We start from the raw sequence: 57,671 nt of genomic DNA, 5'->3' as shown, positions 1-57,671 counted from the left end.
GCGCAGCCGAGACCACAACGGAAAAGTGACACCCTTGTCACTTGAGGCTGAAGACCCAGGGAGCTTCTTGCTGCCGACGCTCCTCAAAGGCGCGGATCTCATCGAGATGCGAGAGCGTCCAGCCGATATTGTCGAGGCCCTGCAGCATAGCCTGCTTGCGGAAAGCATCGATCGGGAACTGGAAGACGCGCCCCTCGGGCGTCGTCACCGTCTGGGTCTCCAGATCGACCTCCAGGGTATAGCCTTCGGTCGCCTCGACCTCCTTGAACAGCTCCAGCACCGTTGGCTCGGGGAGTGTCACCGGCAGAATACCATTGTTGAAGCAGTTATTGTAGAAGATATCGGCGAAGCTGGGAGCGATCACGCAGCGGAAACCGTACTCGCGGATCGCCCAGGGGGCATGTTCGCGCGAAGAGCCGCAGCCGAAATTATCGCCGGCCAGCAAGATCGTCGCCCCCTGATAGCGGGGCTGATTGAGGACAAAATCGGGGTTGGGCGTCTGATCGTCGCCCAGGTAGCGCCAGTTAGCAAACAGGGCCTGGGCGAAGCCGGTGCGGCTAATCGTCTTCAAGAAGCGTGCCGGCGTAATCTCATCCGTATTGACGTTAGTCCGATTCAGCGGGGCGACCAGCCCCTTCAGGCGGGTAAAGGGTTCCATTGTCTCGCTCTGCCTCCTTCTGCAAAGCTCTCTCTTTGCGCTCGCTCTCTCTGTCCGCTCTGCTGGTCAGATCCAGAGCCGTTGCGTCCTAGAAATCGCGGATATCGACAAAGTGGCCCGCGATTGCAGCGGCGGCGGCCATTGGAGGACTCACCAGATGGGTACGTCCACCCTTGCCCTGCCGGCCCTCGAAATTGCGGTTGCTTGTGGAGGCACAGCGCTCGCCCTCGCTCAAGCGGTCGCCATTCATGGCGATGCACATGCTACAGCCGGAGGCGCGCCACTCGAAACCGGCCTCGCGGAAAATATCGGCCAGGCCCTCCTCCTCAGCCATGCGCCGCACCTGCATCGAACCGGGCACCACCAGGGCCCGCACACCTGGCGCCACATGGCGGCCCTTGACCATCTGCGCTGCCAGGCGCAGGTCTTCGAGGCGTGAATTCGTGCAGGAGCCAATAAAGACCGTATCGACGCGGATATCGGTAATCTTCTGGCCCGGCTCCAGGCCCATATACTCCAGCGCGCGCTCATAGGCACGGCGCTTCTGTGGATCAGACTCGTCGGCGGGATCGGGCACACGACCGGTCACATCGGCCACCATCCCCGGATTGGTACCCCAGGTCACTTGCGGGGCCAGCCCGTCGATATTGATCTCGTGCACCGTATCGAAGTGGGCACCGGGATCGCTCGGCAGCTGCTTCCAGGCCTCGACTGCCTTCTCGAAGAGGGCGCCTTTGGGAGCGAAGGGGCGGCCTTTCAGATACGCAAAGGTCGTCTCGTCGGGGGCCACCATGCCAGCGCGCGCGCCCGCCTCGATGGCCATGTTACAGAGCGTCATGCGGCCCTCCATCGAGAGACTGCGCACCGCCGAGCCGCTGAACTCAACCACATGGCCCGTACCCACGCCCGTGCCCAGGCGCCCAATCATATAGAGCGCGATATCCTTGGCCGTAATGCCCGGGCCGAGGCTTCCCTCGATGCGGATATTCATCGAGCGTGGCTTCTTCTGCAACAGGCACTGCGTCGCCAGCACATGCTCGATCTCGCTGGTGCCGATGCCAAAGGCCAGCGCGCCTACTGCCCCATGCGTCGAGGTATGCGAATCGCCACAGACGATGGTCATGCCGGGAAGCGTCAGACCCTGCTCGGGGCCGATAATGTGCACGATCCCCTGACGCTCATCGTTCATATCGAAGAGGGTAATGCCGAACTCGCGGGCGTGCTGCTCCATCGTCGTGATGCAGAGCGCACTCGCCTGATCCACAAGCTCCAGCACCCGCCTGCCGCGCACCTGGAGGGTCGGCACGTTGTGGTCAAGCACCGCAATCGTGGCATCAGGACGCCTGACCTTGCGTCCCGCCGCTCTGAGGCCAGCGAAAGCCTGCGGCGAGGTCGCCTCATGCACCAGGTGACGGTCGATATAGAGAATAGTCGACTCTCCGGGAACGTCTCGCACAACATGCGCTTCCCAGATCTTCTCAAACATGGACTTTGGCATACTTCTCTCTCCAGTTCCTGTCTGAGTCTGGCTGCGGGCCGCTCTGCTCGCGCAACAAGCCTGCCCCAATGCCGGCTTGCCTGCGTGGCTGGCCTGCCTGAACGCATAGCATCTGCTCGCTATGCAGGAAAAGCAGGATAAAAGAAAAACGTTGGGAAAGCAGCAGGCAATGGTGTTTCCGCCCTCTATCTGTTCCTCTATTTTACCCCAGATGGTGAGTTATCCACAATAGCACGCGGCTCCTCTCCCGTCCAGAGCGCTCCCAGTCAGTAGCAGCTCTGCCAGGCGCTCAGACGACCCTTCCTTGATCAAGCATAGGCAAAAAAATTGTAACAATTCTGTAAAGTCCCGCTGCAGAGCCGCCGGATTCAGCGAATTTTTAGCAAGCCTGCGCCCAAATTTCAGACAGCGGTGGCATGCTTGGAGGGAAAGGAAAGGAGTCAGAGACCATCAGTATGACCGTAACAGGCTTTATCACTGGTACAGGCCTCGCCTTCGAGCCGGAGCGCCTGCGCCGCTACGGCGACCTGGTTCTCGACGAGCTGGAGCGCTATCTGAGCGGCATTGAGGAGCGTCCCGTCTGGCAGCCTCTGCCTGTAGAGATACGTCAGCAGATCAGCGGGCAAGCGCTCCCCGAAGAGGGGCAGCCTTTTGAAGAGACGCTGACGCTGCTGCGCGAGCTGATTCTGCCCTATCCCCAGGGTAATGGCCATCCGCGCTTCGCCGGCTGGATCAATTCGGCCCCTTCGCACGCCAGCATTCTGCTCAAGCCGCTGGCGGCGGCAATGAATCCCAACTGCGGCATCGGCGATCACGCTGGCCAGGAACTGGAGCGCTGCGCTGTCCACTGGATGATGGAACTGGCCGGCCTCCCGACCGAAGGCAGCGCCGGCGTCTTTGTCAGTGGCGGCTCCGAGGCCAACTTTACCTGTCTGCAGGCCGCCCGCTACTGGGCCGCCGAACAAGACGGCTGGAACGTACGCCGCGAGGGTCTGCAGGGCCACCATCCACCACTTGTGCTCTACCAGTCCGATCAGGGTCACTTCAGCATTCGCCGCTCGGTCGAAGCGATGGGCCTGGGTAGCGCGGCGATCCATATCGTGCCCTCCACCCCAGACTATCGCATGGACCTGGCGGCCCTGGAGCGCCGCATCCACGAGGACCGCGCCGCCGGGCTGCGCCCGTTCTGCGTGGCGGCCACCGCCGGCACCGTCGAGACCGGGGCCATTGACCCGCTCCAGGAGCTGGCTGAGCTATGCCACGCCGAGGGCCTCTGGTTGCACGTCGACGGAGCCTACGGCGCCTTCGGCATCCTCGACGAGCGAGTCGCCCCGCTCTATCGCGGCATCGATCAGGTCGACTCGCTGGCCACCGACCAGCATAAGTGGCTCTCGGTCCCCATCGACTGCGGCTGCGCCCTTGTGCGCCACGGCTCCGCTCTGCATGACGCTTTCCGCCTCACTCAGAGCGACGACGAGGACGATGCCACCTGGATGTCTGAATATACCTTACAGCGCACGCGCCGCTTCCGCGCGCTCGACGCCTGGGCTACTGTACGCACGGCGGGCCGCGCCGGCCTGGCCCGCGCCATCAGCAACAATATCAGCCTGGCCCGTCTGCTGGCGCGCGAGGTCGTGGCCCAGTCTGAGCTGGAACTGATCTCGGGTGGTCCCCTGAGCATCGTGCGCTTCCGCTACGCTCCGCCCGCCCTGCGCGATGAGCCGACGCTGCTCAACCGCCTCAATCGGCAACTGGCGCGTGAGATCCAGCGCCGCGGACGGGTCTTTCTGACCAGCACCCGCCTGCGCGGTCAGGAGCTGCTGCGCGCCTGCCTGGTGCACTACGCCACGACCGCCAACGATATCCAGGTCATGGTCGATGAGGTCCTGACCGTCGGCAGGGCGCTCTGCGATCTCTGAGCCGAGCCGGGCGCCCCTGAAAGGAGGGAACGTCTTTTCTCATGTATTACGGCAGCATATTGGAAACAGTAGGCAACACCCCCCTGATTGAACTGAAGAGCTTTAGCCCACGCCCGCGTGTGCGCATCTTCGCCAAGATGGAAGGCTCCAATCCTTCGGGGAGCATCAAGGATCGCATCGCCCTCAAGATGATCGAGGATGCCGAGGCCCGTGGCCTGCTCAAGCCGGACTCGATCTTGCTGGAGCCGACCAGCGGCAACACAGGCGTGGCTCTGGCCTTGATCGCCACGATGAAAGGCTACCGCTTCACAGCGGTGGTCTCGGAGAAGGGGACACAGGATAAGCGGCGCATGCTGGAGCTCTACGGGGCCACAGTGATTACTTCGCCGGGCGCGGCGGGCAGCAACGGCGCCATCCGCCTGGCTCAGGAGATCGCGCGAGATGATCCGCGCTACGTGATGCTCTTCCAATACGGGAACGAGGCCAATCCCGCCGCCCATTATGAGACCACCGGGGTGGAGCTGCTGCGCGATCTGCCCGATGTCAGCGTGGTGGTGGCTGGCCTCGGCTCCGGCGGCACCCTGACCGGCATCGGGCGCCGCCTCAAAGAACACAACCCGACCATCCGCATCATCGGGGCCGAGCCGGTCCAGGGTGACAGCATCCAGGGTCTGCGCAACCTGGCCGATGGCTTCGTTCCCCCGGTGCTGGATCTAGGCGTCATCGATGAGCGCCTGCTGGTCTCCAGTCAACAAGCCTGGGAGCGCACGCGACAGCTCAAGGAGCAAGAAGGGATCTTTGCCGGCCCGTCGAGCGGGGCCGTGCTGGACGTGGCTCTGCGCGTGGCTGAGCACATGGAAGAAGGTAAGATTGTGATCATCCTGGCCGACGGCGGCTGGAAGTACCTGAGCGAGCCACGCTGGCTCGTGCAGCCCGCCGGTCAGAGCGAGCATACTACCATCTCCCTGCAACCTTCGCTCTGCTGAGGTGGGACGCCCCTCCGCTGGCGTCCCCCTCCCCCTCCTCCTCCTCCTCCTCCTCCCTCTTCTCTTCCCTCGCCCGCCTCCTGTTGCCTGTTCCGCCGTGTTCCAGCGGGCAGGCTCGCTGGCTCCCCTCGCTGCCTTCCTCTCACGAGGGCCGACTACCCGGCTGGGACAGGCTGCGACTGCGCGCCGCATCCTCGCCGCGAGGCGCGGAGCGTCCATCGACGGCGGCGGGGAAGAGAATGGTGACCGTCGTGCCCTCACCCAGCCGACTATCCAGGCGAATCTTGCCGCCCTGGGCCTCCACCAGCTCGCGCGTGATGGCCAGTCCCAGACCACTGCCACCAGGCCGGCGGCCCGTTCGACTGCGGGCCGGGTCGGCGCGGAAGAAGCGTTCAAAGACATGCGGCAGGGCCTCGGGAGGAATCCCTTCGCCCGTATCGCGCACGCTCAGCAGGACCAGACCCCCGCTGGCGGGACTGGCCTGCAGCTCGACTGTCCCCTCAGCAGGCGTATATTTCAAGGCATTATCGACAATATTGAGCAGGGCCTGACGCAGGCGATCCTTATCGCCCACCAGGGCCGGCGTCCCCGGGGCCACGCTCCAACGCAAGATCTGGCCGCGCGCCAGATGCTCCGCCTGCTCACAGACGGTCGCCAGCATATCCTCAGCCCGGATCAATTCGCGCCGCATCTCCAGGCGACCCGCATCAAGCCGCGTCAGCACCAGCAAATCCTCGACCATGCGCTGCAGACGCTGGACCTCGGCATACATGCCGCGCGCCAGGCGCCGCGCCGCCTCCAGATCGCCACGATCTGCCCCCAGCAGCAACATCTCCAGACTCCCGCTGAGGGCTGTCAGCGGCGTGCGCAGCTCGTGAGAGACATCCGAAACGAAGCGCTTCTGACGCTGGAAAGCCTCCTCCAGCCGCGCCACCATTTGATTGAAGGAGTGGGCCAGGCGCCCGATCTCGTCATCCGTCGGCGGCGGATCAATGCGCATCGACAGATCGCCCCGGGCAATGCGCTGGCTGGTGCGCTCGATCTCGACCAGCGGATGCAGGGCCACGCTCACCAGCGGATAGATCAGGGCCGTGGCCAGGCCCAGCAGCACCACCACGCCCATAAAGAGCGTCAGATGCAGCGTCGTCAAAAAGTCATCGATCGGCGTCGTCGAGGTGCTGATCTGCAGAATGCCCAGTGTATGGTCACGAAAAGTATCGACCAGCGGCAGGAAGACCACCAGCTGCGGCTGCCCATTGGCGCCCTTGAGCACCAGATAGGGCGGATGCTGGTCGCTGCGCAGCAGCGCTAATCGCACCTGGGAGGGCGGCACACTGATGGGCTGCAAGGCAAAGGGGGAAGTGCTGCCCGGCACCAGGACCGTGCCGTCGCTGGCCAGAATGGCGGCGTTGGTGCTGGGACTCACCAGGCGGAAGGCCAGGGTCGAGGCGGTATAGAGAAAGTCCGCCGACGGCTTCTCCGGCGGCAGAAAGGTGTACGAGAGACGGAACGGATGATCCTGGTTGCCTTTCATGATGCCCTTGATGGCCACCTGAGCCTCGTTGCAGAGCACATCAACCTGATTGGAGAGCAGGTCTTGCTCCGCAATCAGCGAGATGACCACTCCGAGCGAGCCGAGCAGGAGGGTCAAGAGGCCAAGGGAGACCAGCACCAGGCGCCAGCGAATCGGCACGTGGCGTAAGAGTCGCTGCAGAAGATTGGCGCGCTTCTTCATGCTTTAGCCTCGCAGGGTATAGCCAATACCCCGCACCGTTTGCAGCAAGCGTGGCGGATTGTCGTGCAGCTTCTCGCGCAGATGGCGGACGTAGACCTCGACAATGTTGTCGTCGCCGACGTAGTCATAGCCCCAGACGCGCGAGAGAATGGTGTCGCGCGAGAGGACCTGACGCGGATGCATCAGGAACAGCTCTAGCAGGCTGAACTCGCGCGGCGTCAGGTCGATTGGCTCGCCGCGCAGGGTGACGGTATGAGTCCCACGATCAAGGGTGATGTCCTGGAACGAGAGTATGTCGGCGACGTTGTTGCCATGACGGCGCAGCACGGCCCGCGTGCGCGCCATCAGCTCGCGAAAGGCGAAGGGCTTGGTCAGGTAGTCGTCGGCGCCGCAGTCCAGGCCGGCCACGCGGTCGTCAACCTCGTCGCGGGCCGTGAGCATGATGATTGGGATGTCATGGCTGCGCCGCAGCTGGCGCGTGACTTCCAGGCCATCGCAGCCGGGCAGCATGATGTCAAGAATGATGATGTCCGGCTGATGCTGCGTGGCCATGCGCACCGCCTCCGGCCCGCTGGTGGCCACCAGCACCTGAAAGCCTTCATAGACAAAACCCATCTGTAGAAAATCAATGATCTGCGGCTCGTCATCGACAATTAATACGGATGGCTGCTTGTTCTTGCTTCCGTTATGCTCCTTGTTACTCGCTAGCATACTGAAATCCTGTGCCCTATCGTATCGGTACAAACGCAAATGCAGACCTGCTCTCTGCTGCTACTACTACTGCTACTACTACTGCTGGATGCTGCGGCTTCTCTCTTTCTATACGCTCAGCGGGGCCAAAAAGGTGAAGCTGTCAGGCGGTCGACTGGCCCCCTGGGGATAGTGAACAATGCCTGCATGGTATATAGCAAGCCCGGCTGAAAATTTGCTGAATGACCGACCCCTCCCCACTTTTTGCCCCCTGCGGCGAGTGCTCAGCCCTTTTTTCTCACGGCCAGCGCCCGCGGTCAGCGCGCCAGCAGAGCCGCTGGAGGCGCCATTTCAGCGAATTTTCAGGCTCGCTGCGGCCTTTTTTCAGCCCCAGGTGGCAAGATGGATGGCAGTTTCACCAGAGCAATGCTTGCCTTATCGAAAGCTGTGCTCATTCTCGTGCCAATCCGGCTGCCCTACCATACTGACGCAGGCCGACCTCATTTATCGGCTGTTTGCTGATAGAAAAGGAAAGCAGAGACAATCTCTGAAGAATGGATAGGATACACGTATGACTACTATTAGCCTGCCTTCAACGAGCAATGCCGGGCGAGTGCTCCCGTCGCGGGCTGCGCTCCCACCCGGTCGTCTGTTTGCCAGCTTGCAGCGCGGAGCCCGGCGGACGCCGGGCAAGGCTCTGCTCGTTGAGGCCGAGAGTGGAAACGAGCTGAGCTACAGGCAGGCGCTGGCGGGCCTGGCCCTTCTGCAGCGACTCTTTGGTCCACCGCCTCAGCGCATCATGCTCGCCCTGCCGGGCGGCCTGCTCACCGGCCTGGTCTGGCTGACAGCCCTCAGCAGCGGCTACGATCTGATTCCTGTGCCGCCAGCGGCCAGCGCCGACGAGGCCCGCCGTTTGCTCGAACGGCAGCGCCCGAGCATTCTCTGCGCTGCCGACGAGGGAGAAAGCGCCTGGAGCGCACAGCTCTTGTCGCCTGGGCAGCGTCTTTTCACAGCCTCACAGCTTGCTGAGCATGTGAGCCATGCCCCGGAGCCGGAGCAGGCCCTGAGTGTCCGCGAGGGGCGAGTCTATCTCAGCACCTCTGGCAGTACGGGCGAGCCGAAGTGGCTGGCCCTCAGCGAGCGCCAGATCGCCTGGACTGCCGAGCAGGTGCGCCGCAGCCACGCCCTGACCAGCGTCGACCGCGGTCTGACCACCCTGCCGTTCTTCCACATTAATGCGCCCGTTGTCAGTCTCTGCGCCTCGCTGCTGGCCGGGGCCACACTCATCGTGGCCCCGCGCTTCAGCCGCCGCCGCTTCTGGTCGTGGGTGGAGCGCTACGAAGCTACCTGGATCAGCGTTGTGCCCACCATCGTGGCCCTGCTGCTCGAAAACGAGGAGCAGCCCGCTTTTCTGCCGGGTCGGCTGCGCTTCGCGCGCAGCGCTTCGGCCCCGCTGCCGCCGGCCAACCTGCGCGCCTTTGAAGAGCGCTTTGGCATCCCGCTGATTGAGACCTACGGGCTGTCAGAGGCCGGCAGCCAGGTCGCGGCTAATCCCCTGCCGCCGGCCCCTCACAAGCCCGGCTCGGTGGGCCATCCAACTGGCGTCGCCATGCGCATCTGTCTGCCGCGGGATCAGGCCGTGGCTCAGGGCCTGGACGAGTCCGTACTCTATGACCTGCCACCGGGCGCAGTGGGTGAGATCTGCATCGCCGGCCCCAACGTCATCAGCGCCTACGAGGACGGCGCCGGCGCCTCCTCCTTCCAGCAGGGCTGGTTCCGCACCGGCGACCTGGGCTACTTCGACGAGGACGGCTATCTCTTCATCAAGGGACGGCTGCGCGAAGTTATCAACCGCGGCGGCGAGAACATCGCCCCCCGCGAGATCGAAGAGACCCTCCAGGAACACCAGGCAGTGCGCGAGGTTGCCGTCGTTGGACGCCCTGATCCGCTCTATGGTGAGGTCGTGGTCGCCTACCTGAGCCTGCAGGAGGGCCGCCAGCTCAGCGTCGAGGAGTTGCGCCGCTACGCCCGCCAGCGCCTCAGCCCGCCGCGCGTCCCCGTCGATTTCCTGATCCTGCCCGAACTGCCACGCAACGCCACCGGCAAGATCGACCGCCGCCTGCTACGCACGCGCGAGCAAGCGCGTGGCGAGCTCCAGCAGATTGCCAGGGAGGAGGCCAGTCGTCAACCTTGAGCCAGACCAGTACCAGCCTCAGCAGCAGCGTTCGTCGTGCTAGCGACAGCCCCGGCCCCAGAGCCGGCAGCGGGAAGCGACCGCATGTCTACGAGCTAGATCCCTTGCGCGCCTGCACGGCCCTCAGCGTTATCGCGGTGCATGTCCTGGCGGCCACCGCCTTCCTCAATGGGAACGGGCCAGGCTATGCCATCCAGAACGCCTTTCTCGTGGCCTTCCACTTCACGCGCGAGATCTTCATGTTCGTCACGGCCTTCGCCCTCGTCTATGTCTACAACGGGCGCCGCTTCCCGCTTGGGCAATTCTGGAGAAAGCGCAGCCTGGGCGTCATCTTCCCTTACGTCTTCTGGAGCCTGGTCTATGTTGTCGTTAACACGCATCCCAGCTCCTGGAGCACCTTTTTCAAGACGGCCCTCTTCGATGTGGCCACCGGCAACGCCTCCTATCAGCTCTACTACATTCTGCTCACCATCCAGTTCTACCTGATCTTCCCGCTCTTCATGGGCCTGCTCAAGCGCTGGCAGCGCCATCCCTGGCTGCTCTTGTTCGGCAGCTTCGCGCTGCAGGTCCTGCTCTTCTACGTCGACTACCATACGGTACAGCGTAGCAGCGATCCCTTCTGGCACACAGTGGCTGTCTATCAAGACCGCTTCGTTCTGATGTACCAGTTTTACTTTGTGCTAGGCGGGCTGGCAGCTCTCTACTTCGAACGGGTGCGCGCCTTCGTGCTGCGTCACGCTCGTCTGATTATCATTCTCTTTGTGCTGACTTTACTGGCGCTCTGGGTTCATTTTGCCGAGCAGATCAGCGTTTATCGCGAGCCAATGGGCTACGCCACTTCTGTCCTGCAGCCGAGTATGGTATTCTATAGCGTAGCGGTTATCGGCCTGGCTCTCTGGCTCTGCAGTCGCTGGGCGATTGGTTTTGCGGATCTCCCGGGTCGGGAGGTGAGCAAGCGTCTGAGCGTGCGCTTCTGGGCACTCTGCTCGGATGCCTCCTTTGGCGTCTACCTGATCCATGTCTTGATCCTCAACCAACTGCGTGGCAGCCTGCTCTCACTCCTGCCAGGAAGCTGGCCCGTCGCCCTGCGCGTCGTCCTGCTCTGGTCTGCCGTAGCCATACTCTCACTGGCGATCAGCAGCGCGCTGATGTATACACCCTGGCTGAGCCGCCTGGTAGGGCGCGCAGGACCGCGGCCTCGCAGCACTGGCAGCCACCAGAGTCAGAGGCAAGGGGGCCAAGCCGAGGCCCTGCCCGACGCTGGCAGAAGGCAGCCCGCTCCAACACCAACACCAACAGCAGCGACGATCGCCCTTGTGCCGGCAGTCTCGCAGACCGGCCCCGCAGATGCCGCTGGCGCCTCCGCGCCTCAAGATCTCCGGTCTGGAGCACTGGCTCGCTATGAGCAACAAGCACAACATAAGAACCATTGTCCTGATAGTGCTGGTCCTGGCCTGTCTGATGGGCGCCACGCTCTATAGTCTGCGCGGCTCCCTCGGCCTGCGCCGGAGCGTGGCCTCGCCGCTGGCGCTTCAGCCTCACCGCAACGAGCAGCAGGAGCCGCTGACGAGCCGGCGCCTGACACCGGCTCCTACGGCAAGCGCTTCCCTGCTCGCGCCGGCCCTGCCCGGCCTCAACTACCTGGGCTTCACTGCGCACCTCTTCTCGCAGGGGGGCAACAGCCTGGTCTACTATCTGTATGTCCCCCAGCCGCTCAATCCTCAGCAGCGCTACCCGCTGGTGCTGCTCCTCCACGGAGGAGGAGAGCGCAGCCGGCCCAATTATACCGCCGCCCAGAATGAGCAGCTCCTGCTCAATCAGTCATACGTGCGTGTCTGGAGCAGCGACTATCAGGGACCGGCCAACCCGCACATCCAGCAACGCTGGCCCTGCTTCGTGCTGGTCCCGCAGATGAAACAGGGGCAGCAATGGGTCAACGTCCCCATTCACGGCGGCTCCTATCACCAGCCAGCTCAGCCAAGCATCCCGCTCCAGCTGACGAAGGCCCTGCTCGACCGAGTGCTGCACGCCTATGCCAACAACATTGACCGCACGCGCCTCTATGTCACGGGCCTTTCGAACGGTGGCTACGGGACCTGGGACGCCATTGAGCGCTGGCCGGATCTCTTCGCCGCCGCGGCCCCCATCGCCGGCGCTGGCGACCCCTCGCTGGCTGCGCGCATCAAGAGTCTGCCGATCTGGGCCTTCCACGGCTCCGCCGATCCAGTAGTGCCCGTCAGCGGCTCGCGCGACATGATTGCGGCCCTGCGCGCTGCCGGAGGCCAGCCACGCTATACCGAGTTCGCCGGCGCCGGGCATGGCGTCTGGGGCTACGTCTACTCGCTGGAGAATAGCCCCTTGCGCGTCAGCGACTTCTTCCCCTGGCTCTTCTCACAGCACCGCTGAGCTGCGAGCGGGCCAGGGATGGCTGAGACGCCTCCACCTGATCCTGCTCGATGCCTGCCGGCTGGAACGGTCCTTGCGTCCCCTTCAGCGAGAGACATATAATGTTTACAGATGATAGGGAGACCGAGAGATAGCTGAAGCTGAAGAGGAACGAAGGAGCAGGGGCGAGAGCGGACACAGGTGGCGCGAGCGAGCGTCTCCCGTCTTGCTTCTCATGCGTTCACTCGCTGCTTCGCGCAAGGGCGCGCGGACAGCGTGTTACATTGTAGTAAGGAGAGAACAATGACGACCCAGCCACAGCAGCAAGAGCGACCGCAGCCACGCATCGTCAAATTCTACGAAACCACTCTGCGTGATGGAGAGCAGACCCCCGGCGTCAATTACTTCCCCGAAGAGAAGCTGGAGATCGCCCGGGCCCTGGCCGACATGGGTTTCGATACCCTGGACGTCGGCTTTCCGGTCTCCTCCCCGAGCGAATTTGAGGCGGTGCGCCTGATCGCCTCGCAGGTCGAGAACGCCGAGATCTGCGCCATCGCCCGCGCTGTCAAGGGTGATATCGACGCTGCCTGGGAGGCCGTCAAAGTGGCCGCCCACCCGGCGATCGAGCCGTTCATCAGCGTCTCCCCTATTCATCGCCAGGTCAAGCTGGGCAAGAGCCGCCAGGAAGTGCTGGAGATGGCGCGCACCGCCGTGGCCTATGCCCGCAGCCTGACCGAGACCGTCGACTTCGCCCTCGAAGACACAACACGCACCGAGCACGATTTCATTCTGGAGGTCTGCGAGGCCATCCTTAAAGAGGGCGTGCGCTTCGTCACGATCTGCGACACCGTGGGCTACGCCCTGCCCTGGGAATTCGGCCAACTCATCGCCGATCTCAAGCGCGAGTTTCCGACGATCCGCATCTCGGCCCACTGTCATGACGACCTGGGCCTGGCCGTGGCCAACGCCCTGGAGGGCCTGCGCAACGGCGCGGAGCGCGTCGATACCTCCTTTAACGGCCTGGGCGAGCGCGCCGGCAACGCCGCCACCGAGGAGGTGGTCATGGCGATCCGCACACGCTCGGCGGACCTGGGTCTCGACGTGCGCGTCGATACGACCAGGATTATCCCTACCAGCCGCCTGATCGCCAAATACTCGGGCATGCAGCCCCAATGGACCAAGGCCATCGTTGGTCAGAACGCTTTCAGCCACGGCGGCGGCATCCATCAGGATGGCGTGCTCAAGGATGCTCGCACCTATGAGATCATGACCCCCGAGTCGATTGGCCTGAGCGCCAACGAGCGCCGCATCCGCATGGGAAAGCTCTCGGGCCGCGCCGCCCTCGCTGCCCAGATGCGCGAGCTGGGCTACACCCTCGAACACGAGCAGCTCAACCGCGCCTTTGAGATGGCTAAGCTGCTGCTCGGCAAGAAGCGCGAGCTGGAGGAGCTGGACCTGCGCTACATCGCCGAGACAGCTATGAAGTAGTTCCACCCCGCCGCGCCGCCTTCTCGGGCGGCGCCTTTTTCCCCCTTGCGTATTGTTGATTTTCTGGATAAACTAAATCATGTAATGGGTTGTATGAACGAACGCCGACGGGTCTGTGCGTGATCAGAGAGTCAGGGCGCCCGGCCCGCCGGCCTGGAAGAGGCCAAGCCAGAGGAGAGAATCATGAGCGCTGGAGAACATCACGAGCATGCCCACCATCCAGCAGAGCACGAGCATCATGAGCATCATGAGCACAACGGGGCGGCCTGTGGGCCGGGCTACGCCTCGCCCGAAGAGGCGACCAGGGCGCCACGGGAGCAGGTGCTCTATACCATTGCCCTGCACGTTGGCACCGGCGTTGAAGCTCCCGACTACCTGGCCACCATCGACGTTGATCCCGACTCGCCCACCTATTCGCAGGTGATTCATCGCACCATCATGCCCTACGTCGGCGATGAGCTGCATCACTTTGGCTGGAACGCCTGCAGCTCCTGCCACGGCGACGCCCACAAGTCGCGGCGCTTCCTGGTGATCCCGGGCAACCGTTCCAGTCGCATCTACATCGTCGACACCCAGGACGAGCGGGCCCCTCGGCTGCACAACGTCATTGAGCCGGAAGAAATCAAGGCCAAGACCAACCTGAGCGCCCCACATACCGTGCACTGCCTGCCCGACGGCCATGTCATGATCTCGATGCTGGGCGACGGCGAGGGTAACGGCCCTGGCGGCTTCCTGCTCCTCGACGAGGAGTTCCGCATCGCCGGGCGCTGGGAGCAGAAAGCCGACGCCATGCGCTTCAACTACGACTTCTGGTATCAGCCGCGTCACAACGTCATGGTCAGCAGCGAGTGGGGAGCGCCGAAGACCTACTTCGACGGTTTCAATCTAGAGGATGTCCAGGCCGGCAAATACGGACGCCAGATTCATTTCTGGGACTGGCAGCGCCATGAGATCGTCCAGAGCGTCGACCTGGGCGAAAAAGGGCTGATCCCGCTGGAAGTGCGCTTTTATCACAATCCCGACAGCACGCATGGCTTCGTCGGCGCCGCCCTCAGCAGCGTCATCTGGCACTGGGAGCGCGTGAACGGGAGCTGGCAGGTGCAGCCGGTGATCGAGGTCCCAGCGATTGAACTGGAGGGCTGGCCCTTCCCCGTTCCCTCGCTCATCACCGACCTGCTGGTCTCGATGGACGACCGCTACCTGTATTTCTCGAACTGGCTGCACGGCGACATCCGCCAGTACGATATCAGCGATCCGGCCCATCCACGCCTGACCGGCCAGGTCTGGTGCGGCGGCCTGCTCGGCAAGGCTCAGCCGGTTAAAGGCCACGAGCTGGTCGGCGGACCACAGATGCTGCAGCTGAGTCTGGACGGGCGCCGGCTCTACGTGACGAACTCGCTCTACAGCAGCTGGGATAACCAGTTCTACCCCGAGCTGGCCAGGCGCGGCTCCTACCTGCTGCAGATCGACTGTGATCCCGAGCACGGCGGCATGAAGATCAACGAGAACTTTTACGTTGACTTCGGTCAGGAGCCAGCCGGACCGGCCCGCGCGCACGAGATGCGCTATCCAGGCGGCGACTGCACCTCAGACATCTGGATCTAATCCGCCCAAGGCGGCAACTGTCCTTTCTTCTTTCCCTCTCTCTGCGAGGAGGCGGGCCCGTGTGGGACAAAGTACCCCATCCTATCCCACGCGGCCCCGCCTCACCGGCTTCTATCAGGCCTCTCCCAAGGCGCTAGCGCAGCTCACGCCAGAGCGAGGCGGCCAGGATGACAGGCAGAGCCACCACCAGGAGGACAGCATGCAGCGGCGCCAGACCCACAGGTAGCAGCAACAGGAGCACAAACAGCAGAACCACCCCACTCAGAATAAGTGGGTCGCCCACCAGAAACTGGTACAAGGCCCGCAGCGGCTTAAGCAGTCGCGGCAGCATTAGCGGTCTCCCTTCTCTGGCAGGCCGGCAGGGCTGAAGCCCGGGACAGCACGCCGGCGGGCCAGGCTCCTGAGCCAGAGCACGAGCAGGGCGGAGCAGAGCAAGTAGAAGGCGGCCAGCACCAGCAGGAAGGCATCCTCTAGCGGCCAGTTGACGCCCAAACCCTCACCGCTCCAGAAAGTGCCAAAGGTGGTCAGCATGATGCCAACCAGAAACTTGAGCGTATTCTCCGGGACGCGCTTGAGCGGGGTCTGCAGCAACAGCCCGATCAGCACCACCAACAGCCCGGCAGCGCCAGCCCCCAGGGTCGCGGTGCCGAGGGCGCAGCCAGCGCTGCAGCTGGGAGTGAGGGCGCTACTGCCAAAGGAGATCACGATAAAGGCCACCTCCAGCCCCTCCAGTAAGACAGTCTTGTAGGAGAGCGCCACGCCAAACGGCTCTAGACGAGAACGCGGTCCTTCCCCGCGCGCCCGCATAGCCGCCATCTGTTCCTCGAAGATGGCCTCCTCATCGTGCAACGGCTTGAGGCCGCTATAGCGTAGAATAGCCTTCTTGAGCCACTTGAGGCCAAAAAGAATCAGCAGAATGCCAATTACGAGGCGCAGCAGGGCGAGCGGAATCCAGTAGACGAGGGCCAGGCCCAGAGCGCCCACCAGCAGGGCCAGTGTGGCGGCGGCAGCAGCAGCCCCAACCAGCGAGCTGCGCCAGTTTATGGTCAATCCCACAACGAGCACAATGGTGAAGGCTTCGACAAATTCGACCGCCGAGGCCAGGAAGGCAGCGGTCAGAATCGCCCAGGCCATAGAGAGCTATTCCCCTTTCTGTCTCAAGAACACGGATGAGAGCAGCCCTCGCCCTCACACGCTCAGGCAAGGGAAGGGCAAACTCGCCTCGCGGTCACCGATCGCTCCTGGGTTGTCTGCTGGACACACAGCCCATCCCTGAGCCGAGCGAAGCGACAGGGGCGCATATGGGCAGAGGAGATGAATAGACGGATGCGCCACCGAGCGAGCTTTCCTCCTTGATTATAGGCATGATGCGACTGCTCTGGCAAGCAGAGGGATGAGCAATTGTAGTAGACGCAACCTATAACGTTATGTTATCATTGAGAAGCCTGTATCCATTCATCTGATGGATTGATTGATCTCTTGTGAGAAGCTGGAAAGGAGCTTAAACCGATGAGCTGGGACCCCAACCAGGGTGGGCAGGTACCGCAGCAGCCGACGCCCCCCCCAAACCCTTATGAGACACCTGTGTCGCCCACACCACCGCCTGCCAATCCGTATCAGCCGCCTGTCAATCCCTACGGGCCTGGGCCTCAACCCTCAACGAACCCGTATATGCCCCCGACTTCCTACGGCTGGCAACCCGGTACCTACCCGCCGCCAGTCATGGCCGCGCCGCTGCCGTTGGGCCAGGCCCTGCGCGAGCTGCCAGGCCAGTACCTGCGCGTGGCCTCGCGCCCATCAGCGGAGACATTTGCGCAGGAGCTGGGAAAGGCTTCCTGGGATATCATTTGGGTGCAGCTTCTGGGATTCGCAGCGCTGTTCGCCATTATTACCTTCTTTACCAGGCTGGCCACCAGTGCTCTGCTCGTGAGCATTCTTCCCAGCGCCTACATCTCCCTGATAGCCTCGGCCAACGTTGCCAGCTCGCTGCTCTCTTCGCTGATCTACTTTGTCTCACTGATTGGTGGCTTCTTCATTCTTCAAGGGCTGATCTACCTGCTGGCCAAAGCCTTCAACGGGCAGGGCAACTTTCTGCAGCAATGCTACAGCGGCATGCTCGCCTATGGACCGTTATTGACCATTCTCCTTGCCGGTAGCATCATTGGGATCATTCCTTTCGTCAATATTCTCGTCTTGATTGTGGAGCTGATTGCCTCCATTTATGCCATTGTTCTGCTGGTTTTTGCGACGATGGGCAGCCAGCGCCTGCCGGGTGGCCCGGCGAGCGCAGCGGTGTTGATCCCCGTCGGCGGCCTCATGTTGCTGGCCTGCTGTGGCCTCCTAGGGCTGGTAGCGCTCATTGCCGCCGCAGTCAGGACCTCCTACTAAGCCAGGAGAGCCAGGAAAGCGAGCCGGCGAGAAGAGGCCAGCGAGAGTGAGTGAAGGAGATTGGTCAGGACGTTTCTCCAGAATCGCTCAAGATCGACGAGGCCGGTCCCCGATCCGGCCAGCAGCGGTCGACAGGCAGCCCGGCACATGCTATTATGCCACGATGGGCTGGGCTGTTCTGTAGTGGACAGGGCAAGCACGCGAGTAGGGCCCAAAGAAGAGAGGGGTTCTCTCCCGGACCCGGAGGTCCGTCTCTTCGTCAGCCCATCGTGCTCGCTTTGTCTACTGCCTGGATGAAAGACAGCTCCGCCTCAGCGAACGCTTGACGAGCAGGAGAGACAAAGGCTGTGGATACACTGATCGGCTCGGTAATCGGGGGATACACTATCAAGCAGCTTCTCGGCAGCGGCGGCATGGGCACCGTTTACCTGGCCGAGGACCCTATGATTGGCCAGCAGGTCGCGATTAAGGTGGTGCGCGCCGAGGCCAGCGACTTCCTCGAGGCTGAGAAAGCGCTTGAGCGCTTCAAACAGGAAGCGCGCGCTGTGGCGAGCCTGGATCATTTGCATATTCTGCCGCTCTATCGCTATGGAGAGGAAGAGACCGAGCTGGGCCGGCGCGCCTATATGGTGATGCAGTATCGCCCAGAAGGCTCGCTCTGGGACTGGCTGCGTCGCCGGGCAGGTCTGGCCTCCCAGCAGTCGCTCAGCCGCGTTCCTCAGCTGCCACCAGGTCTGCCCTCGGCCTGGCCTTTGACTCTGAGCGAGGCCGAAGACTACCTCCAGCAGGCGGCTTCCGCCCTGCAGTACGCTCATGATCGCGGCATCGTTCACCGCGATATCAAGCCGGCGAATTTCTTGCTGCGAATCGAAGGCGGGCCGCGCGTGCATCTGCTGCTCTCGGACTTCGGCCTGGCCAAGTTTTTTTCTTTTAGCTCGGCCACCAGCCACATTTTTGGAACGCCGCTCTACATGGCCCCCGAGCAGTTCGGCGGCGAAGCGCGCCCCGAAAGCGATCAGTATGCGCTGGCGGTCATGCTCTATTTGCTACTGACCGGGCACACGCCCTTTGAAGGCGATCCGGCCCAGTTGATGCATCAGCATCTGCATCGGGAGCCGCCCCCTCTACGCTCCTTCAACCCGGCTCTGCCAGAAGAGCTGGAGCTGGTTTTCGCACGTGCGCTGGCGAAAGACCCACAGGAGCGCTATCCTTCGGTCGGAGCTTTTGCGGCGGCCTTCGCCCATGCCGCCCATAGCCGTCCTTCGCCGCTGCAGCCGCGCCTGGGGCTGCCGACTAAAGGGGGACCCGTTGGTGAAGCCGATGCCGCCGGTACCTTGCTGCTGCGGGAGTCGCCCGATCCTGCCTTGCCCGCGACCAGACTGGCGGCGGAGAAGATTGAGCAGCTCAAGCTGCCGCGCGGCGGTCAGCCACTGGCGCTGGGTGGCCTTCCGGGAGGCGCTCCGTCGCCTCAGAGCCTGCAACAACGTCAGGAAGCGGCCTCAGCTCCAACCGTTTTCGCTCCTTCGACCTTGCCAGCCTCTTCCCCAACCCCCGGCTCCCCTCCTCCTGTGCTGCCTCAACCGCTGGCAGGTGCATCCTCGCGGAAGAAAGGCCAGTTTCGCCTACCTGCTCCGCACCAGCCGGTTGGGCCAGAGCGGCGGCCTGGCGAGAAGATGAGCAGGCGGCGCGTCCTGGCATTGATGGCCGCTGGAGCGGTTGGCGCGGGCATTGTGGGCACCAGCCTCTATCTTCTACTGAATAGTCGTCCGGCCCAGGCTCTGGCCGTGCTACAGGGACATCAAGACAGCGTCACCAGCCTGGCCTGGTCCCCAGATGGAGCGCACCTCGTCTCGGGATCGCGCGATCAAACGGCGCGTCTCTGGCTGGCGAGCGAGGCCCGCCCAGTGCTGACCTACAGTCTGCAGGCTACCCCCATTCTGGCAGTGGCCTGGAGCGCCGACGGGACGCTGCTGGCCTCGGGCGGCGAGAATCACTCGGTACAGATTTGGACGACGAGCGGGGCCTTACAGCAGACGTTCAATGATCTGGGGGCCCCGGTGAGTGCCCTGGCCTGGACCGAGCGGCGCGATGTTCTCCTGGCCGGCACACTTGGCAATGGTGGTCACGAGCTGCTTTTAAGCGGCCAGACGACGCGCAGCTTGCTGAAGGCCCGTATTCGGGCTTTAGCACTCGCTCCGGGTGGCGAAACCCTGGCGCTGGCGCTCGATAGCGGCCTGGTGGCGACGCTCAGCCTGAGCAGCCGGCGCCTCTTGCAAAGCTACCACCGCCACCGCGGCGCCGCCCTGAGCGTGGCCTGGTCTCCGGACGGCACGCAGCTGGCCTCGGGTGGCGCAGATCACCAGGTGGTGATTTGGGACAGCGTTTCGGGCGTCGTTCAAGAGCACCTGACCCACCCAGCGGCGGTCAATGGGCTGGCCTGGGACCCAACAACGCCAGGCCGCCTGGCTACCGCTTGTAGCGATGGGCGCGTGCGCGTCTGGACGCTCTCCAGCAATGGCGCGACGGTCTACAGCGGCCATCACGGCAGCGTCACCGCTGTGGCCTGGAGCCAGCAGGGGCTGGCCTCCGCTTCCACGGATCACACCGTGATTCTGTGGCGCGTCACAGGCTAGGAGACGCCTGTGACGGGGCAGTCCGCCAGGCTGAGTACCAGGTTAGCCACTGACTGCCTTGACTCTGCAGTCTGGTTGGTTGTCCTGGCAGGGTTCCACCAGGCGCTTCACCAGGCCCCGGTGAGGTCCTGCCAGGCCTCCCCGATAGCCTTCAGTCAGTGCTGGCTGTAAGGCCCCGCGAGGCTTTGAACCCGGCCAGGGGAGCTGCAGGCGCTACCACAGATTGTCCCCAACCAGGTCGGGGAGCTTGTGTAAGCGACCATCGGCGGAGACCGCCATGATTTCCAATTGCAGGGGCAAGCAGAAAAAGTTGATCTCACGACAGCCTGCGGCTAAGGCCGGATAGCCAGCCAGGGCGAGCTGTTCCTCCAGTCGAATTCGAAGAGCCGATCGACTCGAATGACTTCGCCATTGCTATTTTAACCCACCTGCCTCGCCAAAGGCCAGGCTGCTCCAACGTGGTCCCATGCCTTGATGCTGGTGAGCGGCTCATAGTGCAAGGATAGCGATTTCTAAGTGGAGCAAAATATTACATAATTATGTGCCTCTTAATGGTTCATAGATAGCATAATTCATATATGTCAAACGGTGATAATGATAGCCGAGCGCTATGAGCTGCTGCAGTCTGAGATCCTGAGGTGAGTCAATGGGGAAGACATAGTCAGGAGGAGACTGGGCCGCCTGGACCAGGTGGCTATAGGGGGGATAACGATTAAGGCCAGGTTGCAACCCGGCATCAAGGACACTGCATATAATGCGCTCAGTGCTCTGAAAAGCGATCCGGTCACAGGTCCAATAGTCGGTGTAGATACGTGTAGCACCTCGTCTCAGAAGAAAGTTCATCAAAGCTTGTTGCTCGTTATTCAGCTTTTGAACATCAGGCGCCTGAGCTAGAAGCTGGCCGCTTCCCCACCACCAGGCAACTGCAACCGTAAACACTATCAACATTGCCCCGAGCCGAGCAGCCTGAAAAAGAGGCTTGCAGAGCAAGCGTTTAGAGGGTAGGAAGGCTAGACGCCAGAGCGGGAAAAGCAAGGCAGGAATGCTGATGATAAGACCTACCAGGTATCGAGATGAAGGCCAGGGAGTAAGCGCTGCTTGAGGAAAAAGACAAAAGAGAAAAAGGGTGCCGCCAGCGCCTCCCAGAATCATGAGCCTGGCTCCCTCCACACATCTGGTCTGAAGAGCACCAGGCTCGGCTTTCACGTCTACTTGCCGTAAGCGCCACCAGGAGAAAAGGGCCTGGCCGGTCGCAAGGCCCCAGAGTAGAAGATAGCCCAGGGACCAGATCCCATGAAACACAGTGCAAAGCTGAGCTTGGGGATCAGCCCGCAATGGCCAGGCGCGGCTCGGTCCCAGCGTACACAGAGCATTGCCTCCTGTGGCTAAAGGCAAACTCACTAACAGCGCCCCGGCAACTTGTAAGGGCAACGAAGCTTGAAGTGCCACGCCTTCAGATGGCGGCTTGCTGCCCGACGCAATAGGGGGATAAGCAGGTTCGCGATAGCCTGGTCCAAGTAAAGATAGAGCCGATGGCGAGGGAGGAACAGTAAGCTTATAGGCAATCTCGGGACTCAGACCCAGCAATAGGCCAGCAACTAACAGGAGGCAGAGCAGCGGTGATTTGAGCTGCTGGTGATAGCCCTGAAGGATGAAAAGAAAAGCAGTTCCTACAAAAGGGAGCACGAGCGGGTCGCTCCAGATGCTCACACCGGCCAGAAAGCCCCATAGACTAAGAGCTATTCCATCACGGAGTTTCGACGATTTCTGATTCACGCTGTGCCTCTGGCGACCAAAAACAAGCCAGCAGCTTACCAGCAATAGCAGAGAGCAAAAAAAGAGAACATCAGGCGCCCCTCCGGCTGCCTCAAGCTCCCTAAAGAGCACTTCGCCAGGACCGGCCCCAACTATCAGAAGAGTAGCCAACGCCAATGGTTTGTTATAAATCAGGCTAGTCAGTAAATAGATCTGTATCAGAAAAAAGCAAAAGAGCAGCAGGACACTTAAGCGCAGAGTCAGGACTGAGGGTCCCCAGAGGTGGAAAAAGAAGGCGGCCAGGTAGGCATCAATGGGAGCTAAATAGTCCTGACCATAGAAGACCAGCGGATGAGCACCTTGATAGGCAATGTGGAGAGCCATGAGACCCATTGTCCCTTCGTCGCTATCAAGGGATGGCCAGCCCAGCAGGATCAGATAGAAGCGCAGTAGAGAGGAGAGCAGAATGACGATACACGCCGCAATATGATATTTGTCACAAAGTCTGCTTATCTTCAAAACCACACCTCGCATTGCCCTGGCCCCAGAGGGAAGTCCTCTACACAGAGGACCTCCCTGGAAACCTACCTGGGCGGACTCTTAGGCGTACTGCTCTGGGCATCTGCAGCCAGGCTATAGAGGCTGCCTTGGTAGACAAAGTATGCTTCGGTGTGACAGGAATAATTCTCAAGGCTGAGTTCTCGCAACACACGACGTCAGACGGACAAGCGAGAACACATTAAAATAGCCTCCGCTGCTTGCCAAAGGGCTAGCTGTAGCAGAGTAGGACGGGGCTGCTTCACGAAGAGCATCATTGGTCAGGACGGCATGAACAGCAGAGGCCTTTGCTGTAGAGAAAAAAAGAGGAGATAGTAGCAGCAAGAGTAACGCCAGACAAAGAAGCATCGGTCCGCGCTTCAGCATCTCGAGGTTCCCTCCTTCCTTTTACTGGAAGCAATTGCTGCTGAGCATCTTTATGCTCATTGATACTCAGACAAATGATAACACAAAAAAATCATTCTTGTAAATATATGGAAGGATGAATAAAAGTGCCTGGCTTAGATTTTTCCATTCATCTTTTGAAGCGGCAGCATCGCGGGAAACATCAATCAATGAGATAAGCAGCAAGACCGCTTGTACTAAGCTCTTCTCCAAGAACTTGCCAGGCTCTCCTGCGGGCCTGGCGCCCTCCCGGATCACCCGCTCATGTCCCGAGTGCTCCTGGTACTTCCTAGCCTCTGGATTGAAGCGACTTCATACAGGGGATATACTGATCGTGTTGAGGAAGATTCCTTACACACACCTCCCTGCCAGTCCCCACCACCGCCATCACGGCGCACGGGCAGAGCAGGGCCAGATTTTCTTGTGAGGAAGGTTTCGAGACCGCGATGGAAATCACGGGCAGTCAGCAGATCAAGGCCCCGCGCCAGCGCGTCTTTGATGCCCTGTTCGATCCACAGGTGCTCAAAGAGAGCATCCCCGGCTGCGAGAACGCCGAGTACGTCGAGAATCCCGATGGGCGCACGGGGCGTGAGCTGAAGCTGGTTATTTCTCCCAATGTCCCCGGTCTGAAGGGACCCTACACCGTCTACGTGCGCACCGGCGAGGTCGTGGCTCCCGAGCGCGTCGTGCTGCTGAGCGAGCCATATAATGCCCTGGGCCGCATCAAGGCCAGCTGCACTATCACGCTCGCCGAGGACGGCGCCGCCACCACCAACCTGAGCTACGCCGCCGAGGCTACCCTCGAAGGCAAGATCGCCGCCACTCCCGAGGTCGTGATGAAAAATACGCTCAAGCTGGCCCTCGACCAGTTCTTCAAGAACTTCGAGAAGCAGGTCGGCGCCATCACGGCCTGAGTGCACGCGTGCGTCCGCCAACATCTGCTATTCACTTCATCCGCTTTCTCTCTGCGCAGCGCCACTCACTCTACAGCGACGCTTGCGCAGGGAGAAAGCAGGCCGAAACACTGCCCCTGCTTCTGGCGCTACTCCTCCCTCCCCACTCTCAGGCTCTCACCTGTCCTCAGCTTGCTGCCACCTTCACCCGCACCTGCGGCACCCCCAGACCGATAAAGTGGGCCAGAAGCAGACGAACGAGCCGCCGCCGCACCAGCCAGCGAAACCAGCGCGGGAGCCGGAACCAGAGCACGTCGATCGGCGGCGAGGTCTTCACCGGCTGCAAACCGGCCAGCCAATTGGCGCACCCGCGAGAAACGTCCATCGGCGGCCACTGTCAGTAGTGCCCGCACTTCGCGCCAGCCCTCGCGCGTCCGATAGCGTACACCAACGACACGCCCCTCCTGCTCCAGCAGTCCCTCGACGCGTGCCCCCATCTCCAGATGGAAAGCTGGCCAGCGCTGAGCTTCTCGTGCCAAAAACGTCAGAAAGTCGACCTGGGGCACCAGCATAATGTAGGGATAGCGCGTCGCGAGCAGGCGAAAATCAGTCAGCTCCAGCCAGCCATCCTCAGTCTGCAGACCAAACTGCTGGATGCGCGCATGGGGCAGCGCCAGCAGCCTCTCACTCAGACCGAGCTGATCGATGATCTCCAGCACCGACGGATGAATCGTATCCCCCCGAAAATCACGCTCGAAATCTCCATGCGCTTCCAAGACCAGCACCGAGAGGCCCTGGCGCGCCAGCAGCAGCCCAAGCATTAAGCCCGCCGGGCCTGCCCCAACGATGCAACAGGTCACCTCTGGCCCAGCCGACGACGAGGCAATGGCCGCCTCCTCAGCAGCAGTTATCGGCGTCACAGTGCTCTCTTCTAACATGGTCAGCCGCCTCCTTTCCGACACGGCCTTTCATCAGGCTACCTGACGCCTCACGGTCAAGGCGCTCAGTCCAATCATCAGCACCGTGAAGACCAGTAGGATTGCCAACTGGGGAGCAACCTGGCCGAAATCGCTTCCTTTGAGCATCACGTCACGCAGGGCCTCATTGGCATACGTCAAAGGGAGCAGATAGGCAACGGGCTGCAACCAGGCGGGAAGCTGCCCCACCGGCCAGAAAATGCCCGAGAGCAAGATCTGCAGTCCAAAGACCAGCGGAATGAACTGGATGATCTGAAACTCGTTTTGGGCAAAGGTCGAGAGAAAGATGCCCAGATTGACGCCACTCACCGTCAACAGGATCGCCACCAGGAAAACCAGGCCGAGATTCCCTTGATAGTGCACTCGCAGGATAAAGATCACAAAGAGTAAGACGACGATGGCCTGCACCAGGGCGAAGAGCGTGAAGCCGCAGACATAGCCCATGACCAGCTCGGCGCGGCTCAGGGGTGAGGCCAGAACGCGCTCAATTGTGCCCTGGGAGCGCTCGCGCAGGAAGGCCACCGAGGTCAGCAGAAACACAAAGAAGAAAGAGAAGACACCGATAAAAACCGGAGCCAGCGCGTCATTAGACGTGTAGTCGGGACCGCCATGTAGATAGCGCGGCTCGGCCAGCGTTAAGAGCGAGGTGGTCTGCGCAGCGCCAGGAGGGGTCTGCCCTGCTCCCTGGCTCTGGCTGACCCGACTCTGGGCCTGCGCCAGGGCCACATCGAGCTGACGCACCAGAGCCGTCACGCTCTCACGCATGGCCACGGCGACCGTGGGATCAGATCCCTCAAGCACAAGCTGCAGTCTGGGATGCTCGCCGCGCGCCAGTTGGGTCGCCAGATCCGCCGGGAAAATCAGCGCCGCGTCGGCCTCGCCCTTGTTGAGGACACTCTCCACCTCATCGGCTGCGATCGTTATCGTCTTCAGACGCGAGGCTGGCGGCAGCAGGCAATCGATGAAGGTATTGAGGGCCTCGCTCCCCGTCCCGCTGGGGCGCACCAGGGCCAGTGTGGGGACACTGCCGCTGCTCCCCGTGAGCACGACATACAACACGCTCATCACGAGCAAAGGCACGAGAAAGACCAGCGCCAGCGTGCGTCGGTCGCGCATAATCTGCCGTATAATGCGTGAAGTCAAGGCCAGGACACGTGCACCGTTCATGCTGTGACCTCCTCCTGCCGTCCACGGGCAGCGTAGTAGAGAAAAGCCGTCTCCATATCGCTGGTGCCCGCCCCTTCCAGCAGCTCCTGGGGCGTACCGCAGGCCAGCAGCTTGCCGAAACGTAGCAGTCCCAGCCGACTGCAACGGGCCGCCTCGTCTAAATGATGGGTCGAGACGATAATGGTCGTTCCCTCGCGATTGAGCTGGGCGAAGTAGTCCCAGAAGGCGCGCCGCAACTCAGGATCGACTCCAACCGTCGGCTCGTCCAGCAGCGCCAGCCGCGGACGATGGACCAGCGCGCAGGCCAGCGAGAGGCGCTGACGCATGCCGCCGCTGAAAGTCGCCACGACCCGGTCAGCCTCGGCACTCAGTTCGACCCGGGCCAGGATTTCAGCGATGCGCCGCTCGCGCTCTTGACCGCGCAGGCCGTAGAGGCTGCAGAAGAAGCGCAGATTCTCGCGCGCCGTCAGATCAAGATAGAGCGCGCTGAGCTGGGTCATGTAACCGAGCGAGGCCGCCACTCGCGGCTCAGGCAGACACCGCCCGAGCAGGCGCACACTGCCCGCCGTGGGACGCACCAGGCCCGCCAGGATGCGCATCAGGGTGGTCTTGCCTGAGCCGTTGGGACCCACAAGCCCAAAGGTCTCCCCTGCCCCAATCTTGAGGTTCAGCCCATCCAGCACGCGCCTCTTGCCAAAAACCTTGACCAGATCCTCACAGAGCACAAGTGGCTCATTCTCCCTCGCTCCCAATGAAGCCGCTTCTCTCCGACTGCTCTCGGCCATAGTGCTCCTCCCTTGTATTAACTGATTGATTAATTAATAAGATCGTTCAAAAAAAAGCCGCTAGCCCGCTGGTAGCAAGCCGGGGAGGAGCGTCTTGAGCACCAGCGACACCAGCTCCTCATGTGAATAGCGCAGCACAGTGGCATCGCGCAACACCTGGCGACGCATGACCAGTCCTATCATGGTGCTCAGAAGCACCTGGGCCATCTCCTCGGGATCAACCTCCGTGCGCACCATCCCCCGCTCACGCTGCAGGCGCAGGTAGCGCTGCAGAACACCGATGATGCGTGGCAAGAATAGCCCTGGTAGCAAAGGGATCTCCTCGCCGTGGAGCAGCTCCGAAAGGACCGTGCGGATCAGACTGATGACCTGCTCGCTCTCGATAATCTTCAGCGCCTGACAGAGGATCGCGTACAAGAACTCGGCAGGCGGCGCGTCCCACTGCTCCGGCTCCAACTGCTCAAAGAGGCGCAGCGGCGAGCGGCTCTCAATCACGGCCCGCAAGAGGGCCTCCTTATCAGCAAAATAATAGTAGATCAAGCCCGGCGTAATGCCTGCCTCGCGGGCAATGTCCTTATTGGTCGCCCGGGCGACCCCCTTACGAGCAAAGACACGCAGAGCGGCATCGATAATCTGCTCGCGGCGATCTTCTGTTCCTTCCGCCTTTGGCCGACGTGCCATCTTCTCCTGCCCAGATATTAACTAACCAGTCAATTAATATGATAGCCGGGCCAGGAGGAGTTGTCAAGTCTGTCATTCAGCGAGGGTGAGCGGAGCGGCCAGTCTGCTCAGGGGTCAACGGTTGGTGGGGCGGTATAGCTAATGCGATAGATATAGCCGCCCTTATCGTCGCTGACGTAGAGCGAGCCCTGGGGGTCGACGGCCAGGCCCACGGGGCGCCCGGTGGCATCGTTATTATTCAGCAGCCAGCCGGCAGCGAAATCCTCGACGGGGCCAGCGACCGAGCCGTGGGAGTCGAGCGGGATAAAGACCACCTTATAGCCCGTTGGGACCGTGCGGTTCCACGAGCCGTGGAAAGCCACAAAGAGGCCGTGGTAGTGAGCGGGGAACTGGTTGGCCGTATAGAAGGCCAGGCCCAACGGGGCCGAGTGGGCCTGCATCTTCACCAACGGCTGCACCACGCCGCGGCAATCGCCGGGGTGGCCATAGTCGGGGTCGACAATATCCCCAGCGTGGCAGCGAGGCCAGCCATAGTTAGCCCCATCCTGGAGGGCATAGATTGTCTCCGGCGGCGTATTATCGCCCATCAGATCGCGGCCATTATTCGTCACCCAGATCTGGTTATTCCAGGGATTGATAGCCATGCCGACCGCATTGCGCAGGCCGCGGGCGTAGATCCTGCCGCCGCTGCCATCCAGGTTAAAGACCATCACCGTTGCGCGGCGGGGGTCCGGCTCGATGCACACATTGCAGGAGGAGCCGATCGAGACATAGAGCCGGCCATCGGGGCCGATCAAGACCGTGCGCGTCACATGGTTGCCGCCCGTAGGCAAGTTGGGCACAATCACCTTGCGGCTCGTCACATGCCAGGAGGTATCGAGCGTAAAGCGCGTGACCCGCGAGGCCTCGCCCACGTAGAGCGCGCCCTGATAAAAGACCAGGCTGGTCGGATCGTCAAGGCCCGAGACCACGACCACGCGGCGAGCGGCCTTCCCGCTATGGGACGGATCGGGCAAGGCCACAATGCTTCCGGTGCCACGCTCGGCAACAAAGAGCGTGCCATCGGGACTAAAAGTAATAAAGCGGGGAGCAGAGAGGCCTTGTGCGAAGACCGTGGCGCTGAAGCCGGGGGGGAGCTGCAGATGGGCCACGGTGGCATTGCCGCCCACGAAATGCGAGCCGGTCAACAAGGAGCGCACCAGGGCCCGCTGACTATAGAGCAGAGCGGCCAGGACCACCAGCACGGCTACCAGGAGCGAGAGTATCACGATCAGGCGCCGTCGTCCGCGGCGGCGCGTTGGCTGCACCGGCTGGCTACTCGTGACCTGCAGGCGTTCCTCTTCGTTCGACATAAAGCTCTCGTCCTGGCTAGCTAGGGGCCTGTACTGAGAGTGAACGGTCTGCCGCCCACAGGGCCGCGCAAGAATGAGACCATGTGGCGCTTCTCTCAGCAGTACAGGACCGTGAAATAACGGCAGGCGCCTCAGCCACCAGCCAGCCAACCCGTCCGCCCTGGCCTGCCAGCCGGACTGGCTAAGAGACCAGCTCCAGCTGAGAGATCTCCAGAACACGCGCTAAGAGACGAACGTGATAAGGCTGAGGCTCCTCGCGCCCGTCCTCCAGGTGAGCGATTGTCGTGCGACGCAACCCAGTCATATCTGCCAATTGGCCGATACTGAGGCCGCGACGCTGTCGCCAGAGGCGGAGGTTGGGGAGACCACGCCGCCGTGACTGGGCCTTCCTTTGCGTAGCCTGTGCCTTCATAGACCCTCTCCTTTGAGGATAAGCTCCTTCCTCCTGGCGCCGCTCAGCGTCGTTGCAGAGTGAAGCGCCATCGTGAGCAGAATTCGCCTCTGCTCTTTCCTCGCGAACAACCTGATGCTCGCGAGAGGAACAGGAGCAGCACAATCCTGCTCCTCTTTTTAGAGGATACCAGATCAGCCCGGTCCTTGTCTAGAGAGGAACCACGCCAGCAAAACCCGCCTCGCTAAGGATGATGCTGCTGACCCGTCTGGGAAGGCGCCGTCGCTGTATGGCCACTCGCGCTCTGATGACCCTGGACCTGCAAGCCGTGAGATGACGAGGTCTTGGCCTGGCCTAAATTCTCGGCGGGCTGGTCCGGGCCGACGAGGCGGAGATAGGGGCTATCCAGGCTGCTATCGAGCGAGAGCGAGAGGATCACGCCATCGAAGGGGCCAGGCAGGTAGCGATTGAGGGCCGTCGCCGAGACCAGCGAGACACCGGTATGGAGCAGATGCCGTATCTGCAGCTCTTGCAAGGAATCCGCCACAGAGAGCAAGGTTTCCACATTGAGGCCCGTCTGTGGCGAGCACTGGCCAGCAATCCAGAAAACGACGCCGTCGTGCTGGGTGAGCAGCTCGCAATGCCCGTTGTAGATCCAGCGGCGCGCGTAGGTATTGATGGTCACCCACTGACCTTCAACATAGATGGCTGCCGCACGCCCCTGGTGATCGACCTGAAGAGGATGGATGGCGTTGGCCTCCACTACCTGATAGACCTGGCCGTAAGGCTTAAACTCGCGGATCGCCAACTCGCTCGCGTCATGCCAGGGACTACCAGGAGCCATCAAGGAGTAGCGGAACTCCACCATCGGCCCATCGGTCCATACAGGCCAGCCACGCACGTGGTCGCTATAGAGATAAATGTTGCGCAACACATAGTGATCAGGGACAGCTGCCGGCCAATAGAGCGGGAAATGCAGCTCGCGCTCAACAGCCAGCAGGCTCACTTGATCGTTGTGGCCTGCAGTCGTATTAAGAGGCGAACTGACCACAGGCCTCGTCAGGGGACCATGCACCGGATAGACCCCGCTCTGCACTCCCTGCAGCAGGATCACCAGGCCGGAGGCGAACGAGGGAGCAGTGATGAGCATCGTCAGAAGCATGAAGAGCAGGAGTGAGACGCCGGCCAGGAGCAGGCGCCGGCTCAAGCCTACCCCGCGCACTAGCTCTCTCCAGACACGTCTCTCCTCCAGGTTAAAAAGACGACGCTGCAGTCTTAGACGCTGAAAGACGCGAGCGCGTATCCTTTGCTCAAAACCGGAATCGACTGGCGCAAAGCGCGGATCTTCAGGCTCAAGTAAGGTATGCACAAAGTATGGCGGAATCTCCTCTTCGGGGAGGGAGAAGAGCGTATCCAGTTCCTGGGCGAAAGCGACTTCCTCCTCGCTAAAATCGGAAGGAAGCGTCACTCTGCGGCCACCGAATGAGAAAGAGACAGCGTTGCGACATTCCCTGTTCTCTGCCTGCTCCTCAAATTCGCTCATACTCATGTGCATACTCCTTGAGCGCCTCGCGCAAGCTCTTCCGCGCTCGCCACAGGCGGGTATCGACCGCGTGGCGAGTGAGACCTGTTCTGGCCGCCAGTTCTTCCGTGCTGGCGAACCGGAAATAGCGCTGATAGATCAGGTAGCGGTCAAGCTCAGGCAACGTCGCCAAGGCCAGGCGCAACTCTTCGCGCCTTTCATTTTGTTCCAGCAGCAGCTCCATGCTGGTATCAGGATGGGGAGGCAAAGGAACGCGATTCTCCTGTTCCTGGCCACCCCACCGGTTCCCTTTTCGCCCACCGCTGCCATCGGCAGCAGCCCACTGACCATTTTCCTCCGCCGGCTGGACAGCGTGCACCTGTCGTCGACAGAGCTGACGGCGTCGGTCCAGCGCAATGTATTTCGCGCGCATCGTCAGCCAGGTACGGAGCGTACCACGACTGGCATCGAAGGTCTCGATCTCCTGCCAGGCGGCCACAAAGAGATCGTTGACGCACTCTTCCGCGTCCTGGGCTACCCCCACGCCGTTGAGAATGAGACGAATAAAATAATAAATCTCGCGCGAGTAACGCGCAATGAGGGTTTCCAGGGCATCGGGATTGCGCTCCTTCAACTGCTGAACGAGGTCTTCATCCGACCAGTCCTGTCGCACCATGCTCGCTCCTTGGGGTATCAGGTATATCCTCCCACAAACAGGACCTGCTTGCCGACCACCTCTTCAGCAAGTCGTGTGGCGTCACCGCGCACCGCGGCAGCGCCCCTGGCCGGGGGATATACCGAGTGGTGGTGCTGCGCCATCATCCAACAACATACTACGCCCCGCCTTGCGGGGCTTCTCACATACTCAGCCGCTGCGGCCCTCGCCTGCGTTCCCTTCCCCTCTTCTGAGATGTTCGCTCACCTATCATCTTCCGTAGGTGAGCCTGGCTAGTGCTTGCTTCCTGCTTCCCCTCTCTTTGATTGGCACTGCTTCCTTGCCTTCTCTCTGGCGTCTGGGCTACTCCCTTCTCCCGCGCGTGAGTACTGCTGCTTGTCGCTTGCTGTTGCCAGTGATGGCGTTTTTTCCATTGTGACGGAAAGCTTGCTGAAAGTCAAGGCCGCCAATGCCTCGCCTGCCAGTGGTGAAGATTCCTCTCCCCTTCCTCTTTTCCTTTGCTCGTCTCCAGCCCTCCATCCTCTCGCTTTTCTCGGTCAGCCGCTCTCAGTGGCCGCTTACTCCCGGGAAGGGAGCATGTTATAATACCTCAACATCGGAGCTTCAACCAACCCAACCAGCTTCACGTAAGGGGTGCCTGAAGATGACCTTCTCGATCGTTGCCCGTGACCCGCAGACGGGTGAGCTGGGCATTGCTGTCCAGTCGAAGTTTTTGGCCGTGGGGGCTGTTGTCCCCTGGGCCAAAGCTGGCATCGGCGCCATCGCCACCCAATCTTGGGCCAATACTACCTATGGCCCACGCGGTTTAGAGCTGCTGGCCCGCGGTCTTTCGGCGGCTGAAACCCTGGAGCAGCTGCTGGCGGACGATCCCGAGCGAGCCAAGCGCCAGGTTGGTATTGTGCCTGCTAGCGGTGCGCCGGTTACTTATACTGGTAGCGAATGCTTCCCCTGGGCCGGTGGACATGTCGGCGAGCATTATGCCTGCCAGGGCAATATTTTGGTCAACGAGGAAACGGTGAATGCGATGGCGCGCACTTTTGAAGAGACGTCTGGTCAGCTTTGTGATCGCCTGCTGGCGGCTCTGGCTGCAGGTCAGGAGGCCGGCGGCGACAGCCGTGGTCAACAATCGGCGGCTCTGCTAGTGGTGCGCGAGAAGGGTGGTTATGGCGGCTTCAACGATCGCTTCATTGATCTGCGCGTCGATGATCATCCCCGTCCGATTGAAGAGCTGGCTCGCCTCCTGCGATTGCACAGACTCTACCTCTTTCCGCCTGATCCCCAGGATATGCTACCAATCGATGAGGCGATTGCCCGCGAGCTGCAGGAGTTGCTGACACGCAGCGGTGACTATCATGGCCCGCTCTCGGGCGTCTTTGACGCGCAGACACGCGAGGCTTTCTGGCACTTCTGCGGGCGTGAGAACCTGGAAGAGCGCTGGCTGGAGGGGGAGCGCATCGATCGTGTGGTGCTGACCTTTATGCGCGAGCGTCTGGGCAGCCAGGGCGGCGATCGCGGTTCAGCCTGACCTGAGGTGATGCTGGCGGGGGCGGGGCGGACAGCCAGCTGCCTTTCACCGTCTAGCAGGGCAGCTGGCGATGAGTCAGCGTCGAGGGACGCGAGGTCAGGGCTGCAATCTGATTTCTGGACTGCAGCCCTGACCTCTTGTTCTTTTCCTGCCATTGGTGATCGAGCCGGCAGCGAGCGGCATCTGGCCTAGTATCTGGTGCCGGCCTGGCTGCGGTTGAGCACCGGGATCTTGGAGACCGTCCAGCGATCGTTGGGGCTGGCGACCTCGAACTGCACCATCGAGATGGCATCGGTTGGACAGCGCACGATGCAGAGGCCGCAGCGGATGCACTTTTCCTCGTCGATGATCATATCGGCGCCGCCCTCCCAGGTCTCGGCCAGCTGGTGGAGTGGATCACCTTTGACGACGCGCGAGAGACCTTCCATGCTGATGCAGTCGTACGGACAGATGTCGACGCAGCCCGAGCAGAGGATACAGATCGAGGGATCGATCATGATGTTGAGCTGGCACTGCAGGCAGCGCCGCGCCTGAATGACCGCCTGCTCGGGGGTATAGCCGGTCTCGGTCTCGCGCGTGTAGCTATAGCGCTCGTTGACGGGCAGCGATGGAATATTCTCATGCGGGATCGACTCATAGTCGTCGACCATGCCGCGGCGGTAGTCAGGCAGTTCGATCTCTTCGGGTGGCTCCGCCGGCTTATCCTGCCCGCCGAGGTAGCGATTGATGGCGATGGCGGCGTCGCGCCCGTCGGCGATGGCAGAGATCAGGTTACGCGAGCCTTCGGTGAAGTCGCCGCCGGCGAAGAGGCCGGGATAGCTGGTCATCCAGGTCTCGCGGTCGATCAGTGGTACGCCGGTGCGGCGATTGACCTCCAGATTCAGCTCTTTGGCCGGAATCCAGGAGGAATCGCTATACTGACCGAAGGCAGCGATCACCATGTCGATGTCATCGAGGACGAACTCGCTGCCCGGGATGGGGATCGGGCGACGGCGTCCGCTGGAGTCAGGATCGCCGAGCTTGTTGCGCACGAACTTAATGCCGCTGACGTGAACGCCATCCTTGCTCAGGATCTCGGTCTGCGTGACCAGATACTGGAACTCGACGTGCTCGCGGATCGCCTCGTCGACCTCGTACTCGTCGGCAGGCTGCTCCTCCTTGGAGCGGCGGTACATGACGTAGACCTTGTCAGCGCCGAAGCGGATGGCAGTGCGGCAGCAGTCCATCGCGGTAAAGCCGGAGCCGAGGACAACGACGCGCTTGCCGACAAAGACCGGCTCGCCGTAGTTGGTCTTGGCCAGGAATTCGATACCGTTCATGACGCCGACAAGGTCGGCCCCGGGGACGACCTTCCCATCAGGCCCGGTAATGGGGTTGGAGATGTAGCAGCCGGCGGCCAGGAAGACGGCATCGTACTGCTTGAGCAGGTCGGTGAGCTGGATGTCGCGCCCGACGCGCGTGTTGTAGACCACCTCGACCCCGAGGTCATCCATGTACTCGTTGCATTCTTCGTAGGTGACGCTGCGCGGCAGACGCCAGATTGGAATACCGTTGACCATGACGCCGCCCGCTACGGGGTCGGCCTCGTAGATGGTCACTGGATAGCCCATCTCGCGCAGATCGCGGGCGCAGGCGAGGCCGGCAGCACCGGCCCCAACGATGGCAACCTTCTTGTCTCTGGTGATCGGGGGCCGCTCCGCGTGATGGCGGAACTGGCGGTGATCCGCAGCAGCACGCTTGAGCCAGCAGATGGCAATGGGTTTGCCATCGATCTTGTTGCGCCGACACACCGGCTCACATGGGCGCGCGCAGGTGCGCCCCAGGACGCCCGGCACGACGTTGGCCTTGCGGTTCAGCAGGTAGGCCTCGTCAAAGCGCGCCTGCGAGATGAGGCCGATGTAGGTTGAGACGTCGGTATGCGCCGGACAGCCTACCTGGCACGGTATATTGGTTTGATACCAGTCAGGGCTGGCCAGGAAGGACTGGTATCGGGGTTCCAGTTCGCGATCAGGATCAATCATAGCAGGAGAATCCTTTCCTGAGCATCCGGTTACTTGCTCTCGTCGCCCGGAGTCACGTTTCGGCTCTGCCTGAACGAATGGGTGGAAGCCAACGCAGGCCGCGGGGCGCTCGCCTCTCTTTATCCTTCTTCTTCCTTACTCCGGCTGGGTATTCGCCTGATCCGTCTGCTTTGCTGGCGGCCTTCCCTTCCTTCTGCCTGTTGAGGGGCTACCCCTCCCGGCAGCCTCGTCAGGCTTCCCCTTCCCTCTCCGGTCTTCCGGTCAATGCACAGGTTCGCTTGCTTTGTTCGCTGTTGCTAGCGTTGGCTATTGACGAGACTGGACCGCTTTGCGGGGCGGTGTATTTCTTCCGTCCGTCAGATTATAGCATAGCGCATGGAGAGGAACAAGGCGCAAAGGGGCCAGAGCCTGGCTGTCAGGCTGCTTGAACTTGCCTGGATTGAGCGGCTACGTTACCGTTGCTAAAGCTGCTGCCGGGCTGCTCTGGCTCTGAGCCTGGTGCTGTCGCCTTTCGGCTTCCTCTTCCTTGACTGTTGGCTGCAGTTAGTGCGTGTGATGGATGATAGTGGCTTCTTCAAGGCCGGCCTCGGCAGGCAGCGGTGAGGCGATGAGACCAGCCAGAAGGGCGGCACGCGGCGGAACGCTGTCCAACACCAGGTATTCATCGGGGCTGTGGTCGTTGCCACCGATGGGACCAAGACCGTCGAGTGCGGGCACTCCGTAGAGGGCGGCGTAGCTGGCGTCGGAGGCGCCGCCTGTCAGGACATGCTCCAACGAGAAACCGAGCATGGCGGCAATAGCCCGGGCCTGTTCTGCCAGGCGGTGCGCAGCAGGAGTGCAGACCAGGGGATGCTTGAGATGGGGATCTTCTTCTAGCTCTAGGCGTACGCCGGGAACGCGCTGCTGCTGGAGCAGGCCCAGCCAGCGCTCTTCGGTGGCCTCTTTATCTTCCAGGTGCAGGAAACGCAGGTCGAAACGCGCTTCGGCGTAGTCGGGAACGACATTGGTGGCGCTGCCGCCGCTGATGAGGCCAGGGGTGATGGTGAGGCCCTCGCGCCAGCCGGAGAGGCCGGCAAATTGGAGGACCTGATGGGCCAGTTCAATAATGGCGTTGCGGCCTTTTTCGGGTTCGACACCGGCGTGGGCGGCTCTGCCATAGGCGCGCAGGGTGTAGCCAGCGTTGCCTTTGCGTGCGCTGACGATGGCTCCATTGGCACGGGCAGCTTCCAGGACCAGAGCACGGTGGGCATCGCGCAAGACCTGCTCCATGAGGTCGTCGCAGTGGCGAACGTTGATTTCTTCGTCGGAGACGCAGAGGAAACGCAGCTCGCCAAAGGGCCGGTAGTTGAGCGCTTGCAGGGCTTCGAGGGCGTAGAGCGCGGCCAGGATGCAGCCTTTCATGTCGCAGACGCCGGGGGCGTAGAGGCGGTTGCCTTCGCGGCGCAGGGGACGTGCGGCAGCGGTGCCCACGGGATAGACGGTGTCGCTGTGGGCCAGGAGAACTACCACATCGTCACGATCGCTCTGACCGCGTAACCTGGCCAGCAGATCATTCCCCCATTCCTGGCGCTCGACAATGGTGACTTCCATGCTAAGGGCTTGCAGACGGGCAGCAAGCCACTCCGTCGCTTGATCAATGCCAGCTTTATGAAAGGTGAAGGTTTCAAAAGCGCAGAGGGTGCTCAGCTCATCAATATAGCGCGCCAGTCGCTGGCGGACATAGTCTTCAACGCTTCGGGCAAGTGTGTGCAAATCCATGACTGCCTCCCCACGAGCCTGGGCTTGTTTCTTGTAATTGAACGAGAGGATAGATGAGATGTGACCTCTTGTCAAGGGTTTGGAGGACATTTGTCTTTCATCTGTGACACATCGCTCTATCATAGGCCCTCAGTCTATCTCGCGGCCATCCTGCCAGTGAAGGAAGAGCCGAACGTACTGTGCCTCACTAAGCTTGCAGAGCGCCTCTCACCCCTTTCATATGACAGCGAAGCAGATCTCAGATTTAAGTCAGACACTGCAAACAACGCTACAATGGATGGTTAATGACTCAATGCTCGCTGCCGAGCTCCTCCGCTATGCTCTTGATATGCAGCAGTTTGGGCAGGCTCTACAGATCTCTATGGAATGTCAGATTCAGGCTCTTCAGCGCATAGGCTTCAACCTGGGCCTGACAGGCTTGATCTTTGAGGGGCTGGATCTGCAGCTCCAGCAGCGGTTTGCAGAGGTGGCTTTCCCTGGTTTTGAGCCAGATTTCGAGCCGAACGGCGCTGTTTTCAGGCCGCAGATAAGAGGTCTGATGCTGGGGCAGGAGTATCCTGGTCTGACCACCGATCAGGAGAGATGGCCAACCGGATCTATCTCCCCGCAAACAGTGACGACCAATCTCCTCCAGACACCCACCACTGGTAGCTTTGAGCCAGATCCAATCTTGGCGCCAGAGTCGATTTTCACGGCCATTGCTCAGGAGAATATTGCCCACACCGAGCAGAACAGTCCTTCACTTCAACTGAAGCAGCAGAATCCTGGTTTGCAGACTGGTTCTCTATCGCCATCCTCGTTTGCTCCCAACTCTGGAGGCATACCTCGGCGTAGCTGGCAGTCGCAGCCGCAGCCCCAGCCAGAGCCCGAAGGATCGGGATGGCAAATCGGACCGGGCATCAGCTTTCAGCTCCCTTCTTCTGAGGAGGAACCCTGATAGATAGTTGCTAGCCGGCGGTCAGGAGTAAGAATCGCTATCTGGCAGTTTCCTGGCCGCCCCTGACTGTCCTATGCGAGTCGGCAGGCTTTTCCCGCATTGCAATCGTCGCTGGAGCTGAGCGGCTTTCCGACTCCCTGCAGCCTCAGCCTTGGTAGGCAGACAGACGGTGCGTGTTGCTAGCGCATGCTCATGAGAGAAGGCACATGGGCAAAGCTGATGATCTTGAACAATTTGCAGATTCCTTGCGTAAGCTGGCCGGCCAATGCAGCACTACCAAGCAGATCATTGATCAATATATGCAGGGGTTGCAGGGGGTAGTTGACGGATTACAATCGGGCCAGCAGCGCTGGGCAGGCCAGGCAACTCAGGCATTTCGACAGGCCTGGGCTCAGGCGCGAGGCGATCATCGGCACGTCTCCAACGGCCTGCAGGTGCTCATCAGCTCCTGCCAGACCGTTGCTGATCATATCGATCAGGCCGTGCCCGCTATCCGACGCTACGAGCTACTGCAGCAGCTCGAGCAGGAGATGGCTCAGCAGCAAGCTTTGCGCTCTCCGCTCATCGAGCCCTCGTCGTCTTTCTCCTCGTCCTCCTCCGCAAGCGCTGACCCGATTGAGCAAGGCTTAGAGGGGGCAATGGAGGAGGCCTCAAATGCCGAGGCGCTGCTGGCCGCTCTCTTCTCCAGCCAGAGCGAGCAGCTGGAGGAAGCCATGAAAGATCTCGGCTTCTGCAGCACTGGCGAGGAGGAGGACGAGCATGATAGAATGAATGACGGACTAAGGGCGCTCACGTCTGCTGATGGCGGAGAGGGGGCGGGCCAGGGACAGCCACCCGCTGAGGACGGACAGCCTGGTTCTGAGGGCCAGGCATCCGATGAGTCTGGCGTCTCCCTACTGCCAGGCTCAGACCAGCCTTCCCAGCTTGGCTCCAATCAATCTGCCTCTGGCGCGGCCCAGGGATCAAATCAGACGCTACTTGCTCGTCTTAAGCAAACGTTCAACCAGATGAGGCAAGAGCTGGGATTAGGTCCCTGGAGCCGCAACCCAGATGATGGCCAGACCCTCGCCGTCGTCTTCGCTCACGGTGAGGACTTTTGGGGTATAAATGGGAAAAATGCACGTGAACCTGAGTTGGACCCAAAGCAAGGGGCAAGGATAAATGCCATTAGTCCTAGCCATGCAGAGTTAGACGCGCTGAACGATCTTCTGCGCTACAGAAAAGCCAACGGGCTGACTGGGGGAATTGCTGAACTGTGGGTCGATCGTGAACCTTGCGGGTACTGCAAGGGCGGACTAAGATCGGCTATACGCATCCTCGGCCTTGACAAGCTTGAAGTCTTCTTTCTTCGCGATGATGGTTCCCTTGATCACCGGACTATTCTGCCGTTCGTAATAATACTTATTCCTATACTTTCTTTCTTATATGGAGATTTGCATGTCAAGAGCACACAAGGAGGTTGATCACTGCTATGACCTCGCCCCTTTCCTGGCTGCTCTTTCTCGGCTCCCAAGCCGAAGAGGAGATCTCTGACCCCTCCTGGTCCCAGATCGCCGACGCCTTCCACTCCCTCGACGGCCAGTGCAGGCGCCGCGACGCCCTCATTCTCTGCTGCCCCAGCTACGGCACTCTCCATATCTGCGGCGGCAACTCCCTGCGCTTCCTCGTCTTCTTCGAGCTGGGACCCGAATGGCTTGCCTCCTTCGCTACGGCCCGCTTTGTCCCTACCCGCTATCTGCAGGCCGTCGATCTGGACCAGGCTGGCCCCGACCTGCCCCTCTGCCTGCAGCCCCCCTTCTTCTCCCCCTCCTACACCGCCCTCTCCTGGCCCCGCCTCATCCAATCCGTCCGCTCCTTCGTCGAGAAAGGCCAGCTCTACCACAAGTGGGAGATCGAGACCGAACCGGCCCCCCCTTTCCTTCCTGTTCCCCCCTCCTCCCTCGTCGCCTCCTCTCACGCCTCCTCTCCCTCCCTCCTCGTCCTCGGTCCCTCCTCCTCCCAGTCCTTTCCCTCCCCCGACTGGTCCGACCTGGAAACCGCCCTCTTCTGCCTCGACGGCCACTCCCTCACCCACGCCTTCTTTTCCCGCCCCAGCCGCGGCACCCTCGCCATCGTCGGCGGCCTCCAGCAACGCTACGCCCTCTTCTTCTTCCCCCACGACCAGCGCTTCCCGGTTCTCTCCCTGCAGGCCATGGATCCCTCCCTGACCGGTCCCGAAGTCGAGCTGTGCATCCAGACCCCCGCTGCCTTCCCGTCACGCCTCGCCATCCGCCAACCCCTCGCCTGGCACATCCTCCAGCACTTCTATCACACTCTAACCATCCCCCGTGATGTCCACTGGCTCCTCGGTGTTACACCCCAGTGAGACAGGAGGCAGCCTTCCTGCTGCCTTCACCTCGCTCAGCCCAGCCTAGCACGCTGGCGCTCCCTCCCACCCCCTGCTATCCTGCCGGGGTCTCATCCCCCCTGCCCTCCTATGGGGGCTGGTACACAGACAGCCTCCTACCTATCCTACTCCCTCCCCCGTCTTCATCACTCCTTGTAGTATCCATTGGATCAGGCTGCTGCTTCCTTGCCAAGCAGCTTATCAATTCCAAAGGAGGTGGCTTGCTCCCATGACATCGTTCATGTCCTGGCTGCTCTCCCTCGGCTCCCCAGCCGAGGAGGTGCTCACCGATCCCTCCTGGTCCCAGATCAGCGACGCCTTCCACTCCCTCGACGGCCAAAGCCCTCGCAGCTGCTGGCTCTCCCTCACCAGTCCTCAGCAGCAGTCGCTGATCATCTGCGGCGGCCACTCCCTGCGCTTCCTCGTCCTCTTCCACCCTCGCCCTCCCAAGCCCGCTCTGGCCCACCCGTTCCCCACCCGCTCCCTTCAGGCCCTCTACCTCTTTCAGTCCGGTCCCGACCTGCCCCTCTGCTTGCAGCCTCCTCTCCTCTCCCCCTCCTACGCCACCCTCCCCTGGTCTCCCCTCCTTCACCTCGTTCGCCACTTCTGGCAGACCGGCCTGCTCCTCCTTCACTCCCCACAGCACCCTCAGATCGCCTGGTCCCTCCAGACCGATCCTCCTCCCTCCTCTCTCCCCACACTCCCTCCCCCACAGCCCGATTGGTCTTCTCCCTCCACCCTCTTCCTGCTGGGCCCCAGCGTTTCCCAACCCTTCCTCGAACCAGACTGGTTCGAGTTGAGTACCGCTCTATGCCACCTTGACGGCCAGACGCTCACCCATGCCTTCTTCTCTCGCGCCAACCGCGGCACTCTCGCCGTCCTCGGCGGCTTCCAGCAACGCTACGCCGTCTTCTTCTTCCCCCACAACCAGCACTTCCCTGTAGAAACCCTCCTCGCCTTCGATCCCTCTCTCGCTGGCCCCGACATCGAAGTCTGCAGCCAGCCCCCTACCAGCTCCCCCGCACGCACGGCCGTCCAGCAGCCGCTCGCCTGGCGCATCCTCCAGCACTTCTATCACACCCAGACTATTCCCCGTGATGTCCACTGGCTCCTCGATGGCCAACCCAACCCTTCTCTAGCTAACTAACGCCAAGGGCTGCACCCCTCTGCCGCCCTACCCCGCAGGCCCTCAGCATCACCTCCGGCTGCCCTCGCTGGGGGCCTGCTCCCTCCCTGCCCTCGCTCCCCTCTCCTTTCTCAGCTCGAACCTGTCCCCCAACTTCCGGTTCCTCTCGCCACGGCTCCTCTCGCCGACTTCCTCGGTTCCTTCCCCTCAACGGCCCCGACCTCCCTGCACTGACCACCCACTGAGGACAGACAGCCTGGCTCAGAGACGAGTGGTCTACTCAGGCACCTTTCCCGAGAATGTCGGCTATGTCTACACCTATGACTGGCAAACAAGTACGTTCGTGCGTAGTGAAACCAATGCACTTCTCATCGTCATAGAAACTGCTCCCGATGGTACAACCTCTATCTTGACAGCCTACCCCTACCCTCTCCTGTAGAGTGCGATGGAGCATATACCCTGAGCAGAGCCAGGCGTTCTTACATCTTCTAACATCTTCTAATCGGCCACAAGGAGGATCTTCATGCTGACCGTCACTCGTCACCCTCTGACTGACAGGCCCCTATCACAGCCACTGATCGCGGCGCTGACAGATGGTCCAGAGAATCGCGTCGGCGTCGCCCTCCTCCCCGCCGCTGAAGCTACAACCAGTCCTGCAGAAAACTCCAGCTTCCAGCTCGGGGAACTCTCTCTTTCCACTCCTTCTCAACCAGGACGCCTGCACCTCTGGCAGGGTACAATCCTTCCCCCTCGCGCCACCTCGGATCTCCTCCTTACTTACTCCCCTTCTCTTCAGGAATGGCTGCTGCTGCTAGGTAGTGAACAACAGCTATCCTTCTACCGTAGGTTTCCCTCACAAGAACGCTGGCTTCCTCTCTGGTCAATCGGCCATGACTTTCCCCAAAGAGGCCCCCGCTTTCCCCTTGAATTCTGGACTCATCAGGAGGAAAGCTTGCTCCTCTTCCTCGAGCAGGAAGGATCTGTAGATGAGATCTCTGACGACCCTCTCTTCTTCTGCCGCTGGAAGCAGTCCTATCCCACCGATGAGATGCTCCTGCGCCGCCAGACCTTCTGCGATCAAGTCTGCGCTTTGCCTCGCCAGCACCAGGTTCTTCTTGCTCTCTGCCAACGCTCCTTAGAGGTGACCTCACCACCCAGCACTCTGCGTCGCGGCCCCGGCCTCTGGCGCCTCGGCCTGGAAACCTTCTCCCTCTCCTCCGGCCAGCTCCTCTCCTCCTTCTGGCCCGACCACCTCTCCCTGCCCATCCGCTCCCTCTCCTTCCCCTCCGACGATTTCATCGACCACTACCTCCCTTCCCTCTCCCTCCCCCTGCAGGCTCCCTCTTCTGGCTCTCCTCCCTCCCCTGGCTCGGCGCTTTCCCCTCCCTCGACTCCTGGCACCTCTGGCGCTGGCTCCCCTCTCCTTCCTCCTGGCTCCTCCTCGACTCCTTCCCTCTCTCCCACCTGCGCCCTCCCTTCCCCAACCCAGAGGTTCTTCCCTCCCTCGCCCTCACCTACCCCGACGGCTCCCTCTCCCTCGTCGAGGTCTTCCCCTCCTGACCCCCTTCCTCCTCCCTCCCTCCCTCTGCTGCCAGACCGTCCTGGCTCTCATCCTCACCTCCAGCCAGGACGGTTCACCTCCCACCACCCGCTACCGCTTCTCCCTCCCCCCGTCGGAAGATTCTCCCAGATGCGCTGCACCTTCTCAGCCACAGGGACAAATACGTCTCCCTGTGCTGCGACGGTCATCTCTCTCTGTCGAGCTACACCTCACCCACACACAACACAAGGAGGTTGATCACTGTTATGACCTCGTCCCTTTCCTGGCTGCTCTTCCTCGGCTCCGAAGACCCTGAAGAGCTCCTTGACCCCTCCTGGTCCCAAATCACCGACGCCTTCTTCTCCCTCGACGGCCAGTGCGTCCGCCGCGACCTGCTCATTCTCACCTGCCCCAGTTATGGCTCCCTTTCTTTCGGCGGCGGCAACTCCCAGCGCTTCCTCGTCTCCTTCGAGCCTGTACCCGCCTGGGTGGCTCCTCACACTGCGGCCCGCCTCACTTCTACTCGCTTTCCTACTCGCTACCTCCAGGCCGTCGATCTGTACCAGACCGCTTCCGACCTGCCCCTCTGCCTGCAGCCCCCAGTCTCCTCCCCCGCTTACGCCGTCCTCTCCTGGCCCCTCCTCTCCCAGCTCGCCCGCTCCTTCTTTGAGAAAGGCTCTCTCCACGGCTACTGGGAGATCGAGACTGAACCCGCTCCGGCTTTCTTGCCTGTTCCCCCTGCTCCGCCGGCTGACTCCCCCCACGCCTCCTCTCCCTCCCTCCTCGTCCTCGGTCCCTCCTCCTCCCAGTCCTTTCCCTCCCCCGACTGGTCCGACCTGGAAACCGCCCTCTTCTGCCTCGACGGCCACTCCCTCACCCACGCCTTCTTCTCCCACCCCGACCGCGGCACCCTCGCCGTCCTCGGCGGCCTCCAGCAACACTACGCCCTCTTCTTCTTCCCCCACGGTCAGCCCGGACCAGGTTTGTTGCTGCAGGCCATGGACCCCTCCCTGGCCGGCCCCGACGTCGAACTGTGCATCCAGGTCTATGTCGAGTTCCCCTCGCGCATTGCCGTCCGGCGGCCGCTCGCCTGGCACATCCTCCAGCACTTCTACCAGACCCTGACCATTCCCCGCGATGTTCACTGGCTCTCCTTTTAAACACGCTGGCGCAGACACCTTGATGACGCTCAGGAGCAGGGGAGCAGCCCTTCTCCTCCTCTTCCTCATCGCTGCTGCTCCCCTCTCCTGGCTCGCCCTGCTTCTTCGCTCATGTGCACCTGACCGACACCAAAGGAGGTTGTTTGTACCCATGACTGCGCTCCATCCCTGGCGGCTCGCTCTCGGCTCCCAAGACCAGGTCGCGATCCTTGACCCTTCCTGGTCCCAGATCGCCGACGCCTTCCACTCCCTCGACGGCCAGTGCCGCCATCGCGACTGGCTCTCCCTCATCAGTCCTCAGCAGCAGTCGCTGATCATCTGCGGCGGCAACTCCCTGCGCTTCCTCGTCTTCTACCTACTATCTGGTTCCTGGGATGCTGACCCTTTACCCCTTCCTACCCGCTATCTGCAGGCCGTGCATCTGGATCAGGCTGGCCCCGACCTGCCCCTCTGCCTGCAGCCCCCCCTCTTCTCCCCCTCCTACACCGCCCTCTCCTGGCCCCTCCTCTCCCAGATCGCCCGTCGCTTCTTCCAGGACGGCCAGCTCTACGTCGGCAGCGGGCTGCGCTGGGAGATTGAGACCCAGCCTACCCCTGCCTTCCTTCCTGTTCCCCCTTCCTCTCTCGTCCCCTCCCCTCACGCTTCCTCTCCCTCCCTCCTCGTCCTCGGTCCCTCCTCCTCCGACTCCTTCCCTCTCCCCAACTGGTCCGACCTGGAAACCGCCCTCTTCTGCCTCGACGGCCACTCCCTCACCCACGCCTTCTTTTCCCACCCCGACCGCGGCACCCTCGCCGTCCTCGGCGGCCTCCAGCAACGCTACGTCGTCTTCCTCTTCCCTCACGACCAGCACTTCCCAGTCGTCTCTCTGCAGGCTATCGACCCCTCCCTGACCGGCCCCGAGGTCGAGCTGTGCATCCAGACCCCCGCAGAGTTCCCGTCACGCCTCGCCGTCCGCCAACCCCTCGCCTGGCACATCCTCCAGCACTTCTATCACACCCTAACCATCCCCCGTGATGTCCACTGGCTCCTCGAGGTCTTCTGATCCCACTGAAACAAGGAGCCGTTTCCCTGCAGGCTTCGGCGAAATGCTCTCATTGCCCTCTCTGCGCTCCTCGTGCCCCTCCATAGATGCACTGTCTTCTCCTGCCGCCCTGGCAAGCAGCAGCATCACCTTGGGAGCAAGGAAAACAGCCTCTTTGCAACTACTTCTCCCGACGGCAGAGAGGGTTCGGGCCAGGGACAGCCACCCGCTGAGGACGGGCAGCCTGGCTTCTGAGGGCCAGGGGTCGGATGAGACTGGCGCATCTCCGTCGCCAGACTCAGATCAATCCGCTCAGTCCACCGATCAGGCGCAACCACCGCCCCAGCAGCTCGCCATGACCTCACCTGGGATGAGCAGCAGGGTGGCCATACCCTCTCTCGCCATGTCAACATGACTCAGGATCAGGTCCGCCAACGGGCCAGAACCCGCAGAGGAGATGCCAGCCCCTTCTCTTCCCTCCAAACCGCCAAGGAGGCTGTCCAGTATGCCCTTGATCATGGTACTGCAGACCCCCCTCGCCTGGGCCCTGGTGGTACAATAAGGACTACCTATAGAGCTACTTGTCCAGAAAGGATCGGCTACGTCTATTCGGCAGATCACTCCCGCTACGAAACATCCGATGTCGAAGTAGTCCTTGTTACCCGTCCCGATAGGTCGAGCTTTATCTTGACAGCTTTCCCAACTCGGAGACCCTAGTATCCTGCTAAATGTGCAATCTAATGTAGCTCTACCATTCAGGAGGTGCCTGTGATGCTCTCTCACACCGTTCACCGCCTTCCCACTCAGGCCCAAGACCGTCCCTTGCTCTCTCCTCTGGCAGCTGCCCCCAATGGTCACGTTGGTTTCTTCCTGGCTGCCCCAGAAATTAAGCCGCCAGGGGCACAACCTTTCCCCCTGACCCCACTTCTCTATCTTGTTCTCTTGGCATCCTTACCAGCCCACGAGCAGTCCCACCCAATTCGAGACTGCAATTCCTTCCTCTTCACTTTAGGCCAGCCTTATCCTCCTCTGTCCTCCTGCACCCTGCCCCTCAGTACCAGGGCTGGTTGCTCGCCTCCACTCCTCGCCACTCCCTTTCTCTCTACCTCTTCGGCTACCCCTCATTCGAAGCTTACCCCGACCCCGATGCGGCCCGGGCTGCTGCCTTTGCCCCTTCCTGGCGCGACCTCGACTCCTGGTTGGTTGGCCGCAGCACCTATACCTTTTTCGAAGAAAAAAGACCGCTCCAGCTGCTTTGCCAGCCGGAGCAAGTCTCCCTGGTCTTCCTCCAGTTCCCAGAAGACGAGATCGCCGATGCCACGCTCTTCCTGCTGCAGTGGAACCCCGAGCAGCCCCAACGCCCTCCTCAGCTGCTCACGCTCGCCCTCTTCGATGACGTCTCCGTGCTCCACCTCCCCCCTGACTTGCTGCTGAGCGCTGGCATCCGCCGCTTCCTGGAGCCTGGTCCCGCCAGCCTCGAACGCCGCGGCCCCGGCCTCTGGCGCCTCGGCCTGGAAACTTTCTCCCTCTCCTCCGGCCAGCTCCTCTCCTCCTTCTGGCCCGACCACCTCTCCCTGCCCATCCGCTCCCTCTCCTTTCCCTCCGACGATTTCATCGACCACTACCTCCCTTCCCTCGCCCTCGCCCCCGGCCCTTCCGATCCCAATGGCTCCCCCACCTACTTCGCTGCCCTCTCCTTCCTCCTGGCTCCTCCTCGCCTCCTTCCCCGCCGACCCTTCCTCCTTCTTCTCCCTGCTCGCTCCTTCCTCCCCCTCCCCTTCTGCCCTCCCCCCGCTCACTTCTGGTCTCTGCTCGCCTCTCCCAACCAGCTCCTCCTCGACTCCCCCCCTCTCCCCCACCTGCGCCCTCCCTTCCCCAACCCAGAGGTTCTTCCCTCCCTCGCCCTCACCGACCCCGACGGCTCCCCCCGCCTCATCCTCCTCGCCACCGACTCCAACGGCTCCCTCTCCCTCGTCGAGGTCTTCCCCTCCTGACCCCCTTCCTCCTCCCTCCCTCCCTCTGCTGCCAGACCGTCCTGGCTCTCACTCTTACCCCCAGCCAGGACGGTTCACCCCACCACCCGCTACCGCTTCTCCCTCCCCCCGTCGGAAGATTCTCCCAGATGCGCTGCACCTTCTCAGCCACAGGGACAGATACGTCTCCCTGTGCTGCGACGGTCATCTTTCTCCGTTGAGCTACACCTCACCCACACACAACACAAGGAGGTTGATCACTGCTATGACCTCGTCCCTTTCCTGGCTGCTCTTCCTCGGCTCCGAAGACCCTGAAGAGCTCCTTGACCCCTCCTGGTCCCAAATCACCGACGCCTTCTTCTCCCTCGACGGCACGAGCGTCCGCCGCGACCTGCTCATTCTCACCTGCCCCAGTTATGGCTCCCTTCATTTCGGCGGCGGCAACTCCCAGCGCTTCCTCGTCTTCTTCGAGCCTGTACCCGCCTGGGTGGCTCCTCACACTGCGGCCCGCCTCACTTCTACCCGCTTTCCTACTCGCTACCTCCAGGCCGTCGATCTGTACCAGACCGCTTCCGACCTGCCCCTCTGCCTGCAGCCCCCAGTCTCCTCCCCCGCTTACGCCGTCCTCTCCTGGCCCCTCCTCTCCCAGCTCGCCCGCTCCTTCTTTGAGAAAGGCTCTCTCCACGGCTACTGGGAGATCGAGACTGAACCCGCTCCGGCTTTCTTGCCTGTTCCCCCTGCTCCGCCGGCTGACTCCCCCCACGCCTCCTCTCCCTCCCTCCTCGTCCTCGGTCCGACCTCCTCCTCCCAGTCCTTTCCCTCCCCCGACTGGTCCGACCTGGAAACCGCCCTCTTCTGCCTCGACGGCCACTCCCTCACCCACGCCTTCTTCTCCCGCCCCGACCGCGGCACCCTCGCCGTCCTCGGCGGCCTCCAGCAACGCTACGTCGTCTTCCTCTTCCCCCAGGGTCAGCCCGAACCAGTTTTCTGGCTGCAGGCCATGGACCCCTCCCTGGCCGGCCCCGACGTCGAACTGCGCATCCAGGTCTATGTCGAGTTCCCCTCGCGCACTGCCATCCGGCGGCCGCTCGCCTGGCGCATCCTCCAGCACTTCTACCAGACCCTGACCATTCCCCGCGATGTTCACTGGCTCTCCTTTTAAACACGCTGGCGCAGACACCTTGATGACGCTCGGGAGCAGGGGAGCAGCCCTTCTCCTCCTCTTCCTCATCGCTGCTGCTCCCCTCTCCTGGCTCGCCCTGCTTCTTCGCTCATGTGCACCTGACCGACACCAAAGGAGGTTGTTTGTACCCATGACTGCGCTCCATCCCTGGCGGCTCGCTCTCGGCTCCCAAGACCAGGTCGCGATCCTTGACCCTTCCTGGTCCCAGATCGCCGACGCCTTCTTCTCCCTCGACGGCCAAAGCCCTCGCAGCTGCTGGCTCTCCCTCACCAGTCCTCAGCAGCAGTCTCTCACCATCCGCGGCGGCCACTCCCAGCGCTACCTCGTCCTCTTCGACCCCAGCCCCACCAGGCCCGCTCCGGCCCCCCTCATCCCTACCCGCTCCCTGCAGGCTATACACCTCCACCAGACCGGCCCGGACCTGCCCCTTTGCCTGCAGCCCCCCCTCCTCTCCCCTGCCTACGCCACTTTGTCCTGGCCCCTCCTTGTCCCCATCGCCCGCCACTTCCTCGTGCACGGCGAGCTCTACCGCTCCCTGCCCCACCAGCCAGACTTAGGCTGGACACTCGAAACCGACCCTCCCCCTCACACCCTGCCTGTGCCCCCCTCCCCACGACCTGACCTCGCTCACACCCCCACCCTGCTCGAGCTGTCTCCTGATACCTCCGACCTCTCCCTCGCACCAAACTGGCACACCCTGCTAACCACGCTGAGCTTCCTTGACGGCCAAATCGTCACCCACGTCTTCCTCACCCTCCCTGACCGCGGCACCCTCGCCGTCCTCGGCGGCTTCCAGCAACGCTACGCCGTCTTCTTCTTCCCCCACAACCAGCACTTCCCTGTCACCTCCCTCCTCGCCTTCGATCCCTCTCTCGCTGGCCCCGACATCGAAGTCTGCAGCCAGCCCCCTACCAGCTCCCCCGCACGCACGGCCGTCCAGCAGCCGCTCGCCTGGCGCATCCTCCAGCACTTCTATCACACCCAGACTATTCCCCGTGATGTCCACTGGCTCCTCGATGGCCAACCCAACCCTTCTCTAGCTAACTAACGCCAAGGGCTGCACCCCTCTTCCTGCCGCCCTATCCCGCAGGCCCTCAGCACCACCGTCCACTGCCCCACTGGGGGCCTGCTCCCTCCCTGGCCCAGGCCCCCCTCGTCAGGCGGCAGGGCATCCCCGGCACTCTCCCACCTTCCACCGGCCAGAGGGAGATTGTATAACATAAGCAGGCAACAATCCGCCCACAAGCAGCAGACAACCCTGCCCTAACTCAACACCGACAGCAACTGATCAACCCAACCTGGAAAGGAAGAAGTACAGCATGTCGCAGCACGAGCATTCAGGCCCGGCAAGGCAGCCAGGCACCAGTGGACCGCGCACCGTCCGCGCCCCGCGAGGCACGCAGCTCTCCTGCAAAGGCTGGCAGCAAGAGGCAGCCATGCGCATGCTCATGAATAACCTCGATCCCGAGGTAGCTGAGCGGCCCGACGACCTGGTCGTCTACGGAGGCTCGGGACGCGCCGCCCGCTCTTGGGAAGCCTTCGATGCCATTGTCCGCGCCCTCAAAGAGCTGGAAGATGACGAAACCCTCCTTGTCCAGTCAGGCAAGCCCGTCGGCATCTTCCGCACCCAGCGCGACGCGCCGCGCGTCCTCATCGCTAACGCCAATCTCGTCCCCCACTGGGCCACCTGGGACGAATTTCGCCGCCTCGAAGCCCTGGGACTAACCATGTACGGCCAGATGACCGCCGGCTCCTGGATCTATATCGGTTCTCAGGGCATCGTCCAGGGCACCTACGAGACCTTCGCCGAGGCCGCACGTCAGCATTTCGGAGGCACCCTCAAAAGGAAATTCGTACTCACAGCCGGCCTCGGAGGCATGGGCGGCGCCCAGCCGCTGGCCATCACCATGAATGAAGGCGTCTGCCTGGCCGTCGAGGTTGATCCGCAGCGCATTCAGCGGCGCCTCCAAACCGGTTACTGTGATGAGATGGCCAGCACCCTTGATGAGGCCCTGGCCCAGATTCGCGAAGCCTGCAGCAATGGCCAGCCGCTCTCAATCGGTCTCATCGGCAACGCCGCTGAGGTCTACAGCGAGCTGGTCCGCCGCAACATCATTCCCGACCTGGTCACCGACCAGACCGCCGCCCATGACCTCCTGAATGGCTACATCCCCGCTGGCCTCTCAGTGGACGAAGCCCATGACCTGCGTCAGCGCGATCCCCAGGCATATATTGAGCGCGCCCGCCAATCGCTCGTCAGCCAGGTGCGCGCCATGCTTGAAATGCAACGACGCGGGGCCATTGTCTTCGACTACGGCAACAACCTGCGCGGCCAGGCCCTGGCAGCAGGCGAGCCACATGCTATGGACTTTCCCGGCTTCGTCTCTGCTTTCATTCGACCTCTCTTCTGCCGGGGCAAGGGACCTTTCCGCTGGGTGGCCCTCTCCGGCGACCCCGAGGATATCTATCGCACCGATGAAGCCATTCTAGAACTCTTTCCCGAAGACCAGGCTTTGCGCCGCTGGCTCACCCTCGCCCGCGAGAAAATCCGCTTCCAGGGCCTGCCCGCCCGCATCTGCTGGCTCGGCTACGGCGAACGCGCCAAAGCTGGCCTGGCCTTCAATGAGCTGGTCGCACGCGGCCTGATCAAGGCCCCTATCGTCATCGGACGTGACCATCTTGACAGCGGATCAGTCGCGTCTCCCTATCGCGAGACCGAAGGCATGAAAGACGGCAGCGATGCTATCGCTGACTGGCCCATTCTCAATGCCCTCCTCAATACGGCCTCGGGCGCTACCTGGGTCTCTTTCCACCACGGCGGCGGCGTTGGCATTGGCTACTCACTCCACGCCGGCCAGGTGATCGTCGCCGACGGTACCCCCGAAGCGGCCCGCCGCCTGGAACGGGTGCTGACGAATGACCCTGGCATCGGCGTCGTTCGCCACGTCGACGCTGGCTACGAGGAGGCTCTAGACTGCGCTCGCCAGTGGGGCCTGAAGCTGCCTATGTCACCCCCCTCATCCGCATCATAACATGACATCATTCCAGGAGCCTCCCATCGCCGACCATAATAAAATCAGGCTGGGGTCCCCCCCAAGAGAGATCCCAGCCTGTCTGGTGCCCAGCCTCGGCCTCAATCAGGTCTGTACCTGATTGCTGTTCGTCTGCGGCGCCCGATCGATCTTCCACGTTCCATTCTCACGCACAAAGTTTACTGTGCCCGTCGCCGCGCGCGAACTTCGTTGGAAACCCAGCGTTACCTGCGCAGTGGCATGGTCCCCATTTTGCTGGAAATCAGTGGCCGAACAGGTGGTCACCGGCCCCACCACCGTCGTAATTGTCTGAAAGGCCCTCGTAAACTGCTGCTCACTTTCACTCGCCTGGAGGTTAGATGAGAATTGACCGTAGGCTGTGTGATAGTCACCATTCTTCAGAGCACTGCAGAAGGTGTCAAACGTCTTCTGAGGAGAGGAAGCAAGCAATCCGAGAGGGCCAGGAAAGTTGAGAGGATTAAAGAGTACTACAACTAAAACAAGCAACAAAAGCACCAACACCAGGAGACTGGCGATCAGGCAACCTGCGCGTCCGCCGCGCCGCACCGGTGGTTGCGGCTGCGGTGGGAACTGCGGATAGCCTGGGGCCTGACCGGGGAAGGATGGCGCCCCCTGGGGAGGAGGACCATAGGGTGCCGGCTGTACGGGGTAGCCCGGCGGGCCTGCCGGTGGCTGCTGACCATAGCCTTGATTAGGGGGCGCTCCATAGGGCTGAGCTGGCCACCCTCCCTGCTGGCTATACCCCTGGCCCTGCATGGGCGAGGCAGCAGCAGGGGACGACTGATATGCTGACGGAGGATAGGAGGGCGCTCCCGAAGAAGGCAAGAACTGATCAGGTGAGCCAGCCACTACTGTGCGTTCTTCTGCCTGGTCTCCACCCCCAGCGATCTCATAGGTAAAGATTGTCTCTCCAAAACGAATGCGATCACCTGAGTTAAGACGCCGGGGAACCTGACTGGTCAGACGCTGATCATTCACAAAGGTGCCATTGGTACTGCCTCGGTCAACCAGGCTGTACCCTCCATCCTCAGCCCGAAATTCCGCGTGGTGTGACGAAACCTGCTGATCGTTCAAACGAATCTGATTATCGGGCGCACGCCCCACAGTCGTCACGCCCGGCCCCAGGGCAACACGTCCTTGAGGGCCGTTCAAGCTCGCTTCCACAAGAAAACTCCTTTTTCCTTATCGGTGTCTACTTCCTTCCTGCTTGCCTGCTTAGGACCATTCCATTCACCTGCTTAGAACCCCTGGTCGCACTGAACCCGGACCTTCCTGTCTTGCAACGTTACCATTCATTGACTACCACGCAAGCAGAGCCGGTGCAGCTTCGATCTGACATCTACGAACTTGCTCTGAGCTAGCCCGTGATTGCCTCTCTCACGGCCAACCACTCTTTTCCTTTGCTAGCTTCGCTCGCTCGCTCACATCACACAAGAAAGTAGCCGGAGCACTGGCAGAGCCAAACTATCGACTCGTAGTGTACTGGCAACCCATTCTTCGTCGCTACAGGCTGACGAGAACCTTCCGTCTTGCCTGGCCCAGGCCAGTCCAACTCACCCTTTCCAAAAAACGCAGCAAGCGTGCATTTTTCTTCAAGGAGAGCGGGAGGGCGGACGCAGCACAGCCTCGCAGCCAGAGGAGCCAAGGCGCTCAGGTCAGCGCATTGAGGCGCCAGATATCGGCTTCTAGCACCAGCTCATCATGATCGGTCTCTGTTTTCCCATTGGCATAAGTAATGATCCCAGTCACAATGAAGCGATCACCTTTCTTCTGAGTCGCCCCCACCGTGCAACTTTTGATCCCCCCATTGCTCTTGACCACAGGATCAACAACGTTGACAAACTGGCGCAGGCCACCAAAATGGGTTTGGAAGTCCAGGCTGAGCAGCTCGTAGGCAGTGCTATACGCGCCCTGTTGCAGCGCCTTGCAAAAACTCAAGAGGGAGCGTGTTGGCGTCGACAAGGATGACAGCGCATCGACCAACCAACTGCCCGTCGCAGGTACCAGCAGGGCCGTGCTCTGCTCCGGCTGGGCCTCAGCCTGGTAGCGCACCACGACCAGAGCCCTGGCCTGCGCGGGAGTCACCGCCTCAATCTGCGAGGAGCAGGAGGTAGCCCCATCCACAAGCAGGCGAAAAAGCCCAAGAGAAACATGGCGTTGAAAAAGCGGAGTCAACTGTGCATAGGCAGCCTCAGCTTTGCCGGCCCCCAATGTTGAACAAAAGGCATCGAGCGAGCGTGGCAGCGCTGTAAGGACCTCGTCCTTGCTAAGCAGCCAGCTTCCCCCCTCTTCGCTCAGACTGACCTGCTGCGTCTGTCGCTGACCAGCGCTGGTGAGCCGTAGCAGTGCCGTTGCCGTCGCCCCTTGCACCTGAAGGGCCTCATAGCTACAGTCTTGGGTCTTTCCCAACAAGCCAGTGAAGACCAGCAAAGGAGTCTGACGCTGCAAAGCCGAATCCAGGTAGCGATAGGCCGAGCGAGGATCTCCCTGGCTCAGAGCAGCGCAAAAGGCAGCTAATGACTTTTCTGGAGTCGAACGGAGCGCGTACCAGGCCGCTCCGGCGGCCAGTGCCAGCAGCAGACTTGCAACCAGGACAACCAGGAGCAGTCGCCGACTCACCCGCCGAGGTCCTCCGCCTGCTGCTGGCGCTGGGGATGACCAACTCAACTTTCTGGCAGTGAGAGGCCACGGCGGCTCAGGAGCACCATCGGCTCTATGACCATTGGAGCCGGTGTGCAGACCTGAGCGCCGTCCATCGTCAGGATCAACAGACCACATCAGCGCCTCTCTTCCTTCCTTCCTTCCTTTCGTCTCACCCTGCTCTCAGTCAGCCAGCAACCAGACTGTCAAGGGCAAGAGCCAGAAGGGTAGCCTTCTCTGGTGCAACAGGGAAGGGCGGCAGCAGACCTGCTCAGGCTACCTGCAGGCTACTTGCCAGTACAGGGCAAACAGGGCATACTAAAGAGACAGCAAGCGCGCCGCAGGCTGAAGTATCCAGCCTTTTTGGCACAACTTGCCCTCAGCGGCGAGTACGCCACAAGGAGCAAAGCGTGAACGACCTCATTCTCACTGGAGAAGATGCCACCATCATCAGCACCAGCAGGCTAACCAAAGCCTTTGGCAACCTCGTGGCAGTCAATGACCTGAATCTGCGCGTGATGCGAGGCGACGTTTTTGGCTTCCTCGGCCCCAACGGCTCGGGGAAGACCACTACCATCCGCATGCTCTTGGGGCTGATCCGTCCCACAGCGGGGCGCGCCTTTATCTTTGGCATGGACAACCAATATCAGCTGCCGCGCATCCTGCGACGAATCGGCGCTGTCGTTGAAACACCCATCTTCTATCCCTATCTCTCTGGAAGAGACAACCTGCGCATTCTCGCCGCGGCCTCGGACATGGCCCGGCACCCTCTCAACGACAGGCGCATCGAAGAGGTCCTCGAACTGGTCGAGCTGCGTGCCCAGGCCGGGCTCGCCTATCAGAAATACTCGCTGGGAATGAAACAGCGGCTCGGCATCGCCGCAGCCCTCCTGACTGATCCCGAGTTAATCCTTCTGGATGAACCAACCAACGGATTGGACCCCGTTGGCATGGTTGAGATTCGCCAGCTCATCGTGCGCCTCGCCCAGCAAGGCAAGACCATCTTTCTCTCCAGCCACATTTTACACGAAGTTCAGCAGGTCTGTAACCGCGTAGCCATTCTGCACCGGGGCAATCTCATCAAGCAAGGGGACGTCGCCGCTCTCCTACGCCAGAGCGAGCACATTCTGATCCGTATGAACAGCGTCGCCGAGGCCCAGGCGGCCCTGCAAGTCTTGCAGGAAGCACGCGAGCGCGGGGCCACCTGGATCAAGGCCGTCGTCGCAGCGACGGGGGCCGGTCCCAGCGAGCAGCCACCAGCGCCAGGGAAAGCGAGCGAGGCCAGGGCCAGAGAAGAGGCAGCGTCAATGCTCCGTGTGGAGGCGCCCGCAGAGCGTTCTGCCGAGATCAATGCCTTACTGGCTCGCCGGGATCTCTTCGCGGCAGAGATCCATCCCCATGAAGGCAGCCTTGAAGAAGCGTTCCTAGAACTCACGGCAGCTGCTCAGTTCCACGGGGCTTCGGCCTCCGCCCTCGGTGGTCTTCCTGCTCCTGTTCCACCTGGAAGTGGAAGGACCATGCCGGGCGAAGGCAAGCGCCAGTAAACGAAAGGAGCAAGGAGAAGCAGAGTCTATGCATCGAATAGACGCCAGTCCTTCTACTCCAGTGCAAGAGAGCCAGCAGCCAGGCGCAGGCGATGGCTTTGCCTCCACTTCGGTTCTCTTAGGCCGACGCGACTACCTGAGCGTTTTGTTGCGTCTGACCGCGATGGAACTCTACAAGCTCCGTCGACGCCCGCTTACACGGATCTCAGCCCTGATTGCTCTGCTCACTACTCTCCTGGTTTTCTTCGCCCTCTTTCTCTTCTCGACAGGGGACCATAGCGGCCAGGTAGTCAGGCTGCTTCTGCCTCCTACCTCCCTTAATATTGCTGTCCAGACCGCTCTTACACCTTTTACTATCCTGATTATTATTCTTGCAGGGAGTGCCGCCGGAGGGGAGTACACTCAGGGAACGATTCGCCTGCTCTTCACCCGGGGGCCTACACGCACACAGTTTCTCCTGGCCAAGGTGGGAGCCATCCTCGTCTGTTGCATCCTGGGTATCAGCGGCCTGAGTCTCAGCGGCCTGGTGATTGGCTACCTGCTCAGTCTCCTCAGACAAGCGCCTGAGCCAGGTCCTTTTCTCACAGCCGGCTGGTTGTTCCACACCTTTCTTTTTCTACTGCTGGCCATCGTCAACTGGTTCATCTTTGCTGTTATAGCTCTTTTCTTCGGTATCCTGGGCCGCTCCAGTGCGGCGGGCATTGGGGGAGGCATTGTCTGGTATCTACTGGAGCCTATCATTGGGCAGGTCTGTCAGCTGAGCAGCGAGCTGGTGCAAGGACCGGTCAGCACGTTCCTGCGTGCCCTTCCCGACTATTTGATCGGCAACAATCTGGCAACCTTGATGGCCCATCAAGGATACTATATCTTTGGGAGCAGTAGCATCTCTACGCTTCCCGACGCAGAAGCTCTTACCGTGCTGCTCGCCTACATTGTACTCCTGTTGGGCATTGCAGGCTGGTTGAACCACCGGCGAGATATCACCAACTGACTGAACTGATCGTGACAGAAACGAAACCGAGACCCGGTTATGAACGTGCTCGACGCCGCCCCGATCAAAGCATACGGCTATGAATTGGGCTTTGACCTCATCCGTATCACAGGGGCTGAAGCTTTCCCTGAGACCGAGCGAGTCATCAAGGAGCGTATTGCCGCGGGCCTCATGGAGGGCCTGCCCTGGTTCACCAGTGAACGAGCAGAAGTCTCCTGCCATCCCGACGCCCTTCTGCCGGAGGCCCGCTCGATCATCGCCCTGGCCATGTGTTATCTGAGCGAAGAGCCGGAGGAGCCACAGGATGATCAGCCACGAGGTCGCATCTCGCGCTACGCCTGGGGTGCAGACTATCATGAGGTCATCAAGCCCAAGCTGAAGCAATTTGCCGACTGGCTGCGAGAATACGCGCGCCGCGAGGGCGGGCCGGAGCTAGAGGCCCGGCTCTTCGTGGACACCGGGCGTATGGTTGACCGCGCCGTCGCTCAGCGGGCAGGCATCGGCTGGTACGGCAAAAACACGACCATTCTGACACGTGGCTGGGGTTCCTGGGTCTTCCTCGCTGAGATAGTGACAAATTTGCCGCTCCCAGCAGACGAGCCACTGCAAGCCAACTGTGGCAAGTGCGAGCGCTGCCTGTACGCCTGTCCTACTGGAGCGCTGCCCGCTCCCTACGTGCTGGACAACCGGCGTTGCATCTCTTACCTCACCATCGAGCTACGCGGCAGCATCCCGCGAGAGCTACGTCCCCTCATGGGGAACCTGATCTTCGGCTGCGACATCTGTCAGGAGGTCTGCCCCGTCAATCACGTCGTGGAGAAGCGTCTCGGCCTGCGCCAGATCGGACCAACGGGGATGCAGGCGGAAGACCGAAGAACAGAGGCAGAGGTGACGAGGTCCGGGCAGCGACCGCAGATCTGGCTGAGAAGACGCGACGAGTTCCGTCCGCGGCCCCAGGTCGGCGGTGCGCCTGAGCTAATCCCGCTGCTTGCCCTCAGCGAAGAAGAGTTCCGCACCCGCTTTCGCCACACCCCCATCTGGAGAGCCAAACGACGCGGCTTGCTGCGCAACGTCTGCGTGGCTCTCGGGAACCTTGGCGATCAGCGAGCCATACCGGCTCTGATTCACGCCCTCAGCGACACAGAAGCCCTTGTACGTGGGCATGCGGCCTGGGCGCTGGGATGTCTCGGAGGAGAAGAGGCGCGGCAGGCACTGACAGCGCGGCTTGAGCAAGAAGGCGACCCAGAGGTTCGTCAAGAGATCCTCCAGGCGCTGGCTATGATGGGCAGCCGGAATGAAGAGGAGGATGAGAGCAATAAAAAAAGGCGTTGATCACGCCTTTGCCTGGAGAGCAAAGCCCACTAACGGGCAATGAGAGACAACTAATCGCGCGACACTTGCCTCAATTTTGCCGAGAGAGAGCAGACAGCAGCCACACGCCGATTGGCAGCATCCGACCGACTAAGAACGTCGTGCCATGCAGTGGATAGGAA

General features: G+C 61.6%; 44 protein-coding genes and 1 pseudogene. 25 read left to right on the top strand and 20 right to left on the bottom strand.

Annotated elements, in window-relative coordinates; translation table 11 throughout:
- Nucleotides 1-37: 37 nt before the first annotated feature.
- Nucleotides 38-658 carry a 3-isopropylmalate dehydratase small subunit gene (leuD, locus tag BGC09_RS03530; RefSeq protein WP_069802165.1) on the bottom strand — a complete coding sequence of 207 codons (621 nt, stop codon included), beginning with the start codon at nucleotides 656-658 and terminating at the stop codon, nucleotides 38-40.
- A gap of 88 nt (nucleotides 659-746) precedes the next feature.
- Nucleotides 747-2,156 carry a 3-isopropylmalate dehydratase large subunit gene (leuC, locus tag BGC09_RS03525; RefSeq protein ID WP_069802163.1) on the bottom strand — a complete coding sequence of 470 codons (1,410 nt, stop codon included), beginning with the start codon at nucleotides 2,154-2,156 and terminating at the stop codon, nucleotides 747-749.
- Between the two features lie 455 nt (nucleotides 2,157-2,611).
- Between leuC and BGC09_RS03520 the strand changes: the two genes are divergently transcribed.
- Together BGC09_RS03520 and BGC09_RS03515 are read left to right on the top strand one after the other, a co-directional pair.
- Nucleotides 2,612-4,075 (top strand): pyridoxal phosphate-dependent decarboxylase family protein, encoded by a 1,464-nt coding sequence (locus BGC09_RS03520; protein ID WP_176728829.1) that lies wholly within the window; start codon nucleotides 2,612-2,614, stop codon nucleotides 4,073-4,075.
- A 41-nt stretch (nucleotides 4,076-4,116) separates the two neighbouring features.
- Nucleotides 4,117-5,061: a PLP-dependent cysteine synthase family protein gene (locus BGC09_RS03515; protein ID WP_069802161.1), complete on the top strand. Its 945-nt coding sequence runs from the start codon at nucleotides 4,117-4,119 to the stop codon at nucleotides 5,059-5,061.
- 142 nt (nucleotides 5,062-5,203) lie between these two features.
- Here the strand turns inward: BGC09_RS03515 and BGC09_RS03510 are convergent, their stop codons facing one another.
- On the bottom strand, nucleotides 5,204-6,796 hold the full coding sequence (locus BGC09_RS03510; protein WP_069802159.1) for a sensor histidine kinase: 1,593 nt from the start codon (nucleotides 6,794-6,796) through the stop codon (nucleotides 5,204-5,206).
- Between the two features lie 3 nt (nucleotides 6,797-6,799).
- Nucleotides 6,800-7,507, bottom strand: a complete 708-nt coding sequence (locus BGC09_RS03505) for a response regulator transcription factor (RefSeq protein ID WP_069802157.1) — start codon at nucleotides 7,505-7,507, stop codon at nucleotides 6,800-6,802.
- Nucleotides 7,508-8,057: 550 nt separating this feature from the next.
- Here BGC09_RS03505 and BGC09_RS03500 point away from each other — a divergent pair.
- The 5 genes from BGC09_RS03500 to BGC09_RS03480 all read left to right on the top strand — a co-directional run bounded on the left by BGC09_RS03500 (nucleotide 8,058) and on the right by BGC09_RS03480 (nucleotide 15,158).
- On the top strand, nucleotides 8,058-9,680 hold the full coding sequence (locus BGC09_RS03500; protein WP_069802156.1) for an AMP-binding protein: 1,623 nt from the start codon (nucleotides 8,058-8,060) through the stop codon (nucleotides 9,678-9,680).
- Nucleotides 9,677-11,161, top strand: a complete 1,485-nt coding sequence (locus tag BGC09_RS03495; protein WP_069802155.1) for an acyltransferase — start codon at nucleotides 9,677-9,679, stop codon at nucleotides 11,159-11,161. Before BGC09_RS03500 ends, BGC09_RS03495 begins: the two co-directional genes overlap by 4 nt.
- Nucleotides 11,082-12,086, top strand: coding sequence for a carboxylesterase family protein (locus BGC09_RS03490; protein ID WP_218103949.1), 1,005 nt, complete (start codon nucleotides 11,082-11,084; stop codon nucleotides 12,084-12,086). Before BGC09_RS03495 ends, BGC09_RS03490 begins: the two co-directional genes overlap by 80 nt.
- A 282-nt stretch (nucleotides 12,087-12,368) precedes the next feature.
- Nucleotides 12,369-13,553, top strand: a complete 1,185-nt coding sequence (locus tag BGC09_RS03485) for a 2-isopropylmalate synthase (RefSeq protein ID WP_069802153.1) — start codon at nucleotides 12,369-12,371, stop codon at nucleotides 13,551-13,553.
- A 183-nt stretch (nucleotides 13,554-13,736) separates the two neighbouring features.
- The gene (locus BGC09_RS03480; protein ID WP_069802151.1) at nucleotides 13,737-15,158 is read left to right on the top strand and encodes a selenium-binding family protein; all 1,422 of its coding nucleotides are present in this window, start codon (nucleotides 13,737-13,739) and stop codon (nucleotides 15,156-15,158) included.
- Between the two features lie 133 nt (nucleotides 15,159-15,291).
- Here BGC09_RS03480 and BGC09_RS03475 read toward each other — a convergent pair whose 3' ends face one another.
- Both BGC09_RS03475 and BGC09_RS03470 read right to left on the bottom strand, forming a co-directional pair.
- A complete protein-coding gene (locus BGC09_RS03475) occupies nucleotides 15,292-15,489 on the bottom strand; it encodes a hypothetical protein (protein ID WP_069802150.1) in 198 nt (65 codons plus the stop codon).
- Nucleotides 15,489-16,292, bottom strand: coding sequence for a COG4280 domain-containing protein (locus BGC09_RS03470; protein WP_069802148.1), 804 nt, complete (start codon nucleotides 16,290-16,292; stop codon nucleotides 15,489-15,491). Before BGC09_RS03470 ends, BGC09_RS03475 begins: the two co-directional genes overlap by 1 nt.
- Before the next feature lie 375 nt (nucleotides 16,293-16,667).
- Here BGC09_RS03470 and BGC09_RS03465 point away from each other — a divergent pair, with 375 nt between their 5' ends.
- Together BGC09_RS03465 and BGC09_RS03460 are read left to right on the top strand one after the other, a co-directional pair.
- Complete coding sequence (locus BGC09_RS03465; RefSeq protein WP_069802146.1) at nucleotides 16,668-17,546, top strand: Yip1 family protein; 879 nt, start codon at nucleotides 16,668-16,670, stop codon at nucleotides 17,544-17,546.
- Nucleotides 17,547-17,893: 347 nt separating this feature from the next.
- The gene (locus BGC09_RS03460; protein WP_069802144.1) at nucleotides 17,894-20,179 is read left to right on the top strand and encodes a WD40 repeat domain-containing serine/threonine protein kinase; all 2,286 of its coding nucleotides are present in this window, start codon (nucleotides 17,894-17,896) and stop codon (nucleotides 20,177-20,179) included.
- A 537-nt stretch (nucleotides 20,180-20,716) separates the two neighbouring features.
- Here BGC09_RS03460 and BGC09_RS03455 read toward each other — a convergent pair.
- Entirely contained in the window at nucleotides 20,717-22,453 is a 1,737-nt protein-coding gene (locus BGC09_RS03455) for a hypothetical protein (RefSeq protein WP_141727616.1), read from the bottom strand.
- A gap of 869 nt (nucleotides 22,454-23,322) precedes the next feature.
- Between BGC09_RS03455 and BGC09_RS03445 the strand changes: the two genes are divergently transcribed.
- Complete coding sequence (locus tag BGC09_RS03445) at nucleotides 23,323-23,790, top strand: SRPBCC family protein (protein ID WP_069802138.1); 468 nt, start codon at nucleotides 23,323-23,325, stop codon at nucleotides 23,788-23,790.
- A 268-nt stretch (nucleotides 23,791-24,058) separates the two neighbouring features.
- On the opposite strand, the pseudogene BGC09_RS03440 reads toward BGC09_RS03445, so the two are convergent.
- From BGC09_RS03440 to BGC09_RS03405, 8 genes and pseudogenes are all read right to left on the bottom strand, one after another.
- A pseudogene (locus BGC09_RS03440) lies at nucleotides 24,059-24,707 on the bottom strand (FAD-dependent monooxygenase); the annotation flags it as partial.
- A 33-nt stretch (nucleotides 24,708-24,740) separates the two neighbouring features.
- Nucleotides 24,741-25,913, bottom strand: coding sequence for an ABC transporter permease (locus BGC09_RS03435; RefSeq protein ID WP_069802134.1), 1,173 nt, complete (start codon nucleotides 25,911-25,913; stop codon nucleotides 24,741-24,743).
- Complete coding sequence (gene ccmA, locus BGC09_RS03430) at nucleotides 25,910-26,698, bottom strand: heme ABC exporter ATP-binding protein CcmA (protein ID WP_069802132.1); 789 nt, start codon at nucleotides 26,696-26,698, stop codon at nucleotides 25,910-25,912. The genes BGC09_RS03435 and ccmA overlap by 4 nt, the downstream gene beginning before the upstream one ends.
- A 60-nt stretch (nucleotides 26,699-26,758) precedes the next feature.
- The gene (locus BGC09_RS03425; RefSeq protein ID WP_069802129.1) at nucleotides 26,759-27,379 is read right to left on the bottom strand and encodes a TetR/AcrR family transcriptional regulator; all 621 of its coding nucleotides are present in this window, start codon (nucleotides 27,377-27,379) and stop codon (nucleotides 26,759-26,761) included.
- 107 nt (nucleotides 27,380-27,486) lie between these two features.
- Complete coding sequence (locus BGC09_RS03420) at nucleotides 27,487-28,731, bottom strand: PQQ-dependent sugar dehydrogenase (RefSeq protein ID WP_084657904.1); 1,245 nt, start codon at nucleotides 28,729-28,731, stop codon at nucleotides 27,487-27,489.
- 181 nt (nucleotides 28,732-28,912) lie between these two features.
- On the bottom strand, nucleotides 28,913-29,143 hold the full coding sequence (locus BGC09_RS03415) for a helix-turn-helix transcriptional regulator (protein ID WP_069802127.1): 231 nt from the start codon (nucleotides 29,141-29,143) through the stop codon (nucleotides 28,913-28,915).
- 223 nt (nucleotides 29,144-29,366) lie between these two features.
- Complete coding sequence (locus BGC09_RS03410) at nucleotides 29,367-30,671, bottom strand: hypothetical protein (RefSeq protein WP_141727615.1); 1,305 nt, start codon at nucleotides 30,669-30,671, stop codon at nucleotides 29,367-29,369.
- The gene (locus BGC09_RS03405; protein ID WP_069802123.1) at nucleotides 30,652-31,320 is read right to left on the bottom strand and encodes a sigma-70 family RNA polymerase sigma factor; all 669 of its coding nucleotides are present in this window, start codon (nucleotides 31,318-31,320) and stop codon (nucleotides 30,652-30,654) included. The genes BGC09_RS03410 and BGC09_RS03405 overlap by 20 nt, the downstream gene beginning before the upstream one ends.
- 643 nt (nucleotides 31,321-31,963) lie before the next feature.
- Here BGC09_RS03405 and BGC09_RS03400 point away from each other — a divergent pair.
- Nucleotides 31,964-32,845 carry a DUF1028 domain-containing protein gene (locus tag BGC09_RS03400; RefSeq protein WP_069802121.1) on the top strand — a complete coding sequence of 294 codons (882 nt, stop codon included), beginning with the start codon at nucleotides 31,964-31,966 and terminating at the stop codon, nucleotides 32,843-32,845.
- A 188-nt stretch (nucleotides 32,846-33,033) separates the two neighbouring features.
- Here BGC09_RS03400 and BGC09_RS03395 read toward each other — a convergent pair whose 3' ends face one another.
- Entirely contained in the window at nucleotides 33,034-34,866 is a 1,833-nt protein-coding gene (locus BGC09_RS03395) for an FAD-dependent oxidoreductase (RefSeq protein ID WP_069802119.1), read from the bottom strand.
- Between the two features lie 543 nt (nucleotides 34,867-35,409).
- The gene (locus tag BGC09_RS03390; RefSeq protein ID WP_069802117.1) at nucleotides 35,410-36,624 is read right to left on the bottom strand and encodes a M20 family metallopeptidase; all 1,215 of its coding nucleotides are present in this window, start codon (nucleotides 36,622-36,624) and stop codon (nucleotides 35,410-35,412) included.
- 292 nt (nucleotides 36,625-36,916) lie between these two features.
- Between BGC09_RS03390 and BGC09_RS03385 the strand changes: the two genes are divergently transcribed.
- The 4 genes from BGC09_RS03385 to BGC09_RS03370 all read left to right on the top strand — a co-directional run bounded on the left by BGC09_RS03385 (nucleotide 36,917) and on the right by BGC09_RS03370 (nucleotide 41,094).
- The gene (locus tag BGC09_RS03385) at nucleotides 36,917-37,561 is read left to right on the top strand and encodes a hypothetical protein (RefSeq protein ID WP_141727614.1); all 645 of its coding nucleotides are present in this window, start codon (nucleotides 36,917-36,919) and stop codon (nucleotides 37,559-37,561) included.
- 638 nt (nucleotides 37,562-38,199) lie between these two features.
- Nucleotides 38,200-39,024 (top strand): deaminase, encoded by an 825-nt coding sequence (locus tag BGC09_RS03380; RefSeq protein ID WP_141727613.1) that lies wholly within the window; start codon nucleotides 38,200-38,202, stop codon nucleotides 39,022-39,024.
- Between the two features lie 8 nt (nucleotides 39,025-39,032).
- Nucleotides 39,033-39,926: a hypothetical protein gene (locus tag BGC09_RS03375; RefSeq protein ID WP_069802110.1), complete on the top strand. Its 894-nt coding sequence runs from the start codon at nucleotides 39,033-39,035 to the stop codon at nucleotides 39,924-39,926.
- A 250-nt stretch (nucleotides 39,927-40,176) separates the two neighbouring features.
- Nucleotides 40,177-41,094 carry a hypothetical protein gene (locus tag BGC09_RS03370; RefSeq protein ID WP_141727612.1) on the top strand — a complete coding sequence of 306 codons (918 nt, stop codon included), beginning with the start codon at nucleotides 40,177-40,179 and terminating at the stop codon, nucleotides 41,092-41,094.
- Nucleotides 41,095-42,220: 1,126 nt separating this feature from the next.
- On the opposite strand, the gene BGC09_RS22720 is transcribed toward BGC09_RS03370, so the two are convergent.
- A complete protein-coding gene (locus tag BGC09_RS22720; RefSeq protein ID WP_176728828.1) occupies nucleotides 42,221-42,379 on the bottom strand; it encodes a hypothetical protein in 159 nt (52 codons plus the stop codon).
- Between the two features lie 500 nt (nucleotides 42,380-42,879).
- Here BGC09_RS22720 and BGC09_RS03355 point away from each other — a divergent pair, with 500 nt between their 5' ends.
- The 7 genes from BGC09_RS03355 (at nucleotide 42,880) to hutU (ending at nucleotide 50,982) form a co-directional block, all read left to right on the top strand.
- Entirely contained in the window at nucleotides 42,880-43,773 is an 894-nt protein-coding gene (locus BGC09_RS03355) for a hypothetical protein (RefSeq protein ID WP_069802102.1), read from the top strand.
- 151 nt (nucleotides 43,774-43,924) lie between these two features.
- The gene (locus BGC09_RS03350) at nucleotides 43,925-44,815 is read left to right on the top strand and encodes a hypothetical protein (protein ID WP_069802101.1); all 891 of its coding nucleotides are present in this window, start codon (nucleotides 43,925-43,927) and stop codon (nucleotides 44,813-44,815) included.
- Nucleotides 44,816-45,076: 261 nt separating this feature from the next.
- Nucleotides 45,077-45,511, top strand: coding sequence for an RNase A-like domain-containing protein (locus tag BGC09_RS23440; RefSeq protein WP_369695667.1), 435 nt, complete (start codon nucleotides 45,077-45,079; stop codon nucleotides 45,509-45,511).
- A 350-nt stretch (nucleotides 45,512-45,861) separates the two neighbouring features.
- Nucleotides 45,862-46,788: a hypothetical protein gene (locus tag BGC09_RS22710; RefSeq protein ID WP_176728826.1), complete on the top strand. Its 927-nt coding sequence runs from the start codon at nucleotides 45,862-45,864 to the stop codon at nucleotides 46,786-46,788.
- Nucleotides 46,789-47,032: 244 nt separating this feature from the next.
- A complete protein-coding gene (locus BGC09_RS03335) occupies nucleotides 47,033-47,929 on the top strand; it encodes a hypothetical protein (protein ID WP_069802095.1) in 897 nt (298 codons plus the stop codon).
- A 151-nt stretch (nucleotides 47,930-48,080) separates the two neighbouring features.
- Nucleotides 48,081-48,998 carry a hypothetical protein gene (locus BGC09_RS03330; RefSeq protein WP_069802093.1) on the top strand — a complete coding sequence of 306 codons (918 nt, stop codon included), beginning with the start codon at nucleotides 48,081-48,083 and terminating at the stop codon, nucleotides 48,996-48,998.
- A 271-nt stretch (nucleotides 48,999-49,269) separates the two neighbouring features.
- Nucleotides 49,270-50,982, top strand: a complete 1,713-nt coding sequence (hutU, locus tag BGC09_RS03325) for a urocanate hydratase (protein ID WP_069802091.1) — start codon at nucleotides 49,270-49,272, stop codon at nucleotides 50,980-50,982.
- Nucleotides 50,983-51,087: 105 nt separating this feature from the next.
- Here the strand turns inward: hutU and BGC09_RS03320 are convergent, their stop codons facing one another.
- The gene (locus tag BGC09_RS03320) at nucleotides 51,088-52,167 is read right to left on the bottom strand and encodes an Rv0361 family membrane protein (protein WP_069802089.1); all 1,080 of its coding nucleotides are present in this window, start codon (nucleotides 52,165-52,167) and stop codon (nucleotides 51,088-51,090) included.
- Between the two features lie 486 nt (nucleotides 52,168-52,653).
- Nucleotides 52,654-53,622, bottom strand: a complete 969-nt coding sequence (locus BGC09_RS03315) for a hypothetical protein (RefSeq protein ID WP_069802087.1) — start codon at nucleotides 53,620-53,622, stop codon at nucleotides 52,654-52,656.
- 431 nt (nucleotides 53,623-54,053) lie between these two features.
- Between BGC09_RS03315 and BGC09_RS03310 the strand changes: the two genes are divergently transcribed.
- Genes BGC09_RS03310 through queG form a run of 3 tightly spaced genes read left to right on the top strand, consistent with a single transcriptional unit; the run spans nucleotide 54,054 to nucleotide 57,510 of the window.
- On the top strand, nucleotides 54,054-55,187 hold the full coding sequence (locus BGC09_RS03310; protein ID WP_069802085.1) for an ABC transporter ATP-binding protein: 1,134 nt from the start codon (nucleotides 54,054-54,056) through the stop codon (nucleotides 55,185-55,187).
- A 28-nt stretch (nucleotides 55,188-55,215) separates the two neighbouring features.
- Complete coding sequence (locus BGC09_RS03305; RefSeq protein ID WP_069802083.1) at nucleotides 55,216-56,178, top strand: ABC transporter permease; 963 nt, start codon at nucleotides 55,216-55,218, stop codon at nucleotides 56,176-56,178.
- A 39-nt stretch (nucleotides 56,179-56,217) separates the two neighbouring features.
- On the top strand, nucleotides 56,218-57,510 hold the full coding sequence (gene queG / locus BGC09_RS03300) for a tRNA epoxyqueuosine(34) reductase QueG (protein ID WP_069802081.1): 1,293 nt from the start codon (nucleotides 56,218-56,220) through the stop codon (nucleotides 57,508-57,510).
- Nucleotides 57,511-57,671: the final 161 nt, after the last annotated feature.

The sequence above is a fragment of the Thermogemmatispora onikobensis genome (assembly GCF_001748285.1).
GTDB lineage: Bacteria > Chloroflexota > Ktedonobacteria > Ktedonobacterales > Ktedonobacteraceae > Thermogemmatispora > Thermogemmatispora onikobensis.
This window is presented reverse-complemented; position numbering and strand designations above follow the sequence as displayed.

Excerpts from the sequence above, each read along its gene's own strand:
- BGC09_RS03490 (WP_218103949.1), top strand. The coding sequence starts at position 11,082 with ATGAGCAACAAGCACAACATAAGAACCATTGTCCTGATAGTGCTGGTC.
- BGC09_RS03505 (WP_069802157.1), bottom strand. The coding sequence starts at position 7,507 with ATGCTAGCGAGTAACAAGGAGCATAACGGAAGCAAGAACAAGCAGCCA.
- BGC09_RS03510 (WP_069802159.1), bottom strand. The coding sequence starts at position 6,796 with ATGAAGAAGCGCGCCAATCTTCTGCAGCGACTCTTACGCCACGTGCCG.
- BGC09_RS03500 (WP_069802156.1), top strand. The coding sequence starts at position 8,058 with ATGACTACTATTAGCCTGCCTTCAACGAGCAATGCCGGGCGAGTGCTC.
- BGC09_RS03400 (WP_069802121.1), top strand. The coding sequence starts at position 31,964 with ATGACCTTCTCGATCGTTGCCCGTGACCCGCAGACGGGTGAGCTGGGC.
- ccmA (WP_069802132.1), bottom strand. The coding sequence starts at position 26,698 with ATGGCCGAGAGCAGTCGGAGAGAAGCGGCTTCATTGGGAGCGAGGGAG.
- BGC09_RS03415 (WP_069802127.1), bottom strand. The coding sequence starts at position 29,143 with ATGAAGGCACAGGCTACGCAAAGGAAGGCCCAGTCACGGCGGCGTGGT.
- BGC09_RS03405 (WP_069802123.1), bottom strand. The coding sequence starts at position 31,320 with ATGGTGCGACAGGACTGGTCGGATGAAGACCTCGTTCAGCAGTTGAAG.
- BGC09_RS03350 (WP_069802101.1), top strand. The coding sequence starts at position 43,925 with ATGACTGCGCTCCATCCCTGGCGGCTCGCTCTCGGCTCCCAAGACCAG.
- BGC09_RS03370 (WP_141727612.1), top strand. The coding sequence starts at position 40,177 with ATGACATCGTTCATGTCCTGGCTGCTCTCCCTCGGCTCCCCAGCCGAG.
- BGC09_RS03480 (WP_069802151.1), top strand. The coding sequence starts at position 13,737 with ATGAGCGCTGGAGAACATCACGAGCATGCCCACCATCCAGCAGAGCAC.
- BGC09_RS03475 (WP_069802150.1), bottom strand. The coding sequence starts at position 15,489 with ATGCTGCCGCGACTGCTTAAGCCGCTGCGGGCCTTGTACCAGTTTCTG.
- BGC09_RS03390 (WP_069802117.1), bottom strand. The coding sequence starts at position 36,624 with ATGGATTTGCACACACTTGCCCGAAGCGTTGAAGACTATGTCCGCCAG.
- BGC09_RS03425 (WP_069802129.1), bottom strand. The coding sequence starts at position 27,379 with ATGGCACGTCGGCCAAAGGCGGAAGGAACAGAAGATCGCCGCGAGCAG.
- BGC09_RS03485 (WP_069802153.1), top strand. The coding sequence starts at position 12,369 with ATGACGACCCAGCCACAGCAGCAAGAGCGACCGCAGCCACGCATCGTC.
- BGC09_RS03465 (WP_069802146.1), top strand. The coding sequence starts at position 16,668 with ATGAGCTGGGACCCCAACCAGGGTGGGCAGGTACCGCAGCAGCCGACG.
- BGC09_RS03420 (WP_084657904.1), bottom strand. The coding sequence starts at position 28,731 with ATGTCGAACGAAGAGGAACGCCTGCAGGTCACGAGTAGCCAGCCGGTG.
- leuC (WP_069802163.1), bottom strand. The coding sequence starts at position 2,156 with ATGCCAAAGTCCATGTTTGAGAAGATCTGGGAAGCGCATGTTGTGCGA.
- BGC09_RS03380 (WP_141727613.1), top strand. The coding sequence starts at position 38,200 with ATGGAGGAGGCCTCAAATGCCGAGGCGCTGCTGGCCGCTCTCTTCTCC.
- BGC09_RS03330 (WP_069802093.1), top strand. The coding sequence starts at position 48,081 with ATGACTGCGCTCCATCCCTGGCGGCTCGCTCTCGGCTCCCAAGACCAG.
- BGC09_RS03395 (WP_069802119.1), bottom strand. The coding sequence starts at position 34,866 with ATGATTGATCCTGATCGCGAACTGGAACCCCGATACCAGTCCTTCCTG.
- BGC09_RS03470 (WP_069802148.1), bottom strand. The coding sequence starts at position 16,292 with ATGGCCTGGGCGATTCTGACCGCTGCCTTCCTGGCCTCGGCGGTCGAA.
- queG (WP_069802081.1), top strand. The coding sequence starts at position 56,218 with ATGAACGTGCTCGACGCCGCCCCGATCAAAGCATACGGCTATGAATTG.
- BGC09_RS03410 (WP_141727615.1), bottom strand. The coding sequence starts at position 30,671 with ATGAGTATGAGCGAATTTGAGGAGCAGGCAGAGAACAGGGAATGTCGC.
- BGC09_RS03515 (WP_069802161.1), top strand. The coding sequence starts at position 4,117 with ATGTATTACGGCAGCATATTGGAAACAGTAGGCAACACCCCCCTGATT.
- BGC09_RS03305 (WP_069802083.1), top strand. The coding sequence starts at position 55,216 with ATGCATCGAATAGACGCCAGTCCTTCTACTCCAGTGCAAGAGAGCCAG.
- BGC09_RS03520 (WP_176728829.1), top strand. The coding sequence starts at position 2,612 with ATGACCGTAACAGGCTTTATCACTGGTACAGGCCTCGCCTTCGAGCCG.
- BGC09_RS03335 (WP_069802095.1), top strand. The coding sequence starts at position 47,033 with ATGACCTCGTCCCTTTCCTGGCTGCTCTTCCTCGGCTCCGAAGACCCT.
- BGC09_RS03445 (WP_069802138.1), top strand. The coding sequence starts at position 23,323 with ATGGAAATCACGGGCAGTCAGCAGATCAAGGCCCCGCGCCAGCGCGTC.
- BGC09_RS03375 (WP_069802110.1), top strand. The coding sequence starts at position 39,033 with ATGACCTCGCCCCTTTCCTGGCTGCTCTTTCTCGGCTCCCAAGCCGAA.
- BGC09_RS03355 (WP_069802102.1), top strand. The coding sequence starts at position 42,880 with ATGACCTCGTCCCTTTCCTGGCTGCTCTTCCTCGGCTCCGAAGACCCT.
- hutU (WP_069802091.1), top strand. The coding sequence starts at position 49,270 with ATGTCGCAGCACGAGCATTCAGGCCCGGCAAGGCAGCCAGGCACCAGT.
- leuD (WP_069802165.1), bottom strand. The coding sequence starts at position 658 with ATGGAACCCTTTACCCGCCTGAAGGGGCTGGTCGCCCCGCTGAATCGG.
- BGC09_RS03435 (WP_069802134.1), bottom strand. The coding sequence starts at position 25,913 with ATGAACGGTGCACGTGTCCTGGCCTTGACTTCACGCATTATACGGCAG.
- BGC09_RS03385 (WP_141727614.1), top strand. The coding sequence starts at position 36,917 with ATGCTCGCTGCCGAGCTCCTCCGCTATGCTCTTGATATGCAGCAGTTT.